52 protein-coding genes, 4 pseudogenes and 1 CRISPR repeat array (1 of these 57 cut by a window edge) are annotated in these 56,068 nt (G+C 70.5%); of the genes and pseudogenes, 24 read left to right on the top strand and 32 right to left on the bottom strand.

Translation table 11 applies throughout. The features are described 5' to 3' along the window. From AMK22_RS02785 to AMK22_RS02725, 13 genes and pseudogenes are all read right to left on the bottom strand, one after another. Positions 1-657, bottom strand: partial view of a non-ribosomal peptide synthetase gene (locus AMK22_RS02785; RefSeq protein ID WP_073781605.1) — the start only. It extends 3,741 nt beyond the left edge of the window; the window shows 657 of its 4,398 coding nt (coding positions 1-657); its start codon is at positions 655-657; its stop codon lies off the left edge, out of view. Continuing rightward, complete coding sequence (locus tag AMK22_RS02780) at positions 644-901, bottom strand: phosphopantetheine-binding protein (RefSeq protein ID WP_073781604.1); 258 nt, start codon at positions 899-901, stop codon at positions 644-646. Before AMK22_RS02780 ends, AMK22_RS02785 begins: the two co-directional genes overlap by 14 nt. 36 nt (positions 902-937) lie before the next feature. Beyond that, positions 938-2,530, bottom strand: coding sequence for a long-chain-fatty-acid--CoA ligase (locus AMK22_RS02775; protein WP_073781603.1), 1,593 nt, complete (start codon positions 2,528-2,530; stop codon positions 938-940). 1 nt (position 2,531) lies between these two features. Further along, entirely contained in the window at positions 2,532-3,122 is a 591-nt protein-coding gene (scoD, locus tag AMK22_RS02770; RefSeq protein ID WP_073781602.1) for a (2E)-enoyl-ACP glycyltransferase, read from the bottom strand. After that, positions 3,119-4,009, bottom strand: coding sequence for a (3R)-3-[(carboxymethyl)amino]fatty acid oxygenase/decarboxylase (scoE, locus tag AMK22_RS02765; protein WP_079185891.1), 891 nt, complete (start codon positions 4,007-4,009; stop codon positions 3,119-3,121). The genes scoD and scoE overlap by 4 nt, the downstream gene beginning before the upstream one ends. 48 nt (positions 4,010-4,057) lie before the next feature. Further along, positions 4,058-4,294 (bottom strand): acyl carrier protein, encoded by a 237-nt coding sequence (locus AMK22_RS02760; protein ID WP_073781601.1) that lies wholly within the window; start codon positions 4,292-4,294, stop codon positions 4,058-4,060. Further along, entirely contained in the window at positions 4,291-5,343 is a 1,053-nt protein-coding gene (locus tag AMK22_RS02755; RefSeq protein ID WP_073781600.1) for a beta-ketoacyl-ACP synthase III, read from the bottom strand. The genes AMK22_RS02760 and AMK22_RS02755 overlap by 4 nt, the downstream gene beginning before the upstream one ends. A gap of 53 nt (positions 5,344-5,396) precedes the next feature. After that, positions 5,397-6,797 carry an MFS transporter gene (locus AMK22_RS02750; protein ID WP_073781599.1) on the bottom strand — a complete coding sequence of 467 codons (1,401 nt, stop codon included), beginning with the start codon at positions 6,795-6,797 and terminating at the stop codon, positions 5,397-5,399. Between the two features lie 276 nt (positions 6,798-7,073). After that, entirely contained in the window at positions 7,074-7,823 is a 750-nt protein-coding gene (locus AMK22_RS02745) for an aspartyl/asparaginyl beta-hydroxylase domain-containing protein (protein ID WP_079185890.1), read from the bottom strand. Between the two features lie 207 nt (positions 7,824-8,030). Next, entirely contained in the window at positions 8,031-8,552 is a 522-nt protein-coding gene (locus tag AMK22_RS02740) for a copper chaperone PCu(A)C (protein WP_073781597.1), read from the bottom strand. Positions 8,553-8,625: 73 nt separating this feature from the next. After that, on the bottom strand, positions 8,626-10,917 hold the full coding sequence (locus AMK22_RS02735) for a heavy metal translocating P-type ATPase (RefSeq protein ID WP_073781596.1): 2,292 nt from the start codon (positions 10,915-10,917) through the stop codon (positions 8,626-8,628). Continuing rightward, positions 10,917-11,138, bottom strand: a complete 222-nt coding sequence (locus AMK22_RS02730) for a hypothetical protein (RefSeq protein WP_073781595.1) — start codon at positions 11,136-11,138, stop codon at positions 10,917-10,919. Before AMK22_RS02730 ends, AMK22_RS02735 begins: the two co-directional genes overlap by 1 nt. Before the next feature lie 256 nt (positions 11,139-11,394). Further along, positions 11,395-11,598: pseudogene (locus tag AMK22_RS02725) on the bottom strand (hypothetical protein); the annotation flags it as partial. Between the two features lie 290 nt (positions 11,599-11,888). Between AMK22_RS02725 and AMK22_RS02720 the strand changes: the two are divergent. Then, positions 11,889-12,683, top strand: coding sequence for a hypothetical protein (locus AMK22_RS02720; RefSeq protein ID WP_338014126.1), 795 nt, complete (start codon positions 11,889-11,891; stop codon positions 12,681-12,683). A 140-nt stretch (positions 12,684-12,823) separates the two neighbouring features. Continuing rightward, positions 12,824-13,411, top strand: coding sequence for a sigma-70 family RNA polymerase sigma factor (locus AMK22_RS02715; RefSeq protein ID WP_073781593.1), 588 nt, complete (start codon positions 12,824-12,826; stop codon positions 13,409-13,411). Between the two features lie 306 nt (positions 13,412-13,717). On the opposite strand, the gene AMK22_RS02710 is transcribed toward AMK22_RS02715, so the two are convergent. Continuing rightward, positions 13,718-15,319, bottom strand: coding sequence for a beta-N-acetylhexosaminidase (locus AMK22_RS02710; protein ID WP_073781592.1), 1,602 nt, complete (start codon positions 15,317-15,319; stop codon positions 13,718-13,720). A gap of 459 nt (positions 15,320-15,778) precedes the next feature. Here AMK22_RS02710 and AMK22_RS02705 point away from each other — a divergent pair, with 459 nt between their 5' ends. From AMK22_RS02705 to AMK22_RS02670, 8 genes are all read left to right on the top strand, one after another. Continuing rightward, positions 15,779-16,303, top strand: a complete 525-nt coding sequence (locus AMK22_RS02705) for a 2-oxo-4-hydroxy-4-carboxy-5-ureidoimidazoline decarboxylase (protein ID WP_073781591.1) — start codon at positions 15,779-15,781, stop codon at positions 16,301-16,303. Positions 16,304-16,511: 208 nt separating this feature from the next. Next, positions 16,512-16,892, top strand: coding sequence for a succinate dehydrogenase, cytochrome b556 subunit (sdhC, locus tag AMK22_RS02700; protein WP_073781590.1), 381 nt, complete (start codon positions 16,512-16,514; stop codon positions 16,890-16,892). A 5-nt stretch (positions 16,893-16,897) separates the two neighbouring features. Next, positions 16,898-17,374 carry a succinate dehydrogenase hydrophobic membrane anchor subunit gene (locus AMK22_RS02695; RefSeq protein ID WP_073781589.1) on the top strand — a complete coding sequence of 159 codons (477 nt, stop codon included), beginning with the start codon at positions 16,898-16,900 and terminating at the stop codon, positions 17,372-17,374. A gap of 29 nt (positions 17,375-17,403) precedes the next feature. Then, positions 17,404-19,158: a succinate dehydrogenase flavoprotein subunit gene (gene sdhA, locus AMK22_RS02690; protein WP_073781588.1), complete on the top strand. Its 1,755-nt coding sequence runs from the start codon at positions 17,404-17,406 to the stop codon at positions 19,156-19,158. Next, positions 19,158-19,916 (top strand): succinate dehydrogenase iron-sulfur subunit, encoded by a 759-nt coding sequence (locus AMK22_RS02685; protein WP_073781587.1) that lies wholly within the window; start codon positions 19,158-19,160, stop codon positions 19,914-19,916. The genes sdhA and AMK22_RS02685 overlap by 1 nt, the downstream gene beginning before the upstream one ends. Before the next feature lie 270 nt (positions 19,917-20,186). Then, positions 20,187-20,855, top strand: a complete 669-nt coding sequence (locus tag AMK22_RS02680) for an FxLYD domain-containing protein (RefSeq protein WP_073781586.1) — start codon at positions 20,187-20,189, stop codon at positions 20,853-20,855. A 176-nt stretch (positions 20,856-21,031) separates the two neighbouring features. Then, complete coding sequence (locus AMK22_RS02675; RefSeq protein WP_073781585.1) at positions 21,032-21,604, top strand: hypothetical protein; 573 nt, start codon at positions 21,032-21,034, stop codon at positions 21,602-21,604. Positions 21,605-21,907: 303 nt separating this feature from the next. Continuing rightward, positions 21,908-22,642: a TetR/AcrR family transcriptional regulator gene (locus tag AMK22_RS02670; protein WP_073781584.1), complete on the top strand. Its 735-nt coding sequence runs from the start codon at positions 21,908-21,910 to the stop codon at positions 22,640-22,642. Positions 22,643-22,871: 229 nt separating this feature from the next. On the opposite strand, the gene AMK22_RS02665 is transcribed toward AMK22_RS02670, so the two are convergent. After that, positions 22,872-23,453 (bottom strand): hypothetical protein, encoded by a 582-nt coding sequence (locus tag AMK22_RS02665; protein WP_073781583.1) that lies wholly within the window; start codon positions 23,451-23,453, stop codon positions 22,872-22,874. On the opposite strand from AMK22_RS02665, the gene AMK22_RS39380 reads away from it, so the two are divergent. Further along, positions 23,443-23,613 (top strand): hypothetical protein, encoded by a 171-nt coding sequence (locus tag AMK22_RS39380; RefSeq protein ID WP_158072020.1) that lies wholly within the window; start codon positions 23,443-23,445, stop codon positions 23,611-23,613. The two genes, AMK22_RS02665 and AMK22_RS39380, sit on opposite strands and share 11 nt — an antisense overlap. A gap of 30 nt (positions 23,614-23,643) precedes the next feature. On the opposite strand, the gene AMK22_RS41970 is transcribed toward AMK22_RS39380, so the two are convergent. The 4 genes from AMK22_RS41970 to AMK22_RS37225 all read right to left on the bottom strand — a co-directional run bounded on the left by AMK22_RS41970 (position 23,644) and on the right by AMK22_RS37225 (position 29,852). Next, positions 23,644-26,235, bottom strand: coding sequence for an MFS transporter (locus AMK22_RS41970; RefSeq protein ID WP_338014125.1), 2,592 nt, complete (start codon positions 26,233-26,235; stop codon positions 23,644-23,646). A gap of 136 nt (positions 26,236-26,371) precedes the next feature. Then, the gene (locus tag AMK22_RS02650) at positions 26,372-27,928 is read right to left on the bottom strand and encodes an ABC transporter substrate-binding protein (RefSeq protein ID WP_073781582.1); all 1,557 of its coding nucleotides are present in this window, start codon (positions 27,926-27,928) and stop codon (positions 26,372-26,374) included. A gap of 190 nt (positions 27,929-28,118) precedes the next feature. Continuing rightward, positions 28,119-29,576, bottom strand: coding sequence for a metallophosphoesterase (locus AMK22_RS38070; protein ID WP_073781581.1), 1,458 nt, complete (start codon positions 29,574-29,576; stop codon positions 28,119-28,121). Between the two features lie 30 nt (positions 29,577-29,606). After that, positions 29,607-29,852 carry an SCO4848 family membrane protein gene (locus tag AMK22_RS37225; RefSeq protein ID WP_079185888.1) on the bottom strand — a complete coding sequence of 82 codons (246 nt, stop codon included), beginning with the start codon at positions 29,850-29,852 and terminating at the stop codon, positions 29,607-29,609. Positions 29,853-29,973: 121 nt separating this feature from the next. Between AMK22_RS37225 and AMK22_RS02640 the strand changes: the two genes are divergently transcribed. After that, a complete protein-coding gene (locus AMK22_RS02640) occupies positions 29,974-31,251 on the top strand; it encodes a D-alanyl-D-alanine carboxypeptidase family protein (RefSeq protein ID WP_242433810.1) in 1,278 nt (425 codons plus the stop codon). On the opposite strand, the gene AMK22_RS02635 is transcribed toward AMK22_RS02640, so the two are convergent. Further along, positions 31,199-32,167 (bottom strand): YihY/virulence factor BrkB family protein, encoded by a 969-nt coding sequence (locus AMK22_RS02635; RefSeq protein WP_073781580.1) that lies wholly within the window; start codon positions 32,165-32,167, stop codon positions 31,199-31,201. The genes AMK22_RS02640 and AMK22_RS02635 overlap by 53 nt on opposite strands. A gap of 151 nt (positions 32,168-32,318) precedes the next feature. Here AMK22_RS02635 and AMK22_RS02630 point away from each other — a divergent pair, with 151 nt between their 5' ends. Continuing rightward, a complete protein-coding gene (locus AMK22_RS02630) occupies positions 32,319-33,767 on the top strand; it encodes an FAD-binding oxidoreductase (protein WP_073781579.1) in 1,449 nt (482 codons plus the stop codon). A gap of 136 nt (positions 33,768-33,903) precedes the next feature. After that, the gene (locus tag AMK22_RS02625) at positions 33,904-34,815 is read left to right on the top strand and encodes an SDR family NAD(P)-dependent oxidoreductase (protein ID WP_073781578.1); all 912 of its coding nucleotides are present in this window, start codon (positions 33,904-33,906) and stop codon (positions 34,813-34,815) included. Between the two features lie 75 nt (positions 34,816-34,890). On the opposite strand, the gene AMK22_RS02620 is transcribed toward AMK22_RS02625, so the two are convergent. Both AMK22_RS02620 and trpS read right to left on the bottom strand, forming a co-directional pair. Then, positions 34,891-35,481 carry a 2'-5' RNA ligase family protein gene (locus AMK22_RS02620; protein WP_073781577.1) on the bottom strand — a complete coding sequence of 197 codons (591 nt, stop codon included), beginning with the start codon at positions 35,479-35,481 and terminating at the stop codon, positions 34,891-34,893. A 129-nt stretch (positions 35,482-35,610) separates the two neighbouring features. Then, positions 35,611-36,624: a tryptophan--tRNA ligase gene (gene trpS / locus AMK22_RS02615; RefSeq protein ID WP_073781576.1), complete on the bottom strand. Its 1,014-nt coding sequence runs from the start codon at positions 36,622-36,624 to the stop codon at positions 35,611-35,613. A gap of 440 nt (positions 36,625-37,064) precedes the next feature. On the opposite strand from trpS, the gene rocD reads away from it, so the two are divergent. Then, the gene (rocD, locus tag AMK22_RS02610) at positions 37,065-38,270 is read left to right on the top strand and encodes an ornithine--oxo-acid transaminase (protein WP_073781575.1); all 1,206 of its coding nucleotides are present in this window, start codon (positions 37,065-37,067) and stop codon (positions 38,268-38,270) included. 167 nt (positions 38,271-38,437) lie between these two features. Here the strand turns inward: rocD and AMK22_RS02605 are convergent, their stop codons facing one another. The 5 genes from AMK22_RS02605 to AMK22_RS02585 form a co-directional block, all read right to left on the bottom strand. Next, positions 38,438-39,634, bottom strand: a complete 1,197-nt coding sequence (locus AMK22_RS02605) for a glutathionylspermidine synthase family protein (RefSeq protein ID WP_073781574.1) — start codon at positions 39,632-39,634, stop codon at positions 38,438-38,440. Positions 39,635-39,640: 6 nt separating this feature from the next. Then, positions 39,641-39,940, bottom strand: coding sequence for a hypothetical protein (locus tag AMK22_RS02600; protein WP_073781573.1), 300 nt, complete (start codon positions 39,938-39,940; stop codon positions 39,641-39,643). 469 nt (positions 39,941-40,409) lie between these two features. After that, a CRISPR array of direct repeats spans positions 40,410-41,658; the repeat unit is 29 nt; unit sequence ATGGTCCCCGCGCACGCGGGGGTGGTCCC. A gap of 496 nt (positions 41,659-42,154) precedes the next feature. After that, the gene (locus AMK22_RS02595) at positions 42,155-42,364 is read right to left on the bottom strand and encodes a DUF397 domain-containing protein (RefSeq protein ID WP_073781572.1); all 210 of its coding nucleotides are present in this window, start codon (positions 42,362-42,364) and stop codon (positions 42,155-42,157) included. Positions 42,365-42,515: 151 nt separating this feature from the next. After that, positions 42,516-42,725 (bottom strand): DUF397 domain-containing protein, encoded by a 210-nt coding sequence (locus AMK22_RS02590; RefSeq protein ID WP_073781571.1) that lies wholly within the window; start codon positions 42,723-42,725, stop codon positions 42,516-42,518. After that, positions 42,722-43,561 (bottom strand): helix-turn-helix domain-containing protein, encoded by an 840-nt coding sequence (locus tag AMK22_RS02585; protein ID WP_073781570.1) that lies wholly within the window; start codon positions 43,559-43,561, stop codon positions 42,722-42,724. The genes AMK22_RS02590 and AMK22_RS02585 overlap by 4 nt, the downstream gene beginning before the upstream one ends. Before the next feature lie 105 nt (positions 43,562-43,666). On the opposite strand from AMK22_RS02585, the gene AMK22_RS02580 reads away from it, so the two are divergent. The 4 genes from AMK22_RS02580 to AMK22_RS02565 all read left to right on the top strand — a co-directional run bounded on the left by AMK22_RS02580 (position 43,667) and on the right by AMK22_RS02565 (position 46,189). Beyond that, entirely contained in the window at positions 43,667-43,954 is a 288-nt protein-coding gene (locus AMK22_RS02580; protein WP_073781569.1) for a hypothetical protein, read from the top strand. A 356-nt stretch (positions 43,955-44,310) separates the two neighbouring features. Next, complete coding sequence (locus AMK22_RS02575) at positions 44,311-44,916, top strand: hypothetical protein (protein WP_073781568.1); 606 nt, start codon at positions 44,311-44,313, stop codon at positions 44,914-44,916. 59 nt (positions 44,917-44,975) lie between these two features. Then, a complete protein-coding gene (locus tag AMK22_RS02570; RefSeq protein WP_073781567.1) occupies positions 44,976-45,449 on the top strand; it encodes a hypothetical protein in 474 nt (157 codons plus the stop codon). 107 nt (positions 45,450-45,556) lie between these two features. Further along, a complete protein-coding gene (locus AMK22_RS02565) occupies positions 45,557-46,189 on the top strand; it encodes a hypothetical protein (protein ID WP_073781566.1) in 633 nt (210 codons plus the stop codon). A gap of 93 nt (positions 46,190-46,282) precedes the next feature. Here the strand turns inward: AMK22_RS02565 and pdxR are convergent, their stop codons facing one another. After that, entirely contained in the window at positions 46,283-47,686 is a 1,404-nt protein-coding gene (gene pdxR / locus AMK22_RS02560) for a MocR-like pyridoxine biosynthesis transcription factor PdxR (protein ID WP_073781565.1), read from the bottom strand. A gap of 46 nt (positions 47,687-47,732) precedes the next feature. On the opposite strand from pdxR, the gene AMK22_RS02555 reads away from it, so the two are divergent. Then, complete coding sequence (locus AMK22_RS02555) at positions 47,733-48,245, top strand: carboxymuconolactone decarboxylase family protein (RefSeq protein WP_073781564.1); 513 nt, start codon at positions 47,733-47,735, stop codon at positions 48,243-48,245. Between the two features lie 535 nt (positions 48,246-48,780). After that, complete coding sequence (locus AMK22_RS02550; RefSeq protein WP_073781563.1) at positions 48,781-49,515, top strand: isocitrate lyase/PEP mutase family protein; 735 nt, start codon at positions 48,781-48,783, stop codon at positions 49,513-49,515. A 161-nt stretch (positions 49,516-49,676) separates the two neighbouring features. Here AMK22_RS02550 and AMK22_RS02545 read toward each other — a convergent pair whose 3' ends face one another. From AMK22_RS02545 to AMK22_RS02535, 3 genes are all read right to left on the bottom strand, one after another. Then, positions 49,677-50,666 carry a malate dehydrogenase gene (locus AMK22_RS02545; RefSeq protein ID WP_073781562.1) on the bottom strand — a complete coding sequence of 330 codons (990 nt, stop codon included), beginning with the start codon at positions 50,664-50,666 and terminating at the stop codon, positions 49,677-49,679. Positions 50,667-51,320: 654 nt separating this feature from the next. Then, positions 51,321-51,989 carry a DUF3017 domain-containing protein gene (locus AMK22_RS02540; RefSeq protein ID WP_073781561.1) on the bottom strand — a complete coding sequence of 223 codons (669 nt, stop codon included), beginning with the start codon at positions 51,987-51,989 and terminating at the stop codon, positions 51,321-51,323. Positions 51,990-52,019: 30 nt separating this feature from the next. Next, a complete protein-coding gene (locus AMK22_RS02535) occupies positions 52,020-52,883 on the bottom strand; it encodes a bifunctional methylenetetrahydrofolate dehydrogenase/methenyltetrahydrofolate cyclohydrolase (protein ID WP_073781560.1) in 864 nt (287 codons plus the stop codon). Between the two features lie 229 nt (positions 52,884-53,112). On the opposite strand from AMK22_RS02535, the gene AMK22_RS02530 reads away from it, so the two are divergent. Both AMK22_RS02530 and AMK22_RS42220 read left to right on the top strand, forming a co-directional pair. Further along, entirely contained in the window at positions 53,113-53,859 is a 747-nt protein-coding gene (locus AMK22_RS02530; RefSeq protein WP_073781559.1) for an RDD family protein, read from the top strand. Positions 53,860-54,366: 507 nt separating this feature from the next. Beyond that, positions 54,367-54,526, top strand: a pseudogene (locus AMK22_RS42220) (transposase); the annotation flags it as partial. A gap of 272 nt (positions 54,527-54,798) precedes the next feature. On the opposite strand, the pseudogene AMK22_RS02520 reads toward AMK22_RS42220, so the two are convergent. Further along, positions 54,799-55,119, bottom strand: a pseudogene (locus AMK22_RS02520) (helix-turn-helix domain-containing protein); the annotation flags it as partial. Positions 55,120-55,238: 119 nt separating this feature from the next. Here AMK22_RS02520 and AMK22_RS02515 point away from each other — a divergent pair. Then, positions 55,239-55,786: pseudogene (locus AMK22_RS02515) on the top strand (hypothetical protein). Positions 55,787-56,068 lie beyond the last annotated feature (282 nt).

The following is a 56,068-nucleotide window of genomic DNA, read 5'->3' as shown; positions in this document are numbered from 1 at the left end:
GGACCTCGCCGCCGGTGTGGCGATCTCGGGCCGGTCGGCGTACCGGTGCGTCCAGTGGTCCCGGTCGCGGGCGAACTGCTCGGACCCGCGGTAGGCAGCCTCCTCCTCGCGTACCGAGGCGAGGGTGCCGAATCCGCTCGGGCCGACCGCCGCGTTCGCGGCGAGCGCGGTGTAGACGTCGGCGACGCGCCGTGCGACCAGGGAGAGGCCGAAGCCGTCCAGCGCGATGTGGTGGACGCGGTGGTACCAGAGGTGGCGGTCGGCGGCGAGGCGGAACAGGGCGTGCCCGAAGAGTGGTCCGCGGGTGAGATCGACGGGGCGCGCGATGTCGGCGCCGATCCAGCGCAGTGCCTCGGCTCGCGGATCGGGCGCCGAGGAGACGTCGGCGGTGTGGAGGTGCCACTCGGGTGCCGGGATGTCGACTTGCTGAGGACGGCCCTCGTCGTCGGCGGCGAACACGCAGTGCAGAGCCTCGGTCTCCTCGACCGCCCGGCGCAGCGCGGCCTCGAAGATGTCCATGTCGACCGGGCCCTCGATCACCACGTACTCGGCGGTGTTGTAGGCGGGGCTGGAGGTGTCGAGCTGGTGGCCGGTCCAGATGCCCTCCTGTGCCCCGAGCAGCCGGTGGTGGGGGCGGTCGCTGTCAGGCGTCGTCATGACGTCCTTCTTTCTGCCGTTCGTCCAGAAGCCGCCACCAGTGGTGGAAGGAGGGCAGTTCGGCCAGATCGATGAAGGAGACGTCGATGCCGTACGCCTGCCAGCGCTCGACCAGTGTGATGAGGCGGAGGGAGTCGAGTCCGGCGCCGGCGGGGTTGTCGTCGAGGTCGACTTCCTCGGGCTCCTGGTAGAGGAGTTCGGCGAGATCGGCGCGGAACTGCTGGGTGGTGAGGGCAGCGGGCATGGTGGTCCTCTCTCTTCGCGCTGCGGGCGGCGGAGGTCAGTTGACCTTGCGGCCCGGACCGCTCCAGAACCGGTCGCGCAGTTCGCGGCGCAGGATCTTCCCGCTGGGGTTACGGGGGACGTGGTCGATGAACTCGTACTTCGCGGGCAGTTTGAACGCGGCCAGCCGGGGTGTGAGGAAGGTGTGCAGGTCGCGCGCGCGCAGGGCCGGGCCGCCCGGGTCGGCCGGGACGACGAAGGCGTGGACGTACTCGCCCCAGCGGTCGTCCGGCGCGCCGACGACCACGGCTTCGGCGACGCCGGGGTGGTGTTCCAGTACGTTCTCGATCTCCGCCGGGTAGACGTTCTCGCCCGCCACGAGGATCGCGTCCTTGATGCGGTCGCGGATGAAGACGTAGCCGTCCTCGTCGACGAAACCGGCGTCCCCGGTGCGGATCCAGCCGTCGACGAGGGTCTCGGCGGTCTTGTCGGGGAGGTTCCAGTACTCCACCATGTGCGCCGGTGTGGCCAGGCGGACCTCGCCGACCGCGCCGGGCGGCAGCGGGACGCCCTGATCGTCGGTCACCTGGACCCGTACGCCGGGGTAGGGGCGGCCCGCCGCCTGCATGGGAGGCGATCCCGGCTCGTGGACGGCAGGCGGCAGGCAGACCGCCGTGTTGCCGGTCTCCGTGAGCCCGTAGATCTGGGCGAACTCGCAGCGGAACACCGCCAGGCTCTGCTCCAGCAGGGTCTCGGAGATCGGCGATCCGCCGTAGACGATCTTGCGCAGGGTCGCGAAGTCGGCCGGTGTGACGCCCGGCCGCGTCAGCATCATCCGCAGCATGGCGGGAACCACGCAGGCGGTGGTGATGCCGAGCCGCCGGATCAGCTCGACGGCCACGGCGGCGTCGAAGGCGCGCATCGCCACGACCGTGGTCCCGGCGTTGAAGTTCTGTGTGGCCCACCACAGTCCGCCAATGTGAAAGCCGGGGATGCCGACCAGCGCGATGTCACCGGAACGCCAGTCGATCCAGTCGACCTCCGCCTCGGCCATGGCGTCCGCGATGGCGAAGAAGCTGCGGTGGGCCAGCACGACGCCCTTCGGCAGCCCGGTGGTGCCACTGGTGTAGAGCTGCGCCACCGGGGTGTCGCGCGTCGCCGCGTACGCCTCGTCGGCTCCGGGGTGCGGGGCCTTCCAGACGGTGTAGCCCTCGGCCGCGTCGAGCGCGACGACGTGTTCGGGCGGTGCGATCGGCATGTTGTCGACGATGTGCCGGAACTCTTCCTCGACGAAGAGCAGTCGGGTGCCCGAGTCCTGGAGTATGTGGCTGACCTCCGGTGACGTCAGCCGCCAGTTGACCGGGACGAGGACGGTGCCGGTCTTGGCGCAGGCGAAGAGGATCTCGTAGTACCGCTCCGACTCCTTGCCCAGGTAGGCGACCCGGTCACCGGCTGTGAGACCGGCGGCGCGCAGGGCCTGTGCGGCGCGGCTGCTCTCCCGGTGCAGGTCCGCGTAGGTGAGTGTGGTGTCGCCGCAGATGACGGCCGGGGTGTCCGGCTGCCCTTCGGCGTGGAAGCGGGCGGTGTCGACGAGGGTGGTGGGCCGGTGGTGCAGCCGGGTGCCCGGCTGCGGGGCGTCAAGGGTGCCCATGTCAGGTGTCCGTCCTGTCTGTGCCTGCCGCTGAGCGGGCTTCGGGTCGGGTGATGTTGACGAAGGCGAGGGTGGCGTCGCCGTCGCACCGGCCTCCCTCGGTGTCCCAGTAGCGGTAGGCGGTGGTGGCCATGAGGAGGGGGCCGCGGCCGGGTGACCGGAGGTCGACGGAGCGGAACGCCATCTCACCGGAGAAGTCCCGTGGGCTGACCGGCCGTTGGAAGCGGGAGGCGAACCGGGCGATGAGGATGTCCGGCAGCTGGTGGCGCCAGAAGTCCTCCAGCGTCCAGCTTTCGAAGCCGGTCAGCAGCTGTTCCTTCACCGACTTGGCGACGAGGTAATACATCATCTGGTTGTAGGCGATGTTCACCTCCACCGAGTTCAGGTGGCCGGTGTCGTCGATGTAGCAGGACTCCGGGATCGCGAACGTCGCCCGAACCCGGGACAGCCCGTCGGGCAGCCCTGAGACCTCCGCGGTGAGCAGGTAGCGGCAGTGCTCCTTGTACGGTGCGAGCACCCGGGGCAGCAGGTCCTCGTCCGTGGCGAAGGTCTGCACGGGGCGCGCTTCCACGGTGCGAGCGGTCCGGGTCATGCCGCTTCCAGACCGGCGTGCAGCTTGCGCTCGTCGTGGACGGTGACGCGGTAGGAGACCGTGGGTTCGGGTGTGGTGGTGTGCCGGGCGCAGTGGATGAGACTGCGGTTGTCCCAGACGAGCAGGTCACCCTTCTCGAAGCTCTGGAGATGGATGTTCTCGTGCTCGAAGGTCCGGTCGAGCTGACCGGTCGCCGCGAAGAGCCGCTGGAGCAGTTCTTCGTCGAGCGGCTTGCCCTGGGCATCCTCGATGCCGACGGTGAAGCCCTCGCTGAGGTAGAGCACTTGCTCACCGGTCATCGGGTGGGTGAAGACGGTCGGCTGGAGGACGGCGGGCGTCTTCTGCTCCACCTCGTCGAGGATCTCCGACAGCGGGCGGTAGACGTCGTGCGGGCGCACCTTGAAGTACTTGCGAACCGAGTGCCGGCAGCGGGTCTCCGCGATCTCCCGCTTCAGGTCGTCGGGCAGCTTCACGTACGCCGCTCCCATGTCGATGAAGTACGTGCCGCGGTTCTTCGCGGGTATGACCTGCGGGTAGATCAGGGTGATCCCGAACGGGTCCGGCATGAACTGGTAGTCGGCGTGCCAGAACTTGCCCGTCTTGGGCACACCGATCTGCTTGCCGTTCTCCGGCACGTTCGAGGAGACGAACACCTCGGACACCTCGGGGTGCTGGTACATCGGCTCGTAGTACGTCTCCGGGCGGCCCAGGCGGCGGCCCAGCTCCAGGAACGCCTGCGGGGAGAGGTCCTGGCCCTTCAGAACGGCGATCTTGCGTCGGTAGACGGTCTCCTTGAGGGCCGTGATGTCGCCTTCGGAAGCCGACGTGTGGTCGAAGTCCTCGACGGAGGTGCCGATGGAGGTCCCGGCGTGGTCCGTGATGCGCATGGTGGTGCTCCTTCTGTCGTGGCGGAAAGATGTGTGGCTGCCGCCGTGTCAGGCGGCCAGGCGGGTGTCGATCAGCACGGCGGTCGCACCGAGCGTGAGGTCGGGGACCAGTTCGCTGTCCTCGACGGTGACGCCGAGGTGGCGTTCGATGTGGATGCTGATCTCGACCATGGTCAGTGAGTCGACGTCGAGGTCGGCGTAGGTCGCCTCGGGCCTGAAGTGGTCGGCGGGCGCGTCGTGCAGGGCGCTGAGGATCGACACCAACTGCTGGTAGGTGGCGGTCATGAGGCGGATTCCTCTCGGTGGTGGGGCGGTTCGGCGGTCGGGGGCAGCGCGGGCCAGGTGAGAAGGCAGGAGCCCCAGGTGAGACCGCCTCCGAAGGCGGTGAGCAGGACCCGGTCGCCCGGCCGCAGGGCCCGGTTGGCGTGGCCGGCGGCCAGGGCGAGGGGGATGGAGGCCGCGCCGGTGTTGCCGGCCGTCTCCACGTGGGTGGCACATCGGTCGATGTGGAGGCCCAGGTCGGTGGCGACTGTGCGCAGGATGCGCAGGTTGGCCTGGTGGGGAACGAAGCGGTCGATGTCCTGGACGTCCAAGCCGGCCCGGTTCAATACGGTGCGGACCGAGTCCGTCATCCGGGCGACCGCGTGGCGGTACACCTCTTTGCCGCGCATGGCGAAATGCCGCTCGGCACGCGAAGTGCGACCGGGGTCGGCCGGGAGGCGGGAGCCGCCGGCCGCGACCGTGATCATGTCCTCGTGCGCTCCGTCACTGCCGAGGTCGAACGGCCCGATGGCACCGGTCTCCGAAGCATGCCCGGCCCGCAGGACAACGGCTCCCGCGCCGTCGCCGAAGACGACGGCGTTCTGCCGGTCCTCGGGGTCGACGATGCGGGAGTACACGTCCGCGCCGATCACCAGGACACGGCTCGCGACTCCCGAGATGATCAGTCCCGCCCCCGCTGCCAGGGCGTAGACGAACCCGGTGCACACGGCGCCGACGTCGAAGGCCGCCGCACCGGTCAGGCCGAGCCGTGCGGCCACCAGCGGCGCGGTGGCGGGGCAGGTGCGGTCGGGTGTGGTGGTGGCCACGACGACCGCATCGGCCGTGTCGGCACCGGAGTTGGCGAGCGCCCTGCGGCCCGCCTCGACGGCGAGGTCGGAGGTGGCTTCCTCCGGGGCAGCGAGATGCCTGCTGCGGATACCGGTGCGGGAGCGTATCCAGGCGTCGTCGGTGTCGAGCCGGTCCGCCAGCTCATCGTTGCCGACCTTGCGCCGGGGCAGCCAACCGCCGACGCCGCTCAGCACGGCGGACCGGTCGGTGGGTGTCGCGGACATGGTTCTCCTGGGAATTGGTGTCGGTGGGGCCTTCTTGCGGGGCGGCGACATCGTTACGAGGTGTTCGAACGGATCAGGAGAGCGGCGAACGAGCCGAGCGCCAGCGCCCCGGAAGTCAGGAGCAGAGCCGTTCGTATGCCGTCGACCAGAACCGGGACGGACGACTCCTGGCCGATGCCGGAGGCCGCCGCGACGAGCAGCGCGAGGCCGACCGCGCCGCCCACCTGGAGGGACGTGGACGCGATCCCCGAGGCGATGCCCTGATCACCGGGCGCCACTCCCGAGGCGGCGGCGATCCACAGAGCCGTCCACGCGGCGCCCTGCCCCACGCTCATGAGCACGATCCCCGGCAGCAGCGCCGGATAGGAACCGTTCGCCGCCACGGCCGGCACCAGGGCGAGAGCGCCGACGGCCCCGATTCCCAGTCCGCCGACCAGCAGGCGCCGCATGCCGAACAGGGTGACGGCACGAGCCCCCACCTGGGTGCCGGCCGCGACGACGACCGCCGGGACGAGGAAGCAGAGCCCCGTCACGAAGGCGTCGTAGCCCCGCACGGCCTGGAAGTAGAGGGTCAGGAAGTACGGAAGCGAACTGAACGTCGCACTGAACAGTGCCGCGACCCCCGTGGCCGCGACCAGCCCGCGGCGACGGAGGAGACGGACGGGCATCAGGGGATCGTGCGCCCGCCCCTCGATGGCGGCGAAGAGAACCAGGCAGAGGAGCCCCGCGACTGCGGCGGCCAGGGCCGCGGGGCGCGTCCATCCCTCCGCGGGGGCGTACACCAGCAGGAAGACGAGCAGTGTGAGCCCGCCGGTGGCGGCCAGCGCCCCTGCGGCGTCGAAGCGCCGCGTGCGGTCCCGGGGCGGGTCCGCGGCGAACAGCAGGCGTCCGAGGACGGCCAGAGCGAGGGCCACGGGGACGTTGACGAAGAACACCGAGGGCCAGCCGTACCCGTGGACCAGAACGCCGCCGAGGAGCGATCCGAAGCACAGTCCGCCCGCGCCGGCCGCGCCCCAGACCGCGAGCGCCCGGTTGCGGACCGGCCCTTCGGCGTACGTGGTGTTGATGAGCGAAAGCGTGGCCGGGAACAGCAAAGAGCCGCCGATCCCCTGGGCCGCGCGTACGGCCAGCAGGATGCCGGGCGACTGCGCGAGCCCGCCCAGCAGGGAGGAGAACGCGTATATCGCCGTGGCCAGGACGAACATCCTCCGGCGGCCCACGAGATCCGCCGCGCGTCCGCCGAGCAGCAGGAAGCCTCCGGTGGTGACGACGTACGCGCTGACCACCCACTGGAGGTCGTGGTCGGAAAAGCCCAGTGAGGCGCCGATGTCGGGCAGCGCCACGTAGACGATGCTGTAGTCGAGCGAGATGACGAGCTGGGCCAGAGCGAGGAGGACCACCGGAAGGCCAAGGCGCTGACGTGCTGCCGCGTGCTCGTCTGCGGTCGCGGACATGATCGATCCCTCTCTGGTGAAGAGCTCGGTGAACGAGGTGACGGGGGGCGGAACGCCTGGGGAAGTGCGTCAGGGCACGCCGGACGTCGCCGCAGTGGGCGGGACGAGGGACGGGAGTCGAGGTACGGGCACCGGTGTGCGCTCCCGGCGCGATGGGTGGTGCGGAAACACGTGGAGTGACCGCATGCGCAAGGGGGCCCGGGAGGGTGTCGGTGTGTCAGTAGCGGCGGTACGTGCCCGGTTCCGGCTCTTCCTGGTCCGGCGCGCCGCGCAGGGTCACGTCTGCGCCAGCAGCTTCCGCACCTCCGTCACCAGGACGGTCAGCGCCTGCCGTTCGGGGACGGTCGTCTCCGGATGCCAGAGATCGGCCAGAAGACAGGTCCTCGGGCGGTTCCCCCGGTTCTCCGCGTGGTGTTCGAAGGAGTAGTCGAAGAGGAGACAGCGGCCTTCTTCCCAGACGCGCGTCTCACCGGCGACAGTGATGTCGCAGTCGTCCGGGATGTCGACGGCGAAGTGGAGGTTGATGCTGAAGTTCCACAGATCGCAGTGCGGCGCGATGCGGGTACCCGGCAGCAGCGTCGAGAAGTGGCTTTCCAGCAGAGGGCAGATGAGACCGTGGCCGACCGCGACGTTCTTGACGATGTCGAACGCGGTGGGAGCGATCTCGGCCGACTCCGCCATGAGCTCCCCGTCCCGGTAGAGGTAGAGGGACTGCCAGTCGTCCTGGCGCGTCAGGTAGTGCTCGTAGTCCGAGAAGGCCGCACGCTTCGTCCGCCAGGCCCTCTCGTGCTCCGCGCTGATCGCCCCATGCGCGCCTTCCAGAGCCTCCACGAGCGACGCGATGCCCGGATCGCTCCTCGGGTCGTGCCAGGGCTTCTGGGATATCCCCGGCAGGATCCACTTCGCGCCCGCCTGCAGCGGGTGCCTGGGGAGCCCTCCCGGCGCCATCATCTCCTCCACCCGCGCAAGCGAGTCGGGGCCGAACTCATCACGTATCGCGGCGAACTGCTCGTCGGTCGACTGCATCACGACTTCCTTTCCGCCCTGCCGCCGAGGGGATCGGACTCAGGGGTCCCGCCCCCGCACCCCTGCGGCCGCGGCCTCCCGGGGGTCGGTGGCCGCTTCGTATCAAAAGTCGAACGCCTATCCGCCCGAGTTCCCGTCACGGCCGAGAAAATCCGGTCAAAAGTGCGAGGAGGTGGCGGCGGACTCTCAAAGGCCGCCACGACGTCCTCAAGGTGCGGACCCCAGGGTGACCGGCCTGACGACGGCGTCGACGGTGACACGGCCGGTCCGTACGAAGTCGAGGGTGAACGTGATGCGGTCCCCGGGCCGCCATGTCTCGTCGGCGGGAAGGGTCACAGCCGCTCCGTACGGCGACATCTCGACCTCCCCGTACGCCGGGACTTCCACGGTCTCCGTCCGTTCCCGGTAGGCCCCGTTCGTCGCGTTCATGCGGTGCGCGGTCAGCTCGACGCCCCGCTCGGCGACGGGGGAAGTGACCGAGCGGAGCCGATCCGGTGCACCCCCGGTGTTGACGATGTGGAAGTAGGCGTTGGTGTCCCTTCCGGGAATCACCGGAAGAAGCACGCGGGCCTCCCGCACCTCGATCTTCGCGGGACTGCCCGCGTACCCGGCGGTGGTCCAGGCGGACAGGCCGCCGACAGCGGCGATGGCGGCGACGGCCACCGCCGCGCCGGTCCCGGCCGCCTCCCGTACTCGTCGGAGACCGGGACCCCGGTAGAGATTCTTCATGAGCGTGCGCTCCACTGAGGAGAGGGAGAGGGAGGGGATATGAGCTTCGCCGCGGCGGGAGCGGGCGGAGGCGTCACAGGATGTTCCGCGGGGCGGACCGAGGACGGGGCTGCCGGGCCGGCGAGGGCTGCCAGGTGCGCAGGCGCAGGCTGTTGGCGACGACGAGAACCGAGCTGAGCGACATCGCGACGGCGGCGACCACGGGGTTGAGCAGACCGACCATGGCCAGCGGCACGGTCACGGCGTTGTAGCCGAAGGCCCACACAAGGTTGACACGGATGGTGCCCAGTGTGTGACGGGCCAGTCGGACCGCGTCCGCCAGAGCCTCGATGTCGCTGCGTACGAGGGTGACGTCGGCGGCGCCGATCGCCACGTCGGTCCCGGTGCCCATGGCGATGCCCAGGTCCGCGCCGGCGAGTGCGGCCGCGTCGTTGACACCGTCTCCGACGACGGCGACCCGCCGGCCCTCTGCCCTCAGCCTGCCGACGAGTTCGGCCTTGTCCTGCGGTGTGCAGCGAGCGTGGACCTCCGCGATGCCGAGGTCCTCCGCGACCGCCCGCGCGACAGCGGCCCGGTCGCCGGTGGCCAGCACGGAACGCACGCCGAGCCTGCGCAGCCGGTCGACGGCACGGTAGCTGCCGGGTCGTACGAGATCGGCCACCTCCACGATCGCGGCAGGCGCACCGTCCACCCGCACCAGGACCGCCGTACGGGCCGCTTCGTCCGCCCGTTCCCGGGCCGCTCGCAGGGGCGCGGGCAGCTCCGTGCCGTCGGGCGCCAGCACCTCCACCTCGTGTCCGTCCACGTGCCCGCTCACACCGTGCCCCGCGGCGGCCCGGAACCCGGACACGGCGGGCAGGGGGCGGTCCCCGGCCGCACGGCGCGCGTGGGCCGAGATCGCCCGGCCCAGCGGATGTTCCGAGCCCTGCTCCACGGCGCCCATGAGCCGGACGGCCTCGTTCGCGTCCAGTCCGCCGGGCACCACGGTGACCCGCCCGACGCTCATGTGTCCCGAGGTGAGGGTCCCGGTCTTGTCGATCACCACGGTGTCGACGTGCTGGAGCCCCTCCAGCACCTGCGGGCCGCTCACCAGGACGCCCAGTCGTGCGCCGCGTCCGGTGGCCGCCATCAGCGCCGTAGGCGTCGCGAGCCCCAGCGCGCACGGACAGGCGACGACGAAAACCGCGACGGCGGCGGTGATCGCGGCCTGCGGGTCGGCGCCGGCGCCGAGCCAGAAGCCGAGCGTCGTGGCCGCCAGGGCCAGGACGACCGGGACGAAGACACCCGCGACGGTATCGGCCAGCCGCTGTGCCCGCGCCTTGCCCGCCTGGGCGTCCGTCACCAGCTTCGTGATGCGGGCGAGTTGCGTGTCCGCGCCGACCGCCGTGGCCCGCACCAGAAGCAGACCGCCCACGTTGACCGATCCGCCGGTCACGGAGGTTCCCGGGCCGGCCTCGACGGGCTCGGACTCGCCGGTGACGAGGGACAGGTCGACGGCGGAGCTGCCCTCGGTCACCTCTCCGTCGGTGGCGACGCGCTCACCGGGACGGACCACGAACACGTCGCCGACCCGCAGCCGTTCGATCGGCAGCAGCTGGTCCGAGCCCCGGCGGCGGACCGTCACCTCCTTCACGGCGAGCTGTGCGAGCGAACGCAGTGCCGCACCGGTCCCCCGCCGGGCCCGACCCTCCAGGAAGCGGCCGGCCAGAACGAACAGCGGTACGCCCACCGTCGCTTCGAGATAGACGTGAGCCATCCCGTCGGAGGACGAGGGCACCAGGCTGAACGGCATCCGCATGCCGGGCGCCCCGGCTCCGCCCAGGAACAGCGCGTACGCCGACCAGCAGAACGACGCCAGTACGCCCAGGGAGACCAGCGTGTCCATGGTCGTGGTGGCGTGGCGCAGGCCGCCCAGGGCACGCCGGTGAAAGGGCCAGGCCCCCCAGACGGCGACCGGCGCGGCGAGCACGAAGCACAGCCACTGCCAGTTGTCGAACTGCGACGGGGGGACCATCGACAGGACGAGCACGGGCAGGGACAGCGCCGCGGTGATGAGCAGCCGCTCACGTTCCTGCTCGGCGTCGGCCTCCGCGGAGTCCTCGGTTCGCGCGGGCCGCTGTTCCTCCGCCGACGGCACGACCAGTCGTGCCGTGTACCCGGCAGTCTCGACCGCCGACGTCAGTTCGTCCAGGGTCACCCGCGCGGGGTGGCTGACCCGGGCCCGGCCGGTGGCGAGGTTCACCTCCGCCGTGACACCGTCCAGCTTTCCCAGCTTGCGCTCGACCCGTCGGACGCAGGCCGCGCAGGTCATGCCGCCCACGGCGATGTCAGTCACCACCACTGTGGGCGCCGCATCAGATGTCATCAGTGCCCACCCCCGTGGTCCATGGGCATGTCCCCGTCGCCGGCGGGCGAGTCGCCGGTGATCCCGGGGCCGTGCATGCCGGGCGCGACCGGGCCCACAGCGGCCCCCACGGCGTAGGCGCCGGCGAACAGCACCCCCAGGAGGAAGAGAAATCCCCACAACGCGGGCGGTGGGAAGCGAACGGTCTTCGCTTCGGGCACGGGGTCTGCCGTCTGCTCCACAGAGTGCTCCTCGACATTCTCGAAGCGAGCCGTGAGAGAACGGCTCGTGGCAGTCCAGAAGTCGAAGACGCCCCGACCGGAGTTCCCCGGCGCGGGGTGAATAGCGTCACAGCCTCCGTTCGGGTGACCCCGGGAGCTGCGCGGAGACGCCGCGCGACCACTGTCGTGCCGGGCGGCCGAAGCCGTCCGGCACCGGCGCCCGATGAACGCATTCCCTCGGCCGCCCGTATGTGGAGGGATCCCGACGCGAGGTGCAGCTGACGGCTGCGTCGAGGCGGCCGGCCTTGGCCTCTTCGATCAGGGACCCGAACTGGTCCGCGCTCATCTGCACTCGCTGCCCGAAGTCGTCGGTGATCACGACCCGGCGCTCGGCCGGAGCGCTCTCGTCGACGAACATCTGTGGGCACCCGCAGTCGCCGTTCCCGCAGAAAGTGGCCAGGGGTTCGGGGGATCCGGTCATCGCGCTCTCTCGTTCACGCTCGCCGGACCCCGGGCGGGAGCCCGAGGCCCGAATACCGGGGTGATTCCCGCGGCATCCGGGCCCAAGCTCTCCTGCCCTCCGGCGTGGAAGCACAGCAGGCCGCCCGCGCGCACCCGATGCTTCCGAAACCCGCGGGGAGCCGGGAACCGGAAGACGCTGCCGTACGACACCTCATGTGCCGGGTGAGCGGGCAGCAGGGGCGCGGAAGCGGTGGGAACGAAGCCTGGAACCCGCCGCGCGGGACCCGGTCTGGAGGTGTCGCGCAGGGAATGCCAGGATCGGTTGGCATGTCGGTGGGGTGGTGGTTTCGCGCCACACGGTCCGCGCTGTTCGCGGTCGTGTGCGTGGCGCTTGCCGCCTGCGGCCACGTACTCATGTCGGGTGATCCGCTCCCCTGGTGGTCCCTGGCCCTGTGCGTGGGAGGAGTCGGCGCACTGGCGTGGCTCGTCGCCGGCAGGGAGCGGGGCCAGGCCGCGGTCGTGGCTCTCACCGTCGCGATGCAGGCAGCGCTCCATGGCGCTTTCACGCTGGTCCAGACCGCGCAGCAGGCGCCCCCGTCGGCAGGTGGCGAGTCCACGCTCGCGCTGAGATGGGCGGACGCCCTGCTCTGCGGCCCGCACGGCGACACCGGCGCGGCAGCGCGAGCCTATGACGTCGCCGAGCAGGCCGGTCTCACCGACAGCATGCGACTGCCCAGCCTCGAAGGCGGTTCCTCCGCGATATCGGCGCTCGGACATGCCGCCCACGGCGCCCACGCGGCCCAGCCCGTGCACGACATGGGGGCGATGACCGGCACGGCCTCCTGGGGAATGCTGGCCGCGCACGCGGCAGCGGCCGTGCTGTGCGGCCTGTGGCTGGCTCGCGGCGAGCGTGCGGCCTTCCAGATTCTGCGGGCGCTGGTGGACCGCTTCCGCCTCCCCCTGTCACTTCTCGATGCGATCCGCCCGCTCCCGTCCGCGCCCCCCGCGCCCGGCGTCGACCGTTCCGGCGGGCGTCCGCGCCCGCGGCTGCTCGTTCACACGCTCGTCACCCGGGGACCTCCGGGGGAGACCGCTGTCCGCTGACAGCTGGATCACGTCGGCCGCGGCATCCGCCGCCGACGTATGCCCGCGCATCGCGACGCGGGCGAAATCTCCCTCTCCCTGGACCGCGCATGCCGGTCGGCAATGCCCTGTCCAGGATTTCCGGAAGGACCGCATTCTCCATGTTTCCTGCCCTAAGACACCCTGCGGCGACGGAAGACGACGTCACCGCATGGGCCGTCGATGCCGCAGCCGGCGACGCCGACGCCTTCGAACGCGTCTTCCGCGCGCTCCACAACGACGTACGGCGGTACGTGGCCGCCCTCGCCGACGATTCCCAAGGGGCCGACGACCTGATGCAGGAGACCTTCCTGCGTGCCGTCAGCACGATCCACCTCTTCCAGGGCCGCGGTTCCGCTCGTGCCTGGCTGCTGACCATCGCCCGCCGAACCGTCGTCGACAGCCTCCGGCGCGCCGCCTCCCGGCCTCGGCTCGCCAACATCCCCGACTGGCAGTACGCCGCGGAGTGCGCCCAGCCGTGGGACCTACCCGGCTTCGAGGAGGGGATCGCCCTCATGGCCCTGGTGGAATCACTACCCGACGACCGCCGGGAGGCGTTCTTGCTGACCCAGGTACTGGACATGCCGTACGACGACGCGGCCCGCACCAGCTCGTGCCCCGTCGGCACCATCAGATCCCGGGTCTCACGAGCCCGTACGACGCTCTGCGCCATGCTCGACGACAGGGCGCAGCCGGCTCTGGCCTGCTGATCGGAGGAAAACCCAGTCGCACCTGCGACCGCTCGGGGCGCCGACTGCGCTCCGAGCGGCGATGCGTCACCACGTGGCCAACGCGTGACCAACAGTGCTCAGGAACAGGCAGAAGCACCACGAGGAACGCCAGTCCAGGCAGAAACCAGGATCCTGGACCATTTCCACAAAAGCCCAGGTCAGGAGCCATCTGAGAATCAGTCATGCCGGGGGTGGCGGCCCCGGTCGTCCTCGTTCTCCGCCCCGTCGGCCGCCGCTCCTCCTGTCGGGCCCGCCCCGCCGTTCCTCCTGCCGAGTCCGACCCGGTCAGCGCGCCGTGTCGATCCGCTTCGCCAGCGCCTGGAACTGGTCCCAGCTCAGCGTCGGCCTGCCCGGGTGCCAGAGCTTCTGGGCGGTCGCCCGCAGCGGCATCCTGACCCCTGCCGCCACCTGCTCCGCGGTCTGGGCCTGCGGGAGGTCGCCCCAGACGGCGAACCGCCCGCCGAGGATCTGCCCGGACCAACGCGACGCGACCGGCTTGGTACCGCGCAGCACGAGCGGGGTCCACTGCTCGTAGATCCGCTTGCCCGTGGGATAGACGAAGTTGTTGGGCTGGCCGAGCACGTAATAGAGGAACTCGTCGTTGAGGTTCACCACCTTCCGCCCCTCGCCCAGGTACTCCTCCGGCGGCCGGGCGCCGTACTCCCTGCCCGTCCAGTACTCGACCTCGATGTCCTTGTCGGCGTGGACGACACCGCCCCGGAAGAAGCCGTCGTTCCACGCCTTGGGCTGCTTGCCGTGCGGACGCACCACCGCCGCGCGGTCGTTGAGCCAGCCGGTGGCGAGGTCCTTGATGCCGGCCTGCGGCCCGTACTTCTGCTGTGCGGCGCGCTGCAACTGCGGGTAGGAGGCCGCCGGGTTCCGCGCCATCAGCGCGAGGTACTCGTCGGCGCCGAGATGCCAGTACCGGCCGGTGAACAGTTCGGTGAACTCGCCGAGGAGCTCGTCGACGAGCTTCGCCGCCCCCGGGTCGGAGATGTCGAGCGAACCGGGCGAGGGCGCCCCCGACACGTTGCGCAGCTGGAGGCCGGGGTGGGCCTTCAGGACCGCGCCCAGGTGACCGGGCGAGTCGATCTCGGGAACGACCTGGATGTGCAGCCGGTTCGCGAGGGCGAGGATCCGGCGCACCTCGGCCTTGGTCAGGTGCTGCGGCGACACCACCTCGGGATGGGTCTCGGACTCGATGCGGAACGCCTGGTCGTCGGAGAAGTGCAGGCCGAACTGGTTGAGCTTGAGGTCGGCCATCTCGCGCAGCCGGTCCTCGATCCAGGAGACGGAGTAGTACTTGCGCGCGATGTCGAGGTTGAATCCGCGCTGCGGCCGGTCGGGACGGTCGCGCACCTCGCCCTCGGGCATCACGCCGTCGGCGCGCACCGACTGCTTCAGGGTGCGGGTCCCGTAGAAGACACCGGCCTGGTCGGGTCCGCTGATCGTGACCCGTCCGTCGCGGGCCCTGAGGGTGTACGACTCCGGGGTGCCCTTGCCCGGGGTGAGGGCCAGCTCCACGTCGCCCGGCCGGGCGGGCACGTCACCCCGGTAGTGGATGCTCAGCTCCTGTGCGAGCAACCGGCCCTCGTCCGCGAGCGCGCCGCTGCCGCCCGCGAGGACGACCCCGGCGTCCGGTCCGGGCCGCCAGCCGGGGCCGCGCGCCGCGATGTGCTCGCGCACGGCCGGAATGGTGCGGGGGGCGGTGGAGAGCGGATAGGTCCGGTTCGGCGAGGGGGTGGCCGGGGAGCCGATGGGGGTACGGGCCCCCGTCTCCCCCGGTCCGCCGCCAGGGCCTTCCGGCCAGACGACGACGGCGACCGTCACGGCAGCCGCCGCGGTGAGGACCGCCCCGGTCACGAGGGCGCCGCGTGAGGGCGACATCGGTCAGAAACCTCCGGTATGAGAAAGGAAAGGGGGGAAGCGGTCGGGAGCGAACGGTGGGCTGCGCCCCTCCATGGCACGGAGGGAGACACCTGGACGGCCGGGTCGCCGGGGCGAACGAACGCCGGGTCCGACGACACGCCGTGACGGCGAAACGCCGACGAGCTCCTTGGAACACGACCGCCGAAACGTTTGGATACATCCCAACGGTCCCTCAGGCGATCCGAAACTCTCCCGTCCGGGTGACGTTCGCGTATCCGTCATACGACTGTTGCCCGGCCTCGCTAGCTTTGAGGCCCATTCGTCTCTCCCTTCACCCTGTCTCCGCCTGGTCTCACCCGTCCCATCGACTCCAGGTGCGCAGAACCCGTTGATCCGAGGAGCACCACGCTGTCCAGGTCCAGCGAGTCCCACGCCGGCCTCCCGGAGAGACCGCGGCAGCCGGCCATCCGCACGGCCCTGCCCGTTCAGCACCCCGGCCAGGCGGCACCCGCCCCCGCGTCCGCGCCCGACCCCCACCGCTTCCCCGGTCTCGCCCGCTTCAACGCCCTGCCGCCCGCCGACACCGAAGCCGCCCTCCTCGCCTGCTGCGGCAGCCGTCGCTGGGCGCGACGGCTGGCCGCCCACCGCCCGTACCCCGATCCGGGCGCGCTGCTGGCCGCAGCCGAGGAGGCGGGGTACGACATGCCCCCCGCGGACCTCGCCGAGGCGCTCGCCGCCGAGCCCGCGCCGGGGCTGCGCGAGACCGCCCCGCACTCCGCCCATCTGGCACTGCGGGCCGCCCACGCAGCGTACGAGAGCCGCTTCGGGCACGTCTTCGTGATCTGCCTGGACGCGTACGACCCCGCCGAGCATCCGGACCAGGTGCTCGCCGGGATCCGGGCCCGGCTGGGCCACGAACCCGACCAGGAACGGGTGACCACGGCCGATGAGATGAGGCGACTCGCCCGGGGTCGCATCATCGGTCTGATATCGGATTCATAACGGAACGGGGCGATCCGGCCGTGTCGACACGTCCCGTTCTAGCCCGTCCGTGGCTGTTTGATTGCCACTTTGATCACACCACAGGCCCCGGCGCGAACGAACCGACAAACCGTCGCTACGATGGCCGGGGCCGGTGGACCGTACCCGGCCGGGCCAGACCGACAGTCAAGCCGGCCGGCCCCGATCCCCGCTCCCGGAGGGTTTTTCCGTGCCGGCTGGAACGCTGTACCGCGGCCGGGAAGGCATGTGGTCCTGGGTGGCTCATCGAGTCACCGGTGTCCTCATCTTCTTCTTCCTGTTCGTACACGTCCTGGACACCGCTCTCGTCCGTGTCTCCCCCGAGGCGTACGACGACGTCGTGGCCACGTACAAGACGCCGATCGTCGCGCTGCTCGAATACGGCCTGGTGGCCGCCATTCTCTTCCACGCGCTCAACGGTCTGCGCATCGTCGCCGTGGACTTCTGGGCCAAGGGCCCGCGCTACCAGAAGCAGATGCTCTGGTCCGTCGTGGGCATCTGGATCGTGCTGATGGTCGGGGCCCTGTACCCGGTCCTCGGTCACGCCGTACGCGAAGTCTTCGGGAGCTGAGGCCCATGTCCACCGAGTCCTCCGCCGCGATCGGCTCCGTCGAGGGCGTCAGCCTCTACGACGTCGACAACCCGGCCCCGGTCATCGAGCCGCCGCGCAAGCGCACCGGCAAGACCCCCAAGGGTTCGCGCACCAACTTCGAGATGTACGCCTGGCTCTTCATGCGCCTGTCGGGCATCGTCCTGGTCGTCCTGGTCCTGGGCCACCTGCTGATCCAGCTGGTGCTGGACGGCGGCGTCAGCAAGATCGGCTTCGCCTTCGTGGCGGGCCGCTGGGCCTCGCCGTTCTGGCAGATCTGGGACCTGGCGATGCTGTGGCTGGCCATGCTGCACGGCGCCAACGGCCTCCGTACGGTCATCAACGACTACGCCGAACGGGACAACACCCGCTTCTGGCTGAAGATGCTCCTGTACACCGCCACGGTGTTCACCGTCCTGCTGGGCACGCTGGTGATCTTCACCTTCGACCCGAACATCCGCTAGGCGCCGGGCCAGAGGGACCAGAGGAAATCATGCAGATCCACAAGTACGACACCGTCATCGTCGGCGCCGGCGGCGCCGGCATGCGCGCGGCCATCGAGTCCACGAAGCGCAGCCGTACCGCCGTGCTCACCAAGCTCTACCCCACCCGCTCCCACACGGGCGCCGCGCAGGGCGGCATGGCCGCCGCGCTGGCCAACGTGGAGGAGGACAACTGGGAGTGGCACACCTTCGACACGATCAAGGGCGGCGACTACCTGGTCGACCAGGACGCCGCCGAGATCCTGGCGAAGGAGGCCATCGACTCGGTCCTCGACCTGGAGAAGATGGGCCTGCCGTTCAACCGCACGCCCGAGGGCCGCATCGACCAGCGTCGCTTCGGCGGCCACAGCCGCAACCACGGCGAGGCCCCGGTCCGCCGGTCCTGCTACGCCTCGGACCGCACCGGCCACATGATCCTCCAGACGCTGTACCAGAACTGCGTCAAGGAGGGTGTGGAGTTCTTCAACGAGTTCTACGTCCTCGACCTGCTGCTCCAGGACGTCGACGGCGTCACGAAGTCCTCGGGCGTCGTCGCGTACGAACTGGCGACCGGCGAGATCCACGTCTTCCAGGCGAAGTCGATCATCTTCGCCTCCGGCGGCACCGGCAAGTTCTTCAAGGTGACGTCGAACGCGCACACCCTGACCGGTGACGGCCAGGCCGCCGCGTGGCGCCGCGGTCTGCCGCTGGAGGACATGGAGTTCTTCCAGTTCCACCCGACGGGCATCTGGCGCATGGGCATCCTGCTGACGGAGGGCGCCCGCGGTGAGGGCGGCATCCTCCGCAACAAGGACGGCGAGCGCTTCATGGAGAAGTACGCGCCGGTCATGAAGGACCTCGCGTCCCGTGACGTCGTCTCCCGCTCCATCTACACGGAGATCCGTGAGGGCCGCGGCTGCGGTCCCGAGGGCGACCACGTCTATCTCGACCTCACGCACCTGCCGCCGGAGCAGCTGGACGCCAAGCTCCCGGACATCACCGAGTTCGCGCGTACGTACCTCGGCATCGAGCCCTACACGGACCCGATCCCGATCCAGCCGACCGCGCACTACGCCATGGGCGGCATCCCGACCAACGTCGAGGGCGAGGTGCTGGCCGACAACACCACCGTCGTCCCGGGCCTGTACGCCGCCGGCGAGGTCGCGTGCGTGTCCGTGCACGGCGCCAACCGCCTGGGCACCAACTCGCTGCTCGACATCAACGTGTTCGGCCGCCGCGCCGGCATCGGTGCCGCCGAGTACGCCGCCAAGAGCGACTTCGTGCCGCTCCCGGAGAACCCGGCGCAGCTGGTCGAGGAGCAGATCGAGCGGCTTCGCAACTCGACGGGCTCCGAGCGGGTCGCCGCGCTCCGCCAGGAGCTGCAGGAGTGCATGGACGCCAACGTGATGGTGTTCCGCACCGAGCAGACCATCAAGACGGCCGTCGACAAGATCGCCGAGCTGCGCAGGCGGTACCGCGACGTGTCCATCCAGGACAAGGGCAAGCGGTTCAACACCGACCTCCTGGAGGCCGTCGAGCTGGGCAACCTGCTCGACCTGGCCGAGGTCATGGCGGTCTCCGCGCTGGCCCGCAAGGAGTCGCGCGGCGGTCACTACCGCGAGGACTACCCGAACCGCGACGACGTCAACTTCATGCGCCACACCATGGCGTACCGCGAGGTCGCCGACGACGGCACCGAGTCGATCCGGCTCGACTACAAGCCGGTCGTCCAGACCCGCTACCAGCCGATGGAGCGTAAGTACTGATGGCAACCCCGACTCTGGACAAGGTCGAGGCGCAGTCCGCCGCCTCGCCGTACATCACGGCGACCTTCCGGATCCGCCGCTTCAACCCCGAGGTCTCCGAAGAGGCCCAGTGGCAGGACTTCCAGATCACGATCGATCCGAAGGAGCGTGTGCTCGACGCGCTCCACAAGATCAAGTGGGACCTGGACGGCACGCTGACGTTCCGCCGCTCCTGTGCCCACGGCATCTGCGGCTCCGACGCGATGCGGATCAACGGCAAGAACAGGCTCGCCTGCAAGACGCTGATCAAGGACATCAACCCGGAGAAGCCGATCACGATCGAGGCCATCAAGGGCCTCACGGTCCTCAAGGACCTCGTGGTCGACATGGAGCCGTTCTTCCAGGCGTACCGCGACGTCATGCCCTTCCTCATCACCAAGGGGAACGAGCCGACCCGCGAGCGCCTGCAGTCCGCCGAGGACCGCGAGCGCTTCGACGACACCACCAAGTGCATCCTGTGCGCCGCGTGCACGTCCTCGTGCCCGGTGTTCTGGAACGACGGCCAGTACTTCGGCCCGGCGGCGATCGTCAACGCGCACCGCTTCATCTTCGACTCGCGCGACGAGGGCGGCGAGCAGCGCCTGGAGATCCTCAACGACCGTGACGGCGTGTGGCGTTGCCGCACCACCTTCAACTGCACGGACGCCTGCCCGCGTGGCATCGAGGTCACCAAGGCGATCCAGGAGGTCAAGCGGGCGCTGATCACGCGCCGCTTCTGACCGGCCGCTCACGGCACCGCCGTCTCCCACGGCCCCGTCCCGCGCTTCGGCGCGGGACGGGGCCGTTCGCCGTACCGGCCGCAGGAGGACGCCCGGAACCGCCCGCCCCTCTCCGGCCGCGCGAGGAGCAGCCTCCGTGCGAGAAGCGACCTCCGCGCAAGAAGCCACGACCTGCACAGTTCCGTCACGATTCCGGCACTTCTGATGCGACACGTTCCGGCCAGGACGTACCGTGTCTCCTCACGCCAGCATCCTTTGGGGGGATCACGCATGTCTCAGGGCTTCCCGCCGCCCGGCTCTCAGCCGCAGCAACCGCAGCAGCCTCCGCAGTGGGGTGGCCCGTCCCCGCAGCAGCCGTACCAGCAGCAGCCCTACCCGCAGGGGCCGGGATGGGGCGCGCCGGTACCGCCGCCGAAGCAGCGCCGGACCGGGCTCATCATCACCCTGTCCGTGCTCGGCGGCCTGGTGCTGCTCGGCGGGTGCGGGGCCCTGGTCGTGTCCGTGGTGAGCACCGGGACCGTGCACGAGGGCAGTTCCTCGGGCGAGTCGTCGGTGGACGAGGCGCCCGGGAAGGACGCACCGGCGAAGGACGACGCCTCCGGGGAGAAGCCCGGCGCCGAGAAGCCCGCCGAGAAGAAGAACGACGCGAAGGCCGACGCCGCGGCGGACGTGAAGCTGTCCAAGTGCGAGGTCAACGACCTGACCAAGTGGCCGTCCGTCGACGTGGAGATCGTGAACCACGGCGACGTGAAGTCGAACTACATCGTGACCGTGGAGTTCGTGGACGGGTCCGGTACGCGGGTGGCCGAGGGAATGGCCGCGGCGAACAATCTGGCCCCGGGACAGAAGTCCACGCAGAAGGCCCAGGGGCTGGGCGACTCTCCGGCGGACACGAAGTGCAAGGTGACGGATGTGACCCGGTACCCGTCGGCCGGGTAACGGCGGTTCGGCCGGTGTCCGGCGGAACCGGTCGTGTCCGAACCGGTCCCGCCGGATGCAGGACCGCTTGCTGCGCGGTTCCGGTTCGGGCGGTACGGTCGTGCGGAACGGACACCGGTGTGCCGTTGCCGGCGCGACAGAGCCCGGGGCACAGGCTTGATCGAGAGCGGGGAACGTTGAGCGATCCGAATCCGCATGCGGACAACTCGTACCAGTGGGGCCCACCCCAGCAGAACGGGCAGGGGAACGGGCCCGCCGGTGCGGGGGCTCCGGCCTACGGGTACCCGCAGCCGCTGCCCGAATCCGCCGCGCAGCCCGGCCCCGCCTACGGCTACCCCCCGGGGCCCGCGGCCCAGCCGATGGTGCCCGGTCACGGCCATGCGCAGCCGGGCGCGCCGATGGCCGGCGCCCCGTTGCTGGCGCTCGGGGACATCACCATCGTGAACGACCAGATCATCACGCCGGTCGGCACCATGCCGCTCAAGGGCGCCGTGTGGTCCGCCACGGACCTGTCGCACACCGAGGAGCGGATCCCCACGGTCGCGATCGTGCTGGCGATCGTCTTCGCCCTGCTCTGCCTGGTCGGTCTGCTCTTCCTCCTGATGAAGGAGAAGAAGACGACGGGCTTCATCCAGGTCTCGGTGACCAGCGACGGGAAGCATCACTCGACGATGATCCCGGCGACCGGTCCGGAGACCTTCCCGTGGGTGATGTCTCAGCTCAACTCGGCGCGCGCGATGAGCGTCTGACGCTCCACCAGGGCGACGCCCCTCCCATGCACCGTCGTCGCCCCCGCTCCCCTTCACACTGCCGCCGTACGGCCTGGGACCGGGCCGTACGGCGCGCGGCGCGGTGGCCGGCCTTCCGGCGACCGGCGCGACCGCAAGGCCGAGGGCCGCCCTCGCAGCCGGAGCCGTCGGCCGGGCGCCCGGATCCCCCACCCCCTCCTTTCAGGCCGATCACGCCGACCGGCATCGGCCCACCCATGCCTGAACACGTTCAAGAATGGTCCGCGGAGCCGTGGCCCGACCGGGGCGGATACGCTCGGGGCTGTGGTGAAGGAAGCGAAGGACGTGAAGGAAACCGGGGCATCCCAGGGGAAGGATGCCAGGGTCCCCAAGAGCGAGCAGACCCGCACACTCATCCTCGAAACCGCCCTCCGGCTCTTCCAGGAGCGCGGTTACGACAAGACGACGATGCGGGCCATCGCCCAGGAGGCCGGGGTCTCCGTCGGGAACGCCTACTACTACTTCACGAACAAGGAACACCTCGTCCAGGGCTTCTACGACCGGCTCGCCGCCGAGCACGAGGCGGCGGTGCGGCCGGTCCTGGACGGCGACAAGGACCTCGCGGTGCGGGTGCGCGGGGTCCTGCTCACCTGGCTGGACGTGGCGGAGCCGTACCACCGCTTCGCCGCCCAGTTCTTCAAGAACGCCGCCGATCCGGAGAGTCCGCTCAGCCCGTTCTCGGCGGACTCGGTCGCGGCCCGGGAAGCCGCGATCTCCATCCACCGGCGCTGCCTGGCCGGTTCCGACACCAAGGCCGATCCCGAACTGGCCGAGCTGCTGCCGCAGTTGATGTGGCTGATGCAGATGGGCCTGGTGCTGTACTGGGTGTACGACCGCACGGAGCACACCGGGCGCAGCCGCCGCCTGGTCGAGCGCGCCGCACCGATCGCCGCACGCGCCATCGCCCTGTCCCGGTTCCGGGCACTGAGGCCGCTGGTGCGGCAGATCCACGAGGTGCTGGTGGAGTTCCTGCCGGGCGCCGCCGGACGCGTGGCCTAGTGCTGTGACCGGGAAGGTTTGCCCGGAAGGAGCGGCGTCCGGTGCGGTGCATCGCAAGGCGGAGCATCGTCCGCGTACTGGACGTACGCGGGTGATGCGACAACACCGCGAGGTGCCGTGCCGGGCGTCGCGAGCCGGTGAACCTTCCCGGTCACAGCACTAGGCCGTGCCCTCGAAGTGCCGTCGTTCGGCCGGAGGCCGGGCCGTGCGGCGTCCGGTGCTTGCGACGCTACCCGGCCACGGCCGCACGCCTCGTGGACCGGAAGCGGTGGACGGCCCAGCCGGCACCGAGCACGGCGCCCGTCCAGACGATGACTTCGGCGAGAACGATCACCGGGGTCAAGGTGAGGTGCGGTCGGGGCGGCAGCACGACCATCTGCACGGCAGCACCCACCGGAACCGTCAACGCCGCGAGCAGGCCGATCAGTCCGGGTCGCCTGATGGCCGCACCCACCGCGCCCAGGATCAGCCCGAGCGGCAGTCCCGCCACCCACCACCTGACCAGGTCCGTGTCGGCCCCCATGGCGAAGGCGTCCGTCACGTAGTACGCCCCCGTGGCGGCGAACAGCGCCAGGGCCCCGGCCGACGCGCCTCGGAGCGGTGTCCCGGCCAGCCAGCCCATCGCCACCGCCAGCGCGGCCCAGGACCAACCCGCGTCCACCAGCAGGCTGAGCAGCTTGGCGGCGCCGGCCCAGACGGTGCCGACAAGAGGGGCTCCGAGCTCCGCGTACGGGGAGGAGAGCGCGTTGATGAGCGAGGTGACCGCCCCGAATCCCGCCCCAGCCGCAAGAGCACCCACCATGATCTTCATACCGGGAGCGTATCCGGCGGACGTCTGCCCCGGCTGCGCGCGGGTGCTGTCGGTACTCGCGCACACCGCCGTCCCGATCCGGGCGCTGCCCGGGGCGCTGAACGTCTGCTGCCCGCCCTCGTGGACAGTGCCGGGCAAGGGACACGGCCGGGGCGGGTGACCGGCCCCGGCCGTGCGGGCCGGCGGCGTGTCACCGCCCGGGAGACCTGGCCGTGACCAGCAGCCCGGCGAGCAGGCTCGCGAGCAGGGTGAGCCCGGCCGCCGACCAGAGGGCGACGGAGTATCCCTCCAGGACCGCCGCGTTGAGCTTCGCCACGGTGCTGGGGAGCTGCCCGGGGAGCGACTGCCCGCCGCGCAGGACCCCCTGCTCGGCCGCCTCGGCCAGGCCGTCCGGAAGACCCGGCGCGTGGCCCATCCGTACGGAGACCACCCCCGCGACGAGGCTGCCGAACAGGGGCATGCCGGCCCAGCCGCCCAGTTGCTGGGCCGCGCAGACCGCCGCGGCCGTCCCGCCGGAGTCCTGCGGGGAGATCCCGCCGGTCGCGGTGGCGAGGAGCGGCATGAAGGCCAGGCCGATGCCGAAGCCGAAGAGGAGCATGCCGGGCAGCACCTGGGTGGCATACGCGCCGTCGGCGTCGAGACCGGTCAGGAGCAGCAGGCCGATCGCCGCGGGCACCAGCCCGGACACGATCAGGACGCGGGGCGCCAGCCTGCGGTACAGCGGGGCGGAGACCAGGACGGAGCCGATCGCGACCGCACCGGCCATGGGCAGCACGGCCACGCCGACAAAGCCAGGGCTGTAACCGAGGGCGCCCTGGAGGTACATGCTCAGGATCAGGCACACGAGGAACACGCCCACACCGGCGAGGGCCAGGGCGAGAAGGGAGCCGACGCGGTCGCGGTCCTTGAAGACGTACGGCGGCAGGAGCGGGCCGGCCGCCCTGGTCTGCCACCACGCGAAGGCCGCCAGCAGCGCGACCCCGCCCACGAGGAGGACCACGACCAGGAGGTCGGTCCAGCCGCGCTCCCCGGCCTCGACGAAGCCGTGGACGAGGGCGACGAGGCCGACGGTGCCGAGCAGCAGACCGGGGATGTCGGGACGCGCCGGGGTGCGGGCCGGGTGGTCGCGCACGAGCAGGGCCGTACCGATCGCGGCGACGACCGCCACCGGGACCGCGGCGTACAGGCACCAGCGCCAGGTCAGGATCTCGGTCAGCCACCCGCCGGCGAACAGGCCGATCGCCGTACCGCTGCCGATGACCACCGCGTAGATCCCGAAGGCCACGCCGCGTTCGCGGGGGGAGGTGAAGCCGCTGGACACCAGGGCCAGCACGGCCGACGAGAGCAGCGCGGCGAACGCGCCCTGCAGGATGCTCGCCCCGATGAGCGCACCGGCGGAGCCGGCCGAGCCGCCGACCGCGCAGGCCACCGCGAAACCGGCCAGGCCGACGACCACCGACCGCTTGCGGCCCAGGAGGTCGCACAGGTGCCCACCGAGCAGCAGCAGCAAGCCGAAGGCCAGCACCCTGCCCTCGGTCATCGAGCGCACGTCGTCGGGCGAGAGGCCCAGGTCGGCGTAGACGGCCGGCAGCGCCACGCTCGTGGTCGTCGCGCCGAGCAGCACCAGCATCTGCGCCAGCACGGCCGTCACCAGCCCCCACCACCGTCCGGGGAGGGAGCCCGCGGCACCGGCCGGGACCGGGCCGTACCCCGCCCAGGCCGTCGGTGTGTACGCGGGCGGCGGCGGGACCGGCCGGGGCGGCTGCACGGCGGGCCCCGTGGGCTGGGGCCGAGGGGACGGAACCGTGGGCTCGGGCTGCGGGGACGGGACGGCGGGCTCGGGCCCGGCCGGGATGCGCGGGTCCGGGCGCGCGGCTCGGGTCTCCGGCGCGAAGTCGAGCAACTGGGCCGCATGACGGCCGAGTTGGGCCAGCACGGAGCCGGGCAGCCACTCCCCCGCCTCGTCCGCGGCCGTACGGGCGGCCACCTCGGCGGGTGTGGGCCGCCGCGCCGGGTCCTTGTGCAGGCACGCGCGTACGAGATCGACGAGCGACTCCGGCACGCCGGTCAGGTCCGCCTCCTCCTCCGCGACCCGGAAGAGGTGCGCGTTCAGACCGGACTCCGCGGCACCGAAGAGGAGGCGGCCGGTGGCCGCGTACACGAGGACCGCGCCCAGGCAGAACACATCGCTGGCCGCCGTGAGTTCGAGCCCTCGCACCTGTTCGGGCGACATGAAGCCGGGCGAGCCGATCAGCATCCCCGTGCGGGTGTGCAGGCTGTCCGGGCCGAGGCTGTCCATGGCCCGCGCGATGCCGAAGTCGATCACGCGCGGCCCGTCCACGGTCACCAGCACGTTGGACGGCTTCAGGTCGCGGTGGATCAGCCCCGCCTCGTGCACCGAACCCAGGGCCGTGGCAAGGCGGTTGGCGAGAACCCGGACGGAGTGCTCGGGCAGCGGGCCGAAGTCCTCGGCGACCACGGTGGTCAGGTCGGGGCCGGGGATGTACTGGGTCGCCACCCAGGGCACCGGCGCCTCGGTGTCGGCGTCGAGCACGGCCGCCGTCCAGGCCCCGCCCACCCGGCGGGCGGCAGCTACCTCGCGCGCGAACCGCTTGCGGAATTCGGGGTGTTGGGCGTGCTCGGCCTGCACCACCTTCACCGCCACGGTCCGGCCCGCTTCCGAACGGCCGAGGTACACCAGGCCCATGCCGCCCGCGCCGAGGCGGGCTATCAGTCGGTACGGGCCTATGTACGCCGGGTCCTCGGTGATCAACTGGTCCACGTTCGTACGATAGTTCAGCCACCGGGACCCCGGTGCCCCATCCCGTGAACCGCCGAGGAACCGGCAGCGAATCCGACCGGGCGGCGGGCCCGCCGCGTGCGCACCGCTCGGGCGGCACGCACGCCCGCGCCGTCCGTCAGATCCGCCGCAGCTCCCACAGCCGCCAGATGCCGGTGCCGTTCGAGAGGTACTGCGAGCCGGAGACCGCGGTCTTGCTGAGGACGTAGTCCTTCTTCTGCCACAGCGGCAGCAGCGGCACGTCCTCGCCGACCAGCGCCTGGAGCTCCTTGTAGTCCGACGAGGTGCGCCCGCGGTCGCTGTACTGGAGCGTGGACGAGATCAGGGAGTCCATCTTCTTGCTGGAGTAGCCGTTGTGGAGGCTGTTCTGGCTGCCGACGAGCGGCTGGCTGAACGTGTCGGGGTCCGGGTAGTCGGGGAACCAGCCGATGGCGTACGCGTCGTACTTGCCCGCCGCGTACTCCTTCTGGAACCGCTGCCACTCGACGGACTTGAGGGTGACCTTGAACAGCCCCTCCTTCTCCAGCTGGCGGCGGATCTCGGCGCTCTCCTTGACCGACGCCTCGTCGCCCCGGCCGTAGGCGATGGTGATCGCCACCGGGGTCTGCGCACCGGCGTCCTGCAGCAGCTTCTTGGCGCGCTCGGAGTCGGGCGAGGGGTAGGCGTCGAAGAACGGCGTGCTGTGCCCGATGACGCCCTGCGGGATCAGTGAGTAGAGGGGCTCGACGGTGCCCTGGTAGACGTCGGTCACCAGCGGCCCGCGGTCGAGGACCGAGGCGACCGCCTGCCGGACCTTCTTGTCGGCGAACGGGGAGTCGGGGCGGACGTTGAAGACGAGGAAGCGGATATCGGCGCTGTCCGCCTCGGTGACGCGCAGGTCGGGGTCGCCGGGGTTCAGCGCGGCGAGCGTGGCCGGCGGGAGCTGCCGGTGGGTCACTTCGAGCTTGCCGCCCTTCCAGGCTGCCAGCAGCCCCTCCGCCCCCTTGTAGTAGTGCACGGTGACCGGCACACCGGACTTCTTCACCGCGCCCTTGTAGTGCGGGTTGGGAACGAACTCGGCCACCTTGCCCGGCTGGTACGACTTCAGCAGGTACGGGCCGGAGCCGTCGACGGTGTTCCCGATCCGGAGCTTGTTCGCCGGGTACGACTCGCGGTCGACGATCGAACCGGCTCCGGTGGCCAGCTTCTGCGGGAACGTCGCGTCGCGCGAGGAGAGGTTGAAGGTGATGGTGCGGCCCTCGGTCACCACGTTCTTCAGGCTCGGGAACAGCACCCACGGACCGACATCCGTCTTGATCTTGATCATGCGCTCGAAGGAGAACTTGACATCGTCGGCGGTGATCTGGCGCCCGTTCGAGAAGTGCAGGTCGTCCCGGAGCTTGCACTGGTACGTCTGGAGCTTCTGGCCGATGAACTGGCAGCTCTCGGCGGCGTCGGGCTCGGGAACGGTCCCGCCGGGCTTGAACGTCAGGAGGGACTGGTAGACGTTGCCGTACATCGCCCAGGAACCGACGTCGTACGCACCGGCCGGATCGAGTGAGGTCACCTCGTCCGTGGTGCCGACCAGGATCGGATCGCGATTCACCTCGTTGGAGGGGAGCAACTGCCAGACGACGACGCCGGCGATGACCAAAACCGCGAAAATCGCGAGAATCCGTACCCGGATCGACCGCATGGACGTGATCTCCCTATTGCCAGCCCCACCTCGGCGTCGCGCACAGACACGCAGACCACCGCACGTCGGCGTTCACCCAATCACACGATTTTCACATCTGGAAGACCAAAACTGGGACTCATAGCCTTTTGTTCGGTACTTGAAACCTTGGGCGTTTCAATAGGGTCTGTAACAAGACAACAACAGAGTGTCAGGCCCGCAGCGAGGCCAGCTCCACGACGGTGATGTCGGAGGGTGCGCCCACCCGTACCGGCGGCCCCCAGGCTCCCGCCCCGCGCGTGACGTACAGCTGGGTGTCGCCGTAACGGTCGAGCCCGGCGACGGTGGGATTGGCGAGTCCGGCGACCATGTCGCCCGGCCAGAGCTGCCCGCCGTGGGTGTGTCCGGACAACTGGAGGTCCACGCCCCAGGCGACGGCGTCGTCGATGACGACGGGCTGGTGGGCGAGGAGGACGGAGGCGCGCGCGGGGTCACGGTCGCCGAGCGCGGCCTCGAAGTCCGGGCCCTGTCCCTCGGTCTCCCCGGCGATGTCGTTGACACCGGCGAGGTCGAATCCGTCGATCTCGACCCGGGCGTTCTCCAGCGGGTGGAGGCCCAATTCCCGCACGTGGTCGACCCATTGGGCGGCGCCGGAGTAGTACTCGTGGTTCCCGGTGACGAAGAAGCTCCCCTGACGGGCGTCCAGCCCGGCGAGCGGTTCCGCCGCCGGACCGAGGTCGTCGACGGTGCCGTCCACCAGGTCGCCCACGACCGCGACCAGATCCGGCCGGGTCCGGTTGATCGTGTCGACGATCCGCTGGGTGTGGGCGCGGCCGAGGATCGGCCCGAGATGGATGTCGCTGACGACGGCGATCCGCAGACCGTGCGCGGAGCGCGGCAACCTGGCGAGCGGGACGGTGACCCGCTTGACCCGCGGCCCGCGCAGCACGCCGTACGTTCCGTGACCGACCGTGCCGAGCCCGGCGACGGCGGCGGCGCCCCCGACCGCCCGCGCGACGAACAGGCGACGCGTGAGGGCGGAGGCGGCGACGGGGACGGTGGCAGGGGTGACGGTGCCGCTGTCGGTGCCGGTGCCGGCAGTCCCGGAGTCGGTGCGCGCGGCTGCGGAGCCGCCGTCACCGTCACCCACCAACACGGCCGAGGAAGTCTGCGCCACCGGGGAAGCCGCAGCCGGCGTCCCCTCCGCCGCCGGGGAAGCCGCCACCGAGGCAGCCGACGCCGCCGGGGCCCCTCCCGCGTCCGCGGCCCCGCCCCGCGAGACCTCGCCCGCCGCGCGCCCGTCCTGCCGCCCGCGTACGGCGTCCCCGCGTCCCCGTACGGCGTCCCGGCGCGCGAGCACCCGTCGCAGCACCGGCCGTACCACCTCGCCCACCAGCAGCGCGAGGGTCAGGTACAGCACCGCAGCCAGCCACAGGTAGCCCGGCCAGGCCAGTGCCTGCTGGAGCGGGAAGGGAGCGCCGACGCGCCCGGCGACCAGGGCGCCGATGCTCAGCAGCGGCAGCAGGTACGCCGCCACCGTGCCGACCCGGCGCAGGGCGCTGCCCCTGGTCGTCGTGTCGCCGACGAGGCGCTGCCAGAGGTAGCGGTGCACGCCTGCCAGCAGCGCGAGCACCACGAGCACCACCAGCGCGAAACCCGCCACGGTCATGTGCGTCTCCCCCGCCGCTCGTCCGTCCGGTTATCGACGCTCGCGGCGCAGGGCCCGCAGACCTCGGAACCCGATCACCCCGACTGCCGTCCCCAGGAGAAAGGACGTGACGGCGAGCAGCAGATGCACCCAGAAGTAGGCAGTCGGGTCACCCGCGTCGTCGAAGGCGAGCCCGCTGGCGTCCTTCGACAGGTTCTTGACGAAAGTGATCCAGATGACCCAGCTCCACACCCCGAAGGCGAGCAGGAACCAGGAGACGGGGCGGCTGAGCTTCATGGACCCAGTATCACCGCCGCGCTCCGGCGAGGTCGCCCGGGGTGGGCCGTCCTGGCGGAGCATACGGCGGGTCAGGCTATCCGCGCCCGCGTTCATATCTTCACCCTGTACGTTTCCGACCGTGTCCGCACTGAAAAAGATCGCGCTGACGGTCGCATCTGCCGCCATGTTGTCCGCCTTTGTCGTCAATCCGGCATCGGCGGCCGACAAGGACTCCTCCGACAAGAAGCCGAAGCCGCCCTCGGACATGTCGCAGGTCGGCGGCGAGCTGCTGAGCCGGGCCGGTACGCAGGTCAAGCTGGGGGCCGGGGCGCCGGTCCTGCCCAAGGGCCTCACGGGCAGATCGTGGATCGTCGCCGACGCGGAGAACGGCGACGTGCTCGCCGCGCACAACGCGCACTGGCCGCTGCCGCCCGCCTCCACGCTGAAGATGCTCTTCGCGGACACCGTGCTGCCCAAGCTCCAGCCGAAGACCCGGACGTACACGGTGCGGCCCGAGGACCTCGCCGATCTCGGCGAGGGGAGCAGCCTGGTCGGGGTCAAGGAGAACCTCACCTACACGGTCCACGACCTGTGGCTCGGGGTGTTCCTGCGGTCGGGCAACGACGCCGTGCACGCGCTGTCCGCGATGTACGGGGGCGTCCCCCGGACGGTCGCCGACATGCAGGCGCACGCCGAGGAGTTGCAGGCGCTCGACACGAAGGTGGTGTCGCCCGACGGGTACGACGCTCCCGAGCAGGTCTCCAGCGCGTACGACCTGACGCTGATCGCCCGCAGCGGCCTCCAGAAGGCGGACTTCCGGGAGTACTGCTCGACGGCCGAGGCGGATTTCCCCGGCGGGAAGAAGAAGAAGAACGGGGAGCGCGAGACCTTCGCGATCCAGAACACCAATCGGCTGCTCACCGGTGCGGACGGGGTCGCCCCGTACAAGGGCGTCGCGGGTGTCAAGAACGGCTACACCACGCACGCGGGCAACACCTTCACCGGGGTCGCCGAGCGCGACGGCAGGGTGCTGCTCGTCACCGTCATGAACCCGTCGTCCGAGGAGCACCACGCCGTCTACAAGGAGGCCGCGAGCCTCCTCGACTGGGGCTTCGGGGCGAGCGGCAAGGTGACCCCGGTCGGCGAGCTGGTGCCGCCGAGGTCCGCCGGGACCGGTACGGGGGACGACACCGGCAGCGGGACGGGGAAGGGCCCCACGGCCGCGAACGGGACGGGCGACGGCCGAGGCGGCTCCTCGCACGCCGCCGGGACCGCGGCCTCCCACGGCGGCGGGAGCGGTGCCGGGATCGCGCTGGGCATCGCCGCGGGTGTCGTGGCGCTGGTGGGCGGAGCGGCGTTCCTGATCAACCGGCGCTGGCCGCTGCCGGACCTGGTGCGTCGCCGCTCCCGTCACTGACGGGCCCGGCGCCCCCTCCGTCGTCCTCGCCGGTGTCCTCGCCCTCGTCCTCACCGGCTTCCTCGCCGTTGCTCGGCGTCGCCGTCCAGGCGGCGCAGAACAGCAGCAGCCGCGCGGTGAAGTTGAGCCACAGCAGGAGCGCCACCGGCACCCCGAAGGCGGCGTACATGCTCTTCGAGGCGACGCCTCGCATGTAGCCGCCGAGCAGCAGCTTGAGGAGTTCGAAGCCGACCGCGCCGATCACACCGGCGACCAGCAGCCTGCGGCGCGGCGGCTCCACACCGGGCAGCAGCGTCAACAGGTAGAGCCCCAGCAGGAAGTCGGCGAGGACCGCCACGAGCAGGGCGGCCACCTGGAGCACCACGCCGCCCGCGCCCCGGTCCGGGATGTCCAGCAGCCGGGCGGTCCAGCCGACGGCGACGGAACCGGCCGAGGAGATCGCGAGCGTCGCCAGCGCGGCTCCGCCCAGCCCCAGCAGCAGCCCCGCGTCCTTGAGCTTGCGGACGACCGGGTTGCCCGTGTCCGCGTCGTCGATTCCCCACACGGCGCGCAGACAGTCCCGCAGGGCGCCGATCCAGCCGATGCCGGTGAACAGCAGCATCGCACCGGCGACCCCCCCGACCGTCCCGGCGTGGGCCACCAGGTCCGCGATGCCGAGCTGGTCGGAGATGCCCGGCACCTGCTCGGCGAGCACGTTCTCGATCCGGTGGAGCTGCCCCTCGGTGAGCAGCGCGGCACCGATCGCCGCGCCGACCGCGATCAGCGGGAACAGCGCCAGGAAGCTGATGAACGTGATCGTCGCCGCGAGCCTGGTCCAGTGGACCCGTTCCAGGGTCTCGTAGGAGCGCCAGGTGTGAGTCGCCATCAGCCGGGAGACGATCGGCCCGATGACGGGGAGGTTCTTCAGCCAGTCCATGACATACGACTACCCGTCCGGACGTCGAAACCTGAAACTCTCCTCCCCGGCGAACGAGTCGAAACACGTCGAAACATCTTGAATCGCCCATATAGGTGAGCGCATTGATAAATCCCCCGAATGGGTTTTCTCAGGCGATACGGTCACCGTCATGTCCGTCGACACCGTGTCCCTGACCGGCTGGGGCCGTACCGCCCCGACGACCGCCCTGCGCTTTCGCCCGCGCACCTACGAGGAGGCGGCGGCGACGGTGCGCGGCTGCGGGCCGCGCGGCTCCATCGCCCGGGGGTTCGGCCGGGCCCACGGCGACGCGGCGCAGAACGGCGGCGGCTCCGTGCTCGACATGACCGCGCTGAACCGTATCCGCACCATCGACGCCGGGGCCGGTCTGGTGGTCTGCGACGCCGGGGTCGGCCTGCACCGGTTGATGGAGGTCCTGCTGCCGCTCGGCTGGTTCCCGCCGGTCACGCCGGCCACCCGCCGGATCACCGTCGGCGGCGCGATCGGCTCCGACGTCCACGGCCCGAACCACCACGTCTCCGGCTCCTTCAGCCGCCACGTGCGGGAGCTGGAGCTGCTGACCGCCGACGGCGAGATCCGTACGGTCCGGCCCGGCACCGCCCTCTTCGACGCGACCGCGGGCGGGCTGGGGCTGACCGGGGTGATCCTCTCGGCCACGCTGCGGCTGCACCGTGTCGGCAGCGCGTGGATGTCCGTCGACACCGAACGGGCCGTCGACCTGGACGACCTGCTCGCCCGGCTCTCCTCCGGGGACCACCGCTACCGCTACTCGTCCGCCTGGATCGACCTCCAGGCCCGGGGCCGGTCGACGGGACGTTCCGTACTCACCCGAGGAGAGCACGCGCCCCCGTACACGCTCCCGCCGGGCGCCCGGCGCGCACCCCTCGCCCTCCGCCCGCCACGACTGCCCGCCGCCCCCGCCCTCGTTCCGGCGGGACCGCTCGGCCGCGCCTCCGTGGCCCTTCTCAACGAACTCCGCTACCGCCGGGCACCGTCCTACCGGATCGGCGAACTCCAGCGGCTGTCCGCGTTCTTCCACCCCATGGACGGCCCCTCGCACGGCAGCCGCCTCGACCGCCCGCACGGCCCGGCCCCTCACGGCCGCCCGAACCGCGCGGAACGTCCCGACCGCCTCGATCTCCTCGACCGCTTCGACCGCTTCGACCGTCTTCATGGCCACGCCGGATTCGTCCGGTACCAGTTCGTCGTCGGACACGGGCAGGAGGAGACGCTGCGCCGGATCGTGCGCCGGATCTCGGGGCGGCGCTGCGCCTCGCCCCTCGCGGTGCTGAAGCGGCTCGGCACCGGCGACCCGGGCTGGCTCTCGTTCCCGGTGCCCGGCTGGACGCTCGCCCTCGACCTGCCCGCCGCCCTGCCCGGTCTGGGCCGGTTCCTGGACTCGCTGGACGAGGAGGTGGCGGCGGCCGGTGGCCGGGTGTGTCTGGCGAAGGACGCGCGGCTGCGGCCGGAGATGCTCGCCGCCATGTACCCGCGGCTGGACGAGTTCCGGTCGCTGCGCGCGGAACTGGATCCGAACGGGGCCTTCCGCTCGGACCTGTCGCGGCGCCTGTCGCTCTGACCTGACCGGTCGGGGCGGGCCGCGCCCCGCCGCGCCCCGCCCCGTTCCTTCTCCGGCGCCGCTCCCGGCCCCGCCCGCCCGCGTGCCCGTCCACATCCCCATCCCCGTCCGCATCCCCGTCCGCAAGGAGTGTTCCGTGAAGGACGCCTTCGGTGCTCCGCAGTCCCTGCTCGTGCTCGGCGGCACGTCGAGGATCGCCCTCGCCACCGCGCGCCGGCTGGTCGCCGCGCGCACCCGTACCGTCCGGCTGGCCGGGCGCCCCTCCCCCGCCCTCGAATCGGCCGCGGAGGAGCTGCGCGCGCACGGCGCCGACGTCGGCACGGTCGACTTCGACGCCCTCGCCCCCGAGACCCACGAGACGGTCCTCGGGAAGGTCTTCGCCGAGGGCGACATCGACGTCGTGCTCCTCGCCTTCGGCATCGCGGGCGACCAGGAACGGGACGAGGAGGAACCGCTGGGCGCGGTCCGGGTCGCCCAGACCAACTACACGGGAGCCGTCTCCGCCGGGCTGGTGTGCGCCGGCAGACTCCAGGCGCAGGGGCACGGCTCGCTGGTGGTGCTGTCCTCGGTGGCCGGCGAGCGGGCCCGCCGCGCGGACTTCATCTACGGATCCAGCAAGGCGGGCCTGGACACGTTCGCCCAGGGCCTGGGAGAGGCACTGCGCGGCACGGGGGTGCACGTGATGGTCGTGCGCCCCGGCGTCGTACGGCCAAAGACGGCGACGCCCGCCGGGCCCGCGGCACCGCGCCCCACGGCGCCACGGCCCACGGCCTCGCGGCCGATGCCGCCGCGGTCCGCGCCGTCACAGTCCGTGACCTCACCGATCACGGCCGCACGGCTCGCCGCGTACGGGGACGCCGCGTCCCGGATCGCCGCGGCACCGCTGGAGGCACCGCCTCTCGTGACGACGCCGGACGCGGTCGCGACGGCGATCGTGACGGGGCTGCGACGACGCTCGGGAACGGTGTGGGTGCCCGGCGCGCTGCGCGTGGTGATGTCGGCGCTGCGGCACGTGCCGCGCCCGCTGTTCCGACGCCTGCCGATGTGACGCACGTACGCCCCCGGTCCGATAGCGTGCGCGTCCGCCCCGGCGGGACCGGGACGGACGCGCACGCGGGACGGGTCAGGACCGCAGGGAGGGCTCGTCCACGGAGGAGCCGCCCTGCGCGGGCACGGCGGGCGTGCCACCCCCGCCGTCGAACGGGAACTCGTTGATCTTGCGCCACACGCGGTCCGGGCCCTGCTCGTACAGCGCGAAGGAACCGCAGGTCCAGGCGGCCTCGTAGTCGGCCAGCTCCTCGTACGCCCGGTCCATCGCCTGCTCGGGGATGTCGTGCGCCACGGTCACGTGCGGGTGGTACGGGAACTGGAGCTCGCGCACCAGCGGCCCGGAGGCGTCCCTGACCCGCTTCTGGAGCCACGAGCAGGCCGAGGCGCCCTCGACGACCTGCACGAAGACGACCGGCGAGAGCGGCCGGAAGGTGCCCGTCCCGGACAGCCGCATCGGGAAGGGGCGGCCGGCCGTCGCGATCCGGGCGAGATGCGCCTCGATCGCGGGCAGGTCGGCCGCGGCGGCCTCGGTCGGCGGAAGGAGGGTGACATGGGTGGGAATGCCGTACGCGGCAGGATCCCCGAAGCTCGCGCGCCGCTCCTGGAGCAGACTGCCGTAGGGCTCCGGGACCGCGATCGAAACGCCGAGCGTTACGGTCCCCACGTCGTTCTCCTCAATCCTCGAAGGTCGGTGGTCCTCAATGGTGAACAGCCCTTTTCCGGCCATCCGCCCGGTGGATTTCCCATCGCCAGTGTGACGCCTGGGGCGACAAAACCGCCAGGGTCCTTGGACTCAGTGCTTGGCGGGCAGAAAGCCCATCCGGTCGTACGTCCGGGCCAGGGTCTCGGCCGCCACGGCACGGGCCTTCTCGGCACCCTTGGCCAGGATCGAGTCCAGCGTCTCCGGGTCGTCCAGGTATTCCTGGGTGCGGGTGCGGAACGGTGTGACGAAGTCGACCACGACCTCGGCGAGGTCGGTCTTGAGCGCACCGTAGCCCTTGCCCTCGTACTTCTGCTCCAGATCCGCGACACCGGTGCCGGTGAGCGTGGAGTAGATGGTCAGCAGGTTGCTGACGCCGGGCTTCTCGGCCCGGTCGAAGCGGATGACGGTGTCGGTGTCGGTGACGGCGCTCTTGACCTTCTTGGCGGTGGCCTTCGGCTCGTCGAGGAGGTTGATCAGACCCTTCGGGGTGGCCGCCGACTTGCTCATCTTCGACGACGGGTCCTGGAGGTCGTAGATCTTCGCCGTCTCCTTGAGGATGTACGGGTCCGGCACGGTGAACGTGTCGCCGTAGGTGCCGTTGAACCGCTCGGCGAGATCGCGGGTCAGCTCCAGGTGCTGGCGCTGGTCCTCGCCGACCGGGACCTGGTCGGCCTGGTACAGCAGGATGTCGGCGACCATCAGCATCGGGTACGTGAAGAGGCCGACGGTGGTGCGGTCGGCGCCCTGCTTGGCGGACTTGTCCTTGAACTGCGTCATGCGGGACGCCTCGCCGAAGCCCGTGAGGCAGTTCATGACCCAGCCGAGCTGGGCGTGCTCGGGCACGTGGCTCTGAACGAAGAGCGTGCAGCGCTCGGGATCGAGACCGGCGGCGAGGAGCTGGGCGACGGCGAGCCGGGTGTTCCCGCGCAGCTGCGCGGGATCCTGCGGGACGGTGATCGCGTGCAGGTCCACCACCATGTAGAAGGCGTCGTGGGAGTCCTGCAGCGCCACCCACTGGCGCACCGCGCCGAGGTAGTTGCCGAGGTGGAACGAGCCTGCGGTGGGCTGGATTCCGGAGAGCACGCGGGGACGTTCAGAGGCCATGGCCCCATTGTCTCAGGTGCCGCACGCAGCTCCGGCAGCCGGTGGCGCAGCCGTGCGGCGCGGACGGCACGGGACCGGGGCGGTCGGTACGGCGGGCGGCGCCGGGCGGTACGGCGGGCGTACGGCAGGGGCGCCGGGCGGGCGCGGTGCGCGGCACGGGCAGGGACGCCGCGGCGGCCGGGCGGGCACGGCGCGGGGGCCGGGCGGGCACGGCGCGGGGGTGTGGACTGCGATGTCGCGGGGCCGGGCAGGCATGCGGCGAGGGCACGAACAGCGATGTGACAGGAGGTTCGGGCGGGCGCGCCGCAGGGACACGGACAGCGACGTCGCGGAGACCGGGCGGGCGCGCCGTGGATCGCAGGTTTCCTCGCCCCGGTTGTGACCGACGATACAAAGTGGGCACCACCCTCCGCCCATGCCGCACGACGATCGGAGATCCCGTGTCGACCACGGACAACGCCATCGCCTCCGCCGAGGCGCACAGCGCGCACAACTACCACCCGCTGCCCGTCGTCGTCGCCTCGGCGGACGGCGCCTGGATGACCGATGTCGAGGGCCGGCGCTATCTCGACATGCTCGCCGGGTACTCGGCGCTCAACTTCGGCCACGGCAACCGGCGCCTGCTCGACGCGGCCAGGGCCCAGCTGGAGCGGGTGACCCTCACCTCGCGCGCCTTCTACCACGACCGGTTCGCCGACTTCTGTACGCAGCTCGCCGAACTGTGCGGCATGGAGATGGTCCTGCCGATGAACACCGGGGCGGAGGCCGTGGAGACCGCGGTGAAGACCGCCCGCAAGTGGGGCTACCGGGTGAAGGGCGTCCCGGACGGCATGGCCAAGATCATCGTGGCCTCGAACAACTTCCACGGCCGTACGACGACGATCATCAGCTTCTCCACGGACCCGGAGGCCCGGGAGGACTTCGGCCCGTACACACCGGGGTTCGAGATCGTTCCGTACGGGGACCTGACCGCGCTCGCGGAGGCGATGACCGAGAACACGGTGGCGGTGCTGCTGGAGCCGATCCAGGGCGAGGCCGGGGTGCTGGTGCCGCCGCCCGGCTACCTCCCCCGGGTGCGCGAACTGACCCGGGAGCGGAACGTCCTGTTCATCGCGGACGAGATCCAGTCGGGCCTGGGCCGCACCGGGAAGACCTTCGCGTGCGAGCACGAGGGGGTCGTGCCGGACATGTACGTGCTCGGCAAGGCGTTGGGCGGTGGCGTGGTCCCGGTGTCGGCGGTGGTCTCCTCGCGGGACGTGCTCGGTGTGTACCGGCCGGGTGAGCACGGCTCGACGTTCGGCGGCAATCCGCTCGCCTGCGCGGTCGCCCTGGAGGTCATCGCGATGCTCCGCACCGGCGAGTACCAGCAGCGGGCGGCCGAACTCGGCGAACACCTCCACCAGGAGCTGAACCTGCTGGTGGGCGGCGGCGCGGTGGAGGAGGTACGAGGGCGCGGCCTGTGGGCGGGCGTCGACATCGCCCCGCGCCACGGCACCGGCCGGGAGATCTCCGAGAAGCTGATGGACCGGGGCGTGCTGGTCAAGGACACCCATGGCTCGACGATCCGGATCGCCCCGCCGCTGGTGATCAGCAAGGAGGACCTGGACTGGGGCCTGGAACGGATCCGCGGCGTACTGCGCGACTGAGCCGACGACTCCCGACGCACCCCGGGAGATCCCGAGGGTGCCGGGACCGTCGAACGGCCCCGGCACCCCGCATCCGGCACCCGGCACCCGTTCAGGACCCCGGCACCCGTTCAGAACGCCGGAACCCCGGGACCCGTTCACAGGATGACGTGGGGGGCGGGAAGGTCTCACAGGATGACGTGGGGAAGGAATCGGGCGTACTCGTCCGTCACCAGCCCCTCCGACTCCCGGATGCCGAGACCGGCCGCCTCGCCCTCGACGACCCACGCCCCGAGCACGACCCGGTTGCCGTCGAAGTCCGGCAGGGGCGCCAACTCCTGGTAGCAGCACGGTTCGTCGCGCAGCACTTCGGGGCTCCCCGGCTCGTGGATCGTGACCCCGGCGCCTTCCCGGCCCAGCAGCGGTTTGGCGACGTAACCGGCCCCGGCATGCGTACCGTGCCCGGCCAGTTCGCGTGGGCCGTCGAGGTAGGAGGCGAGCAGGTTCGGGTGGCCCGGATAGAGCTCCCAGAGGATCGCCATCAGCGCCTTGTTGGAGAGGAGCATCTTCCAGGCGGGCTCGATCCAGCAGGTGGAACCGGTGCCGCCGCCGTTGTCGAGGGTGTCCAGGACGTGCGGCCCGAACTTGTCGGTCGCCAGCCACTCCCACGGGTACAGCTTGAAGCAACTGCGGATGAACCCCAGACGTTCGTCCACGAACCGGCCTGTCAGCCGGTCCCAGCCGATCTGTTCCACGGAGAGCGCCTCCGTGTCGAGGCCGGCCTGTTCGGCGGTCTCCCGGAGATAGGCGACCGTCATCAGGTCCTCGCCGATCTCGTCGCCCTCGGAGTGCGCGAAGTGCACCGGTCCGGACGGCAGCAGCGGGGCCTGCCGACGCCATGCCTCGACGAGGCGTTCGTGCAGCGAGTTCCACTGGTCGGCGTCCGGGAAGCGGTCCTCCATCCAGAACCACTGGGCGCTCGCGGCCTCCACCAGCGAGGTGGGGGTGTCCGCGTTGTACTCCAGCATCTTCGCCGGCCCGGTCCCGTCGTAGCGCAGATCGAACCTGCCGTAGATGGACGGAAGTTCATCGCGACGCCGCCAGGACTCCCTGATCAGAGCCGCCAACCTGCGGTCGGTGATGCCGAGTTCGGCGAACCTGTCCCGCTCCACGATGTGCGCGGCGGCGGCCAGGCACATCGTGTGCAGCTCCTCGACGACCTCCTCCAGCGCCTCGACCTCGGGCAGCGAGAAGACGTAGTAGGCACTCTCGTCCCAATACGGCCGCAGCGACCCGTCGGGGTAACGGGTCAGCGGGTAGACGATGCCCTGGCTCTCGACCGTCTCCTGCCAGCCGGGACGCGGCTGCGTGGTGCGACGTTCCATACCGGTTCAGCCGCCTCCGGTGCCAGAACAGCCGAAGCCGCCCCGTTCGACGGCCGCCTTGTCGAAACTGCCGCCTTCCACCCTGCCGTCCCTGCTCTTGCCGCCGTAGTAGTACGAACCGCCGCCGCTCCCACTGCTGCTGCCGCTTCCACTGCCGCTCTTGCACTTGTAGCTGGGCAGTTCCTTGTGGCTCAGCGGGTCGACACACCGCTTGTCCGGCTCCGAACCGCAGGAGGTGATCACCGCGGCGAGCATCCCCATCCCGCCGAGCACCACGGTGCTCGACCTCAACTTGCGTATGGTCATGTTTCCGTCTCCCCCGTCGCATGAATCCAGCCAGTACGGCCGTTTGTCAGATTAGAACGCGGCGGATCGCGCCGGGAAGTGGGGGCACGAGGCCCGCACCGGACACCACTCACGCGCCGGGCGGCACTGCGGGGATGACGAGAGGACGAGAGGCTCTTTCCAGGGCGAGAAGGCCCCGTCGGGCCGCCTCGGGCGTACACCGCGAGCAAGTGCGCGGGTAACTTCAATTACCGTTCGCCTCAAAGCCATTGGCCGAGGAAGACACGCAGCGGGAGAGGGGATGGGAGGGCGGACCGCTTGAGCCGACGCACTATCAGACAGCGACTACGCGCCGACAAGCTCCGCCGGAGAGGAACCGTCGCCGAGTAGTCTCCAAGCCACAGCGTTTCACGAAGCCGGAGATGTGCGCAGCGGCGGTACGCGACCACTCCGGCACACCGAAAAGGACACTTTGACTCGGGGATCAGGGATGGTCCCCGCGCACGCGGGGGTGGTCCCGGGTCCCAGCCTCGCTCGATGACCAGGACGTGATGGTCCCCGCGCACGCGGGGGTGGTCCCCGGTCACCGGGGAGGTCTTCGCGACGCAGGTCATGGTCCCCGCGCACGCGGGGGTGGTCCCCCGGCCTTCGACCATCGGGGCTGTCGCGGGTGATGGTCCCCGCGCACGCGGGGGTGGTCCCGACACCTACTTTCCCCGCACGCTCGTCAAGGAATGGTCCCCGCGCACGCGGGGGTGGTCCGTCACCGCGAGCACCGCCCTGCCCTGTGTATTCATGGTCCCCGCGCACGCGGGGGTGGTCCCCGTCAGCGTGCTTATAGAAACGCTTTTCGTCCATGGTCCCCGCGCACGCGGGGGTGGTCCCGGGCGCGCGGCGACGGGCGCCGCCTGCTTCCCATGGTCCCCGCGCACGCGGGGGTGGTCCCCATCGCTGCGATCACGGCCATGGTGACGGCGGATGGTCCCCGCGCACGCGGGGGTGGTGGTCACGAGGCGGTTGGGCTTCTTCACTGCTGTGGATGGTCCCCGCGCACGCGGGGGTGGTCCCGGAGGGGAGTGATCACCCATGGGGTGGAAGTTATGGTCCCCGCGCACGCGGGGGTGGTCCCTGCTGCTCGGCCACGGCCGCCGCCTCAGCGCGATGGTCCCCGCGCACGCGGGGGTGGTCCCCGAGATCAACGCGTTCGCACGGGCCGTGCAGAATGGTCCCCGCGCACGCGGGGGTGGTCCCATCGGCATGGACCGATGGGGAGAAGAGACGAAATGGTCCCCGCGCACGCGGGGGTGGTCCCCCAGATGCCGCCACGCTGCACAGGCCAAGCCTATGGTCCCCGCGCACGCGGGGGTGGTCCCGCCGCGGTGGTGCGTTCGTGGACGTCTGCTTCATGGTCCCCGCGCACGCGGGGGTGGTCCCACCTTCTGCGCGCGCTGTTCCACCGGCGGCCCATGGTCCCCGCGCACGCGGGGGTGGTCCCGGTCCTCGGTCGCGGCCGAGACCCGGACGGGGATGGTCCCCGCGCACGCGGGGGTGGTCCCTGTTGCAGAGCAAGACCTGCCTGCCAACGCAGATGGTCCTCGCGCACGCGGGGGTGGTCCCCACGGTCGTCGCGGCCGCCGTCATCGGGGTGGATGGTCCCCGCGCACGCGGGGGTGGTCCCGCGATGGGACGCAGCGTGGCGAAGCCGACAGTATGGTCCCCGCGCACGCGGGGGTGGTCCCACGCGGAGCTGTACGCCGCCCCCGTCGACCTGGTGGTCCCCGCGCACGCGGGCGAGGCGCAAGTGCACCACCTATCAGCACCACCCCACCGCGGAGGAACTGATATGTGCGACAGCACCAACCATCGTTTCGAGCCGGGTCAGTGTGCAGGCTCGTGCCCCGTCTGCGGGGCAGGAGTAGGAGCACCGACCGGCCCACCACGATGCGCCAACGCGCCGGAAGCGGCACCGAAACGTGCCCGGGAAGCGGACAGCCCGCACTGTAGCTCCACAGAGCCGAGTCCCGGCCTGATGCACGGCTGCTGAACAGCCAGAACTCGCTTCCGCCCATGAGGATGCCCCTTCACCTACTCAAGTAGGACAGTGTCGCGCTGTAGCCGCTTCCCACGTACGCGTCGACGGTTGAATCCCATCGCCCCATGGCGTGTTCTTGCACGGTGAAGCCCCACCATGCGACGCACGATGGGGCAACCTCAAGCGGTACGCCAGCCGGACGGTCAGAACGCGCCGAACTCTTCAGCCCTGACACCCGCAACGAAGGACGCAAACGCACTGGCAGAGGCGCTCAGCACCGGACCGCCCGGGACCTTGGAGTCACGGACGGGGACGACGCCGCGTGAGACGGCGAGGTTGCCGGCGACTTCGATGCACTGGCCACCGTTGCCGCTGTATGAAGACTTGAACCAGCGGGGGGATTCGGTTGTCACGGAGTGCCCTTTCGCAACTGGTTGATAAGGATCACGGACTCTGCCTGGGCCAGCGCTTCAGCCTGTAGCAGAGCCAAGTCCACTGCGACCTAAGAAGCCCCACCATGCAATGCACGATGGGGCAACCTCAACCGGTACGCGACCCGGACGGTCAGAACGCGCCGAACTCTCCAGCCCTGACACCCGCAACGAAGGACGCAAACGCACTGGCAGAGGCGCTCAGCACCGGACCGCTCGGGTCCTTCGAGTCGCGCACGGGGACGACGCCACGCGAGGCGGCGAGATTGACGGCGATCTCGACGCAGGCGCCGCCGTTCGAGCTGTACGAAGACTTGAACCAGCGGGGGGATTCGGTCGTCACTGGAGGCCCTTTCGCAACTGATTGATCAACGCTACGGATTCCGCCTGGGACAACGCCTCGGCTTGTAGTTGATGGTATGCCGTCAGTAGCGGTACCACCGAAGCGGTTTCACGTTCCAGGCGGCCTTGCTGGGCGGACTCGGCGTAGGACATGACCGTGCGGTCCGACAGCGTCAGCAGGTACAGCGGCAGATTGAACGAGCGACGTGCCCCTATCCCGAAGGGCGACACCTGAAGCATCCAGTTAGGAAGGGATGCAACCTCGACCAGCCGTTGAAGCTGGGCCGTCATGACCTCGGGCCCGCCGACGGCGTGGTGGAGACAGCTCTCGTCCATCACCACCAGCACCATGGGCGGTCGGGGTCCCGCCAGCGCCGCCTGCCGCCCCGCCAGGAACGCGACGCGCTCATCGGCCTGTTCGTGCGTGATGGACCCCCGCCACACATCACCGTCGACCAAGGCCCGTGCGTACTCCGGCGTCTGGAGCAATCCAGGAATGAGCCCGATCTCAAACAGCCTGATCTCCACCGCCCGGCTCTCATAGCCGACGTACTCCGGGAAGCCCTCCAGCAGTACGCCGTGCCGCATCTCGCGCCACTCGCGCTCGAACGATGCAGCGGAACCGGTAGTACCGAACACGAGATCAGCCTTGCGGGAGAAGGGAAGGGTTGGCGGTTTCCGAGCAGTTTCAACTGCCGAAATATGCTGGCTGGAATATGCCGCTCTTCCGGCCAGATCCTCCTGGCTCCAGCCGCGCTCCTCGCGCAGCCTGCGCACACGCGCTCCATAGGCCGCCTCCGGGCTTGATTCGGGGTTTAACTCCTTGCGGTTGACCACGTTGGGATCCCTCTCTTCCTTCGATTCCAGCTAGTTGAAGGGACGCTGACTGTAGGTCACGCTGAGCCGCCTTGGTAGTGGAATCACTACGGAGAGGAGTGGTTCATGTCCGCGAAGAACGGCGCCTCGAACCAACAGGAACCCCCGCACACCCCGACTCCAGCCCCGAACCCGATCCCGACCCCAGCCCCCGGCACGGTCATGGTGGACCTATCACAGGACCGGGTCGGTGAGTTCCGCGGTGAGTGGTGCGGGAAGTGGTCCTTGCGCCCCGTCGGCGGTGGGGTCGAGTGGACCGTCGATCCGGAGGACGTGCGGCCGGCCGACCCGATACAGCGGCTGCGCGCCGAGCTCACCCGCGCCAACCGACGCAGCCGTGGTGAGCTGCTGTGACAAGACCGTTCCCCCTCCGCAGCACACGCGGGTGACGGCCGCACGAGCGTCCGGCTCGGCGCAACCCTCGCCACGACGCCTCGGCTCGCCCTCCGGTGGCACCACGGCCAGGCCGCACGGATCGCGAACGGACTGGACCCGGAACCGGGCACCCCACGGATTCCCCCATACGTGTGACGGCCCGCACCCACACCCGTGCCCACGTCTGCCCCCGCGACCGCGACCGCGCCTGCGCCCGCACCCGCGCTTCGTGCGCTGATGGCCGCGTACCCCCCTCACGTCACCGGCACAGCCCGTGCCCCCCTTCCTCCCTCCCCATCGCCCTCGCCCCGCCTGCCGGAAAGGGAAGCGCCCTCATGCCCCTCCTGACGCCGTACGTCGCCTCGCGCACCACCGAACAGCCCGTACGCGAAGCCGAGTTGACCATCGAGTTCGCCCGGAGCGGGCCCCGGCTCGCCTACCGCCACCCACGACCGGAAGACCGCGACCACCACGGCAACCTGTGGGTACGCATGGACCACTCCACCACCGGACGCGTGCAGTACAACCGCATGCACGTCCACCGCCAACGCACCTGCATGGAAAACATGCTCTGCCAGATCTGCGGCACCCCCGCCGACCGGAACAAACAAGGATGGCTGTTCCTCGACTGGCACCGCCCCGACTCACCCCCGACCTGGCCCGAACGCTCCATCACCTCCATGCCACCCCTGTGCACCGAACACGCCCACATCTCCCTCCACCAATGCCCCTTCCTGCGCCGGACCGAGCACGCCGTACTGCGCGTACGCAAACCCCGCCTCCACGGGGTCTCCGGCACCCTCTACCAACTCACCGACACCGGATGGCACACCTCCGACAACGACGTCCTCGCCCCCTACGCCGAACCCCGCCTCCCCGGCATGCTCGCCTCCCGCCTCCACCGCGAACTGCACGACGTCACCGTCGTCGCACTCCCGTAGCCGCCCAGGCAGACCCCGTACCGCCCCGCCCCCCAGCACCACCACGGAGGAGAACCGACATGCTGCAATGCACCGCCCTCACCAACATTCCCGAAATACAAGCTCTCGTCGCCCTCACCACCATGCCCGACGGACCCGACAACCCACCCGACACCGGCATGGACGGCCACGCACTGTGCGAACTCGGCGAACACGACGCACAACACACCCAGCACGCCGCACGCCTCTGGGCAGTCCACCCACCAGCCACACACGACCTGTGGCTCCTCTGGACCGGCACCGGCCGACGCCACACGCACCACCTCGTCGAACTACCCCAGTGCCCCGCCACCCTGCACCACCTCACCACCGGCCCCCGAAGCCCGTGCACGCTGTACGACCACCACCCCACCCCACACTCCTGGCACATCACCGACCCCCTCCGCGACCTCCTGGTGAGCCAGGTCCTCGGAGAGATCCCCCACACACACGAGGACACATTCGGCATGGACGGTACGGTCCGTCATGACGAGGGCAGCACTGAGCAGTCGTGAACTCGAACACCGCCACACTTGCTTCGCAGGGGCGGGGTGCGTTCGCGCGTGAGGGGCCGCACAGACCCCGGCCGCGAGCAGCAGGAAGCACGATAGAGATTCAACCGGTGAGCAATTCCAGCAAGATTTCCGCCGCCGAGCGGCCCGGGCATCGTCGACGACGGCTGATCGTCGTTGCGTTGGCGTTCGCCGCCTGCGCCGTCGGCGCCGCCGCGTTGATCGGCGTGTTTGCTTGGGTCGTCGACGACGTGGAGTCGGACCTGCTGGACCGGGAGATGAACTGCTGCTGGGAGGCGGGAGCCACCCCGGCCTGGATGAGCGGGCAGATGGGTGTCCGTATTCCGGAAGCGGCATCGGACCGGCGTGCGGGCTACAAAGTGGGCGAGCGCCATGACACGGGACTGCTGTCCTTCGTCCTGCCCAGCAAGGAGGCGGAGGCGTACACGGGCCGACTTCTCCCGGAGGGCACCAGGATGACCGGAAACTTCCGTCCGAAGCAGAAGGATTACCGGCCCGCCGCGGCCTTCTCCCATCTCGGGCTGGCAGAACCCGAGACGCTCGTGCGGGGACTGCGGCGGGCCAGCCTGTGCCCCGACGGCCTCAACTCTCCCGAAGGCGTGCACCTTCGGCGTTGCGTCGACCTGTTCGCGCACGAGTTCAGGCCTGGTACCACTCGGATCTACGTCCGGTCGACCATCGAGCCGGCCGTGACGCCGCCGCCCGCGAGCCCCGGTCCGTAGGGGCGCCGCACCTGCCCCGTTCCTCATACCGGCATTTCCGGAACAGGCGTGCTCCTGGTCATGTTCTTACGGCCCCGCGCCCCCGGTCACGCCTCACGCGAGAACGCGGACCAGCGCGTCCAGCGCGCCCGCCCAGGCACTTTCGGTCGGTGTCCCGTAGCCGATGACCAGGGCGTCACGGCCCGGCGCGGCCTCGGGGTGCCGGAAGCGTGAGAACGCCTCCAGCGCGAGCCCCTGCCACGCCGCCGCGCGCAGCGCCGACGCCTCGCCGCCCTCCGGAAGTTCGAGCACGGCGTGCAGACCGGCGGCGATGCCGCTGACCCGGACGTCGGGGGCCCGTTCCGCCAGGACGGCGACGAGCTGGTCACGGCGGTGGCGATAGTGCAGACGCATCGCGCGTACGTGGCGGTCGTACGCGCCCGACTCGATGAACTCCGCGAGCGTCAGCTGCTCCAGCGCGCTCGACGACCAGTCGCTGTTTCCCTTCGCCTCGACCACCTCCCCCATCAGACGTTCCGGCAGCACCATCCACCCCAGCCGCAGCCCGGGTGCCAGGGACTTGCTCGTCGTGCCCAGGTACACGACATGTTCCGGATCCAGCCCTTGCAGGGCACCGACCGGCTGCCTGTCGTAACGGAACTCGCCGTCGTAGTCGTCCTCTAGGATCAGCCCGCCCGTGCGACGCGCCCAGTCGACCGCGGCGGCCCGCCGGTCGGGGTGGAGCGGTGCGCCCGTCGGGAACTGGTGGGCCGGTGTCAGCAGCACGGCCCCCACCCCGCGCATTCCGGCGAGATCGCCGGTCCTGGCCCCTGATCCGTCGACCGACAGGCTGGGCAGGCGCAGTCCGGCGTCCGCGAGCAGTCGCCAGTGCACATCCAGTCCGTACGACTCGACGGCCACCTCGCGCACCCGGCGCCTGCGCAGCACCGTACCCATCAGTTTCAGGGCGTGTACGAAGCCGGCGCAGATCACGATCCGTTCCGGGTCCGCGTACACGCCGCGGGCGCGGGCCAGATAGCCGGCGAGCGCGGTGCGCAGTTCCACGCGCCCGCGCGGATCCCCGTAGCCGAAGGCCTCGTTGGGGGCGGCGGTCAGGGCGCGCCGGGACGCCTTGAGCCACTCGGCGCGCGGGAAGGAGGAGACGTCCGGCGAACCGGGCATCAGGTTGCGGGCGGGCCGGGAGCCCACCGGACGGGGCGGCACCGCCCGCGTGGCCGTCCGGCGGGGCTCGGCCCGCCGCGCCACCCGGGTGCCCGATCCCTGCCGGGCGGTGAGCCATCCTTCCGCGACCAGCTCCGCGTACGCGTCGGCGACGGTGTTCCGGGCGATACCGAGGTCGGCGGCGAGGATGCGGGAGGACGGCAACCGGGTGCCGGGGGTCAGCCGCCCCGTGCGCACGGCCTCGCGCAGGGCGTCCATGAGCCCCGCCCGCAGTCCGGTCGAACCCTTCGTCTCCAGGTGGAGGTCGGCTCCGAAAGTGGCCCAGGAATCATTCATGGAAATGGACCATATCGCTGCGCCACCTTCCCGTAGCGTCGTCCCCATGACAACGAACGAGAACGCCCCCACCACCTCCGAGCTCAACCCCGAGCACACCCCCCGTACGGCCTGGGCCGAGCTGGCGCCCGATGTCTACAAGGCCATGGTCCGGCTCGACAGGGCGTCCCGCGGGGGTCTCGACCCCGTCGTGGGCGAACTGGTGAAGATCCGCGCCTCCCAGATCAACCACTGCGCCTTCTGCCTCGACATGCACTCCAAGGACGCCCTGGCCGCGGGCGAGTCCGTCCAGCGGATCGTCCAGCTCAGCGCGTGGGAGGAGGCGCGGCACTTCTACACGCCCAAGGAGATCGCGGCCATCGAGCTGACCGAGGCGATGACCGTGCTGACCGACGGGTTCGTGCCGGACGAGGTGTGGGAGAACGCCGCCAAGCACTTCGACGAGACCGAGCTCGCCCATCTCGTCGCCGCGATCACGACCATCAACGCCTGGAACCGGTTCGCCGTGACCACCCGCATGGTCCCGGGTCACTACCAGCCGGGCGACAACAAGCACTGACGGGTACCGGCCGGTGCCGCACCGGGTCCGTGCGCTCCCGTCGCACGGGTCACGTCTGTACGCGGCCTCCGCCGTACGGACCTCTGCGGGCGCATCTCACCTCTCGCGGGGCCTCTCGCGGGACGCGGGGGCGCAGGTCTCGCGGGACCCGGAGGTGCTGGTGTCACGGGACCCGGAGGTGCTGGTGTCACGGGACCCGGAGGTGCTGGTGTCACGGGACCCGGAGGTACTGGTGTCACGGGACATGGGAGCGCAGGCCATGGGTCATGAACCGCAGGTCTCACGGCTCACTCCGCTGGCCGCGCGCCTTTCGTGCCCCGCGCACCTCCGCATACCTCTGCGCGGATTGCGCGCCTCTTACGCCCTGCGCGTCCCCCGTGCCCCGCGTGCCCGCTCACCTAGCATGCCGCCGCAAAGGCCCGGCGCATCCCCATACGCCTCCGGGCCCGCCCGCAGGCTCCGATCGCGCCGCACGCCCCCGCTCACACTCCGCGCACCCGCCCCGCACATGGCCCTCTTCTCCCGGGAGTCCACGATGACCGCGTCAGTCCTTCGAGCCCTCCACCTCGACCGCGCACCCGATGACCCGTTGATCCTCCCGGGTCCCTGGGACGCGGCGAGCGCCCGTGTCCTCGTCGAGGCGGGTTTCCCCGCGCTCGCCACGCCCAGCGCCGGTATCGCCGCCTCGCTCGGCCACAAGGACGGGGAGACACCCGCCGACGAGATGTTCGCGGCCGTGACCAGGATCGTGCGCGCCGTCCCGTCGGCCGTTCCCGTCTCGGCGGACATCGAGGCGGGGTACGGACTGCCGGCCGCAGAGCTGGTGGAACGCCTTCTGGAGACCGGTGCCGTCGGCTGCAACCTGGAGGACTCGGTCGACGGCGTCCTCGTCGACGTCCAGCGGCAGGCGGACCGGCTTGCGGAGGTGCGCGCGGCGGCCGGTGACCGGCTCTTCGTCAACGCCCGCGTGGACACGTACGTCCGCGGCGTCCCCGACGGCACGGATCAGGAGGCGGAGACGGTCCGCCGCGCCAAGGCGTACGTGGCGGCGGGCGCGGACTGCGTCTACCCGATCATGGCGCCGCCCGAGGCCCTGCCCCGGCTGGCCGCCGCCGTCCCGGGGCCGCTCAACGCGGTCGCCCTGCCCGACGGGCCTCCGCCGCGCCGCCTGGGCGAGCTGGGCGCCACCCGGATCACGTTCGGCCCCGGACTGCAGCACCTGGCCATGGCCTCCCTGCGCGAGACCGCCGACGAACTGCTCAAGGGCTGACCACCCACTGACCATCCGCTGTCCGACCGGTCGCACGGCCGGTCGCATGGCCGGTCGGACAGCGGGCGGGTACGCCACCGCCCCCGGCGGCGCTGCATCCGCAGTCGTCGCCGGGGGCGGTGGTGTACGCGCGTGAAGACGTACGTCCCAAAAGGAACGGGTCAGATGAGGCCGAGCTCGCGAACCGCGTCGCGCTCCTCGGTGAGCTCCTGCACCGACGCGTCGATGCGGGTGCGGGAGAACTCGTTGATGTCCAGGCCCTGGACGATCTCGTACTTGCCGTCCTTCGTGGTGACGGGGAAGGACGAGATAAGGCCCTCGGGCACGCCGTAGGAGCCGTCCGACGGAATACCCATGGAGGTCCAGTCACCGGCGGCGGTGCCGTTGACCCAGGTGTGGACGTGGTCGATGGCGGCGTTGGCGGCGGAGGCGGCCGAGGACGCGCCACGGGCCTCGATGATCGCGGCGCCGCGCTTGGCGACGGTCGGGATGAAGGTGTCGGCCAGCCACGCCTCGTCGTTGACGAGCTCGGCGGCGTTCTTGCCGGCGATCTCCGCGTGGAAGATGTCCGGGTACTGGGTCGCCGAGTGGTTGCCCCAGATCGTCAGCTTCTTGATCTCGGAGACGGCGACACCGGTCTTGGCGGCCAGCTGCGAGATCGCGCGGTTGTGGTCGAGGCGGGTCATCGCGGTGAAGCGCTCGGCCGGTACGTCCGGGGCGGCGGCCTGCGCGATGAGCGCGTTGGTGTTGGCCGGGTTGCCGACGACGAGGACCTTGATGTCGTCCGCGGCGTGATCGTTGATCGCCTTGCCCTGCGGCTTGAAGATGCCGCCGTTGGCGGAGAGCAGGTCGCCGCGCTCCATGCCCTTCGTACGCGGGCGGGCGCCCACCAGCAGGGCGACGTTGGCGCCGTCGAACGCCTTGTTGGCGTCGTCGGTGATCTCGATGCCGCGCAGCAGCGGGAAGGCGCAGTCGTCGAGCTCCATCGCGGTGCCCTCGGCGGCCTTCAGGCCCTGCGGGATCTCCAGGAGGCGCAGGTTGACCGGCACGTCCGGGCCGAGCAGGTGGCCGGAAGCGATGCGGAAGAGCAGTGCGTAGCCGATCTGGCCGGCTGCGCCGGTCACGGTGACATTCACGGGAGTGCGGGTCATGGCGATCTCCGTTAGACAGCTGGCGGTGGGGGTTCCTGGCCCCTGGAGCTGGACATCCCTGAATCTTGACGTGAAGAGATATCCAGCGGCCAGGCTATCCGACCCGGAACCTCCTGGCCGTCCGGCCCCCTGCGGCACCACGCGCGAGCCGTCCCGCTCTGCTCAACCGGTCGTGTCCACTTCCCTCTTCGTTCCCTTCCCCTTCGCCGCCTTTTCGGGGCTGTTTCCCGGCCACCCGTGCGCACGACGCACCCGTATCGCTCGTACGCGTGCGGGTCCGTGTCGCTCGTACGCGCTCGGTCCGTGTACGGGCACTCGCACGTGCGCTCGTACGCGTATGAGCACACGTCGTACGGCCTCGTCCGTCGTTCTACGGGGAGCCGTACGGAACGGGGCCGACACCGTTGCGCGGCAATCACACCGTGGCGGAATGGTCACTTCCGTGCCACAGGCCCCAGGGTTCCCTTGAACCGCCCTCCGCCGTCCACGAGGCTGAAGTCAGGACGGGGGCAAGGCCACGCAAGTCGCCACAATACGGAACGCGAGTTCCGGTGGCCCCCCGATCCCGGTGTCCGTCCCTCCTCGGGGGAAGGGACGGGCGCCACGACAACGGCGCCGCCCACAGGGGCGGCGCCGTTGTCGTGCGGGCGGGAATCAGCGGATCGTGAAGTGGACCGCGTCCTCCAGGAACGGGATGTCCAGCCACGGCTTGGGCTGGGCCACCAGCGCGAGCATCACGATGAGGAAGCCGAGGAGTCCGTACGTCACCAGGTCGGTGAAGCGGGAACGGACCGCCAGCATGCCGACCGACGGGACCACGAGCCGCAGCACCGCTCCGCCTATGAGGGAGGCACCGATCAGGATCGTGCCGACGCGGAACGCCTCGGTGAACGGGTCGAGGGCCACGATCAGCAGCCCGAGGCCGGCCACGCAGAGCACCGCGAGCAGCGGCCACTGCCGGGCCGGTGCGGGCGCGTCCCCGGGCGCGGCCCGGCCGCCGCCCTCGGGGCGCGCGGTGTCCCGGGTGAACAGGGGGGGCCGCCGCGACGAACCGGAACCGGCGTCACCGCCCTCGCCGGAAGCAGCCTCGTTCGAAGCTGCCGCTCCGGACGCGTCCTCACCCGGAGCGGCGTCGTTCGACGTGGCCTCGCCGGGCGCACCCCCGCCCGGAACGACCTCGCTCGCCGTGGCCTCGCCGGCCGCGTCCGCGTTCGACGCGTTCGACGCGGCCCGGCCCTGCGCGCCCTCGCCCGCCGTGGCGGCGTCCGCAGTGGCGACGTCCACCTCGACGGCCGGGCGGGCCGGGCTCCTACCAGCACCCATGGGGTTCCTTCCGGATTCGGGTCCGCCGGGTCAGGCGGCGGCGGACGCGGCGCGCTCGGCCGCCTCGACCACGTTGACGAGCAGCTGGGCGCGGGTCATCGGACCGACACCGCCGGGGTTCGGGGAGATCCAGGCGGCGACCTCGGCCACGCCCGGGTGGACGTCCCCGATGATCTTGCCGTTCTCGTCCCGGCTGACGCCGACGTCCAGCACGGCCGCGCCCGGCTTCACGTCCTCGGGCTTGATGATGTGGGGCACCCCGGCGGCGGCGACGATGATGTCGGCGTGCTTGAGGTGCTTGGAGAGGTCACGCGTACCGGTGTGGCACTGGGTGACGGTGGCGTTCTCGGACCTGCGGGTCAGCAGCAGCGGCATGGGACGGCCGATCGTGACGCCCCGGCCCACGACCACGACGTGCGCCCCGTTGATCTCCACGCCGTGGTGGCGGAGCAGCTGGACGACGCCCTGCGGGGTGCACGGCAGCGGGCCCGTCTCGTTCAGCACGAGCCGGCCCAGGTTCGTCGGGTGGAGACCGTCGGCGTCCTTGGCGGGGTCCATCAGCTCCAGGACACGGTTGGTGTCGATTCCCTTGGGCAGGGGCAGCTGCACGATGTACCCCGTGCACTCGGGGTCGGCGTTGAGCTCCCGGACGACGTCCTCGATCTCCTCCTGGGTGGCGGTGTCGGGAAGTTCGCGCTGGATGGAGCCGATGCCGACCTCGGCGCAGTCGCGGTGCTTGCCGTTCACGTACCAGCGGCTGCCCGGGTCGTCCCCGACGAGCAGTGTTCCGAGGCCAGGGTTGACGCCCCGTGCCTTGAGGGCCGCCACGCGGACGGTGAGATCGGACTTGATCGCGGCTGCGGTGGCCTTGCCATCGAGAATCTGGGCGCTCATGTCCCCATACTCGCGGATGACCCCGCCCGTATACCAATTCCGGATGACCGGGAACAGCCGTCATGTCTCGCTTGAGCAACATCCAGCCATCTCGACTGGACAAACTTACATTCTGTTTATAACGATGATGAGCGCTGTGTCGCAGTAGTACCGGGGGGCGGACCACAGACCTTCTCTTTCCTCCGTGCGGCCGCATCGTCCCCATGTGCACGTTGGAGGAACTCCCCAGATGAGCTTCGGCGACCCGAACAACCCGTACGGGCAGCAGCCCGGTCAGCCGCCGCAGGACCAGCCGGGATACGGCTACCCGCAGCAGGGCGGCGCGCCCCAGCAGGGTCAGCCCGGTTACGGCTACCCGCAGCAGCCCGGTCAGCCGCCGCAGGGTCAGCCCGGTTACGGCTACCCGCAGCAGCCCCCGGCCCCGGGCACGCTCCAGGCCAACAACGGCTACATCAACGTGCCGAACCTGGGCACGGTCCAGATCGGCACCATGGGTCTGCGTCTCGGCGCGCGTCTGATCGACGGTCTGGCCATCGGCGTGCTGTACGGCATCATCAGCGCGATCGGCGTGGCCGGTGCCCTGGGCCTCGCGAAGAGCACCGAGGACTGTGGCAGCTCCCTGGATCCCGGATACCAGTCCTGCGTCAACGACGTGGGCACCGGCTTCATCGCCACCATGTTCAGCATGCTGGCCATACTCGTCCTGGTCACGCTGCTCTACGAGTGGCTGATGATCTCTCTGGTCGGCGCGACCCTGGGCAAGATGGCGCTCGGCCTGAAGGTCGTCAAGGAGAGCACCGGTCAGAACCCGGGCCTCGGTGCCGGTTTCATCCGCTACATCATCCCGATCGTCGGCGCGTTCCTCTGCTACATCGGCGCCGTCCTCGTCTACCTGTCGCCGTTCTTCGACAACTCCGGCAAGCTGCAGGGCTGGCACGACCGTGCCGCCGGCACGCTGGTGGTCAAGAAGAGCTGACGCCGGGAACCGACGTTCTGTGGGCATGCCCAGCATGCCCGCTCATCCGCAGGGCCGGAACTCCACGAGCGTTCCGGCCCTGCGGATGAGACGACTCGGCGAAGGAGGGGCTTTCCGATCGCTTCAGAATGGCTTCCGGAGTCGTTGCAGTTGATCGAACAAGCGCGTTCAAAGCAGCCCCCGCTGCTGGGGGACGGCCGCGGTCTGTAGTGGACCCGTAGGCGCTTGAACTGGTGCAGCCGGGCGAACGTCCCCTCGACCACGCAGCGAGGGCACCCGCATCCGGAACCGCAAGCGCCACATGCCGGGCCGTGAGCGGCTTGACGCCTCGCCGCCCGGAGCAGGTAGCAGTACTGATCGTGGTCGTAGCCCCGGTCGGCGAAGAGCCGCTCGGGGCGTTGCGCGGGCATCCGTACAAGCCACGTCTACAAGGGATCGCGTCCAGAAGAGAAGTCGCCTGCGTGGCGTCGTACCGATTCCCGTGAACCAGGGAAGCCGCAGAAATGCACCGGGTTCATCAAGAGGGGCGTCGCTTCGACCGGGGCGGACCGGCAGTGCACCAGGATCTTGAGAAAGATCCACAACTGTCAGATCGGGGTCTCCACCGCCTGCGCCACCGGGTCGTGCCGGGGCCCTGGTGGACCGGGAACTGTATCTGCCGAAATCCTGAAGGCCAACCCGGTAGCGGTGCCGGGCAGCGAAGATCCCCGACGCTCGAGGGTTCGCGATCTCCGAACCTCAACAGGTCAAGCCTCCTCCGGGATCCGGCGCATTGATCAACTCCTCGAAGAACGCTGCCGAGTCGGCGGGAAGACTCCTGTCCACGAAGTGGTGACTGACCAGCTTGTTCCCGTTTCACTCAGCGAGGGCGAGGTTGTGCAGGCGGGCAATGTCGAGCATGGCGTGGTACACGCCATCGCCCTTGAGGTGGCAGTCACGGACGATCACCCCGGTGTCCATTCGGAATCGCTTGCGCTGCTGGAGGGCGAGCGTCGGCCCGAGATGATTGATGATGCGGTCGGCGGCCGACCTGGAGACCCCGAACAGCGGCGCCAACCGCCCCAGGGGTAGGTTCGTCTGCCAGCACGCGGCGACCAGAAGCACGCAGTCCTCCAGCGACAGGCTCCACGGCCGGCCCCTGTGCCCCGGATCCGCACCCTCGCGCCGCAGTGCGCTGGCCAGCCTGCTGAACTGACAGGTACTCAGCCCAGCGAACGGGGCTACCCAGGAGGGCTCCGACGTTGTGGTCACGGCTGTCACATCAGACTCCTTCCATCGCCGCTGAGCCCAGACCTACGGAGATCTCTGCCTGCCGGAATTTCGCTGGGCGGTCTCATCGCCGGCCGGTACCCTGCAAGGCAGGATCAGGGGGTGAGCCGGTGCGACCAGCACTGTTGGTGGATGTCGACGGGCCGCTGGATCCGTATGCCGCGAAGCCGCACCGACGGCGCAAGGGCTATGAGACGCACCGGCTGCTGACACCTCGCTGGAAGGCCGCCGAAAGGCGCCGACTGACCGAGCGGGGGCTGCCGAACAAGGCGGTGAAGCCGCTGCGGGTGTGGCTCAACCCGAATCACGGCCCGGCATTGGACGCGCTTCCCTTCGACCTGGTGTGGGCGACGACGTGGGAGAAAGAAGCCAACGCTTTCGTCACACCGGTCCTGTGATTGCCCGAGCTGCCCTTCATCCCTTGGTCCTCGCCGCGGCCTGCACCCCAGGCGGTTTGTTCTGGAAGACGCCAGAGATGGCCACGTGGGCAAATGGTCGGACCTTCGCCTGGATTGACGATGAAATCACGGAGACGGATCGCACCTGGGTGAAGGACCATCACGACGGTCCCGCTCTACTGCACCGGGTCGATCCCCGATGCGGACTTGCCAGTGACGAATTCACCGCGCTGACAGCATGGGCGACCACCCTGAAATGACGTCACACGCTCTGCAACCGCTGTGACATCGCGTTTCGCGCGATCATTACGGGACGGCCCTTCAGAGAAGGGGCGCCATCAAGCCGTCGCCCGCAGCCACCACTACCGAAAACTCAACTCATACCCCGAACCGCTGCTGGAGCACTGAGCGGAACTGCACCCATGACTGATTTAAAATCGCCACAGAAATTTACACTTTCTTTCATCGACGCCACACAAAAAGAACCCTCTACGATTCAGAAGCAATAGACCGCCCCCACCCCTAGTGTCTCGTGATCCGGT

The sequence above is a fragment of the Streptomyces sp. CB01580 genome, from assembly GCF_001905795.1.
Taxonomy (GTDB): Bacteria; Actinomycetota; Actinomycetes; order Streptomycetales; family Streptomycetaceae; genus Streptomyces.
Note: the sequence above shows the minus strand (reverse complement) of the source record. Positions and strands in the feature narration are given on the sequence as shown.

Coding starts and splice junctions, on each gene's coding strand:
- AMK22_RS02600 (WP_073781573.1), bottom strand. CDS start 39,940: ATGACCATACGCAAGTTGAGGTCGAGCACCGTGGTGCTCGGCGGGATG.
- AMK22_RS02740 (WP_073781597.1), bottom strand. CDS start 8,552: ATGAAGAATCTCTACCGGGGTCCCGGTCTCCGACGAGTACGGGAGGCG.
- trpS (WP_073781576.1), bottom strand. CDS start 36,624: ATGGCCTCTGAACGTCCCCGCGTGCTCTCCGGAATCCAGCCCACCGCA.
- pdxR (WP_073781565.1), bottom strand. CDS start 47,686: ATGAATGATTCCTGGGCCACTTTCGGAGCCGACCTCCACCTGGAGACG.
- AMK22_RS38070 (WP_073781581.1), bottom strand. CDS start 29,576: ATGACCGTGGCGGGTTTCGCGCTGGTGGTGCTCGTGGTGCTCGCGCTG.
- AMK22_RS02680 (WP_073781586.1), top strand. CDS start 20,187: ATGTCTCAGGGCTTCCCGCCGCCCGGCTCTCAGCCGCAGCAACCGCAG.
- AMK22_RS02715 (WP_073781593.1), top strand. CDS start 12,824: ATGTTTCCTGCCCTAAGACACCCTGCGGCGACGGAAGACGACGTCACC.
- AMK22_RS02630 (WP_073781579.1), top strand. CDS start 32,319: ATGTCCGTCGACACCGTGTCCCTGACCGGCTGGGGCCGTACCGCCCCG.
- scoE (WP_079185891.1), bottom strand. CDS start 4,009: ATGCGCATCACGGACCACGCCGGGACCTCCATCGGCACCTCCGTCGAG.
- AMK22_RS02665 (WP_073781583.1), bottom strand. CDS start 23,453: ATGAAGATCATGGTGGGTGCTCTTGCGGCTGGGGCGGGATTCGGGGCG.
- AMK22_RS02580 (WP_073781569.1), top strand. CDS start 43,667: ATGTCCGCGAAGAACGGCGCCTCGAACCAACAGGAACCCCCGCACACC.
- scoD (WP_073781602.1), bottom strand. CDS start 3,122: ATGACCCGGACCGCTCGCACCGTGGAAGCGCGCCCCGTGCAGACCTTC.
- AMK22_RS39380 (WP_158072020.1), top strand. CDS start 23,443: ATGATCTTCATACCGGGAGCGTATCCGGCGGACGTCTGCCCCGGCTGC.
- AMK22_RS02760 (WP_073781601.1), bottom strand. CDS start 4,294: ATGACCGCCACCTACCAGCAGTTGGTGTCGATCCTCAGCGCCCTGCAC.
- AMK22_RS02540 (WP_073781561.1), bottom strand. CDS start 51,989: ATGGGTGCTGGTAGGAGCCCGGCCCGCCCGGCCGTCGAGGTGGACGTC.
- AMK22_RS02710 (WP_073781592.1), bottom strand. CDS start 15,319: ATGTCGCCCTCACGCGGCGCCCTCGTGACCGGGGCGGTCCTCACCGCG.
- AMK22_RS02755 (WP_073781600.1), bottom strand. CDS start 5,343: ATGTCCGCGACACCCACCGACCGGTCCGCCGTGCTGAGCGGCGTCGGC.
- AMK22_RS02650 (WP_073781582.1), bottom strand. CDS start 27,928: ATGCGGTCGATCCGGGTACGGATTCTCGCGATTTTCGCGGTTTTGGTC.
- AMK22_RS02695 (WP_073781589.1), top strand. CDS start 16,898: ATGTCCACCGAGTCCTCCGCCGCGATCGGCTCCGTCGAGGGCGTCAGC.
- AMK22_RS02750 (WP_073781599.1), bottom strand. CDS start 6,797: ATGTCCGCGACCGCAGACGAGCACGCGGCAGCACGTCAGCGCCTTGGC.
- AMK22_RS02720 (WP_338014126.1), top strand. CDS start 11,889: ATGCCAGGATCGGTTGGCATGTCGGTGGGGTGGTGGTTTCGCGCCACA.
- AMK22_RS02735 (WP_073781596.1), bottom strand. CDS start 10,917: ATGACATCTGATGCGGCGCCCACAGTGGTGGTGACTGACATCGCCGTG.
- AMK22_RS02535 (WP_073781560.1), bottom strand. CDS start 52,883: ATGAGCGCCCAGATTCTCGATGGCAAGGCCACCGCAGCCGCGATCAAG.
- AMK22_RS02555 (WP_073781564.1), top strand. CDS start 47,733: ATGACAACGAACGAGAACGCCCCCACCACCTCCGAGCTCAACCCCGAG.
- AMK22_RS02545 (WP_073781562.1), bottom strand. CDS start 50,666: ATGACCCGCACTCCCGTGAATGTCACCGTGACCGGCGCAGCCGGCCAG.
- AMK22_RS02570 (WP_073781567.1), top strand. CDS start 44,976: ATGCTGCAATGCACCGCCCTCACCAACATTCCCGAAATACAAGCTCTC.
- sdhA (WP_073781588.1), top strand. CDS start 17,404: ATGCAGATCCACAAGTACGACACCGTCATCGTCGGCGCCGGCGGCGCC.
- AMK22_RS37225 (WP_079185888.1), bottom strand. CDS start 29,852: ATGAAGCTCAGCCGCCCCGTCTCCTGGTTCCTGCTCGCCTTCGGGGTG.
- AMK22_RS02575 (WP_073781568.1), top strand. CDS start 44,311: ATGCCCCTCCTGACGCCGTACGTCGCCTCGCGCACCACCGAACAGCCC.
- AMK22_RS02530 (WP_073781559.1), top strand. CDS start 53,113: ATGAGCTTCGGCGACCCGAACAACCCGTACGGGCAGCAGCCCGGTCAG.
- AMK22_RS02745 (WP_079185890.1), bottom strand. CDS start 7,823: ATGCAGTCGACCGACGAGCAGTTCGCCGCGATACGTGATGAGTTCGGC.
- AMK22_RS02635 (WP_073781580.1), bottom strand. CDS start 32,167: ATGGACTGGCTGAAGAACCTCCCCGTCATCGGGCCGATCGTCTCCCGG.
- AMK22_RS02605 (WP_073781574.1), bottom strand. CDS start 39,634: ATGGAACGTCGCACCACGCAGCCGCGTCCCGGCTGGCAGGAGACGGTC.
- AMK22_RS02780 (WP_073781604.1), bottom strand. CDS start 901: ATGCCCGCTGCCCTCACCACCCAGCAGTTCCGCGCCGATCTCGCCGAA.
- AMK22_RS02775 (WP_073781603.1), bottom strand. CDS start 2,530: ATGGGCACCCTTGACGCCCCGCAGCCGGGCACCCGGCTGCACCACCGG.
- AMK22_RS02550 (WP_073781563.1), top strand. CDS start 48,781: ATGACCGCGTCAGTCCTTCGAGCCCTCCACCTCGACCGCGCACCCGAT.
- AMK22_RS02685 (WP_073781587.1), top strand. CDS start 19,158: ATGGCAACCCCGACTCTGGACAAGGTCGAGGCGCAGTCCGCCGCCTCG.